Here is a 57,671-nt window from a genome sequence, read left to right as displayed (position 1 = left end):
TCGCATCCATTTCCAGCACGCCTTTAACGAGTTCGTGAATGGATTGACCAAACTCATCAATAACTTCTTGCTCTTCCAACTTCCCCTCTTCCACTAAAGGAAAAAGTAAAGCTGCTTGTAAGCTGCCGATATCCATACTTAATGTCGATAGGATTTCGGTCATTTCAATACCGCGCCACAGTAACAGAGGGGCGATTTCTTGTCCGGCTAGTTTATCGTGACAATATTGCCAGGTATGGATGAGCTTTTCTTCTGATTGTTTATTGCTCAATCCCAGACCGTTAACCCACTTTTCTGGGGCAAACTCACCTGCTGGGGTAAGATGCGCACTTCTTACTGCAACCATATATTCTCCCTACCTATTAAACCTCTGGGCGACGGATAAATAACGCCATTGACTCTAAATGGCTAGTATGCGGAAACATGTCTAGCATCCGCAACTGTAATAACTGATAGCCCCCATCAAGTAAAACTTTGCTATCTCTTGCCAATGTTGTGGGGTTACATGAAACATAGACAATTTTTTCTGGCATCAGTTTAATTAAATGTTCCATAACACCAGCGGCTCCAGCTCTAGCGGGGTCTAATAATACTTTATTAAAGCCATGAGCCGCCCAAGGTTGTGTGTGTATCTGGGCTTCTAAGTTTTCATTATAGAATGTCGCATTACAAATAGTATTGAGCTGTGCGTTATTTCGTGCCTGTTTGACTAAATTTTCCACACCTTCAACACCCACAACGGATTTCACTAACCGTGCGATAGGTAATGTAAAGTTACCCATTCCACAAAAAAGGTCTAATACCCTATCTTCACTGTTTAGATCTAACCATGCTAAAGCTTGTTCTACCATCAACTGGTTAACTTGCCCGTTCACTTGAATAAAATTTAATGGGTTAAATTTTAGTATTTCCCCAGCAACTTGATACTCAGGTTGTGGCGAATTTGGTGACAGAGCTTGTAAGTTTTCATCATTACCCGCTAACCAGATAGACACTCCGTGCTGATTTTCAAAATTGCTTAACTTTTGAGTATCTGATAACGAAAAAGGTGTTAAGTAACGAATCAATACAATTTTGCTATTGTCTGCGTGAATAAGCTCTACGTGGCCCAATTTCGCTTTATTACTGAGCTGGTTAATGCATTCAGAAAGTGGTTTTAATAAGATATCCAAATCAGGAGATAATATAGGGCAATTTTTTATATCAACTAATGTGTTAGATTGAGATTGACGAAACCCCATAACGACATTTTTACTTTTAGGCTGATATTGTAGCCCCAACCGAGCTCGGCGACGGTAGCCATATGACTCACCATAAATCACCTCGGCACAGGATATATCTTGCAATGTTTCGCGTCGCATCAGATAAGCTAAAGCATGAGCTTTACTTTCTCTTTGTAGTGCAATGTCAACATGTTGCTGTTGACATCCCCCACATTGGTTAAAATAACGGCACCGTGGCTTTACTCTTTGAGGGCTCGTGCTCAAACGTTTAATTACCTTCCCTTTAGCAAACTGCCGTTTCTCTTCCGTCAATTCAATTTGGGCTTCTTCTTCAGGCAATAAACCTGTTACAAAAATGGTTTTTCCTTCGATACGAGCAACACCTTGCCCTGCGGCATCAAGGCTATCAGCTACAACCGTGATCTGGCGGCGTGGAGTGGTACGGCGATTAGGAGAGTAAAATTGAGCCATAAAATAGTCACTACAGAATATTAAGTTATAAAAATCATGATTGCCGAGTTTTCAATTTTAATGCGTTGTTTTTTTTTCGCTAATTAATCAAGGAAAACGAGCAGGCTATTATACCTGCTTTCCTATCATTTGATTGACTACTTTTCTATTTTTATTAAGCTATTCAGTTATTATATCAATTGCTAACCATAAATTTACGATATTCTTCATAGGCATAGTGGTCTGTCATACCGCTAATATAGTCTTGAATCAAACGAGCTCGATAATAAAACTCAAGGATAGATTTATCTGCTTCATTCGTTGCAGAAATTTTCTCAAGTGCTTCCGTGTAAGATAAGCGATGCTTATTAGATAATTTATGGAATAACCTCGTTTCAATGAAAAAATGCTTGTGGTAATTTTTGTCCACGAGGTCAGCAAAATCGCTTCTATCCATCATCAGTAGTGGACTATAAAAATCTAATAATCCACTGATAATTCGATAGCCTTGTAGTTCTAACTCTTCAACTTCATGGTGGTTAAATACATGTTTAAAAGCCACTGTTTTCAGTACTTTTAATAGCCTATGCTCTGGACTTTTATCTTCTAACAAAGCACTGTTAAAAGTGCCGTTATAAATTTCGGGTAGATTCTTAATGAATTGTTGTGCGCTATAATGAGACAATTTTCCTGTGATATTTACGCGCAAATACATAAAGAATTGATCTTGCTGAATACGCCTTGTGTGGTTGTCACTGATATTATTGAAAGCTCGCATAATGGTTTGATCGAATAAATCATTTTGTTCAATATCTCCCCACTCTGCTTTTAAATACTCAATCAACTGCTCAACAGTAAAAATGCCTTTTTCCGCAGCGTCATCCAAATCAGCAATGCAATATGAAATATCATCAGCCGCTTCCATAATATAGGACAGCGGGAAACGGCAATATTTTTCCATATCGAGCTTTTTGGTTAGCTCACTGACAAAGTCCACCTCTGACCAATAATAGCCTGGTTTTTTCATCAAATAATCAAACTCAGGGGGAATTGGCTCCAAATCATAAGCTCCACGCGTATATTTTAAGATAGAGCCAACTTGCGCATAAGTTAAGTTTAGTTTGAGTAAGCGATGCGCCATACGTAACCCTTGCGCATTACCTTCAAATGAGCATAAATCCTGTTTTAATTGACGGCGGAATAAATCTTGCTTTTCATTTCCAGTTAACTGTAATGCAGGTATTTTGCATGGATCAGGGGAATTCGGAGTAAATAAGTAACTAGGCGATAGTAATTTAGTAAACCACCGTTGAATTGCTGCCTCACCAAAATGCCCAAATGGTGGATTGCCAATATCATGCATTAAGCAGGCCATTTCGACTAAGCTCTCAAAAGCATCACACCGTTCATCTAGCCCATAAGGTTCAAGCAATTTTTTCTTTTTTAGTTCGCCTAAAACCGTTTTACTGATGTAACGGCCAACCTGCTGTACTTCTAGTGAGTGAGTTAAGCGACTGCGAACTGCTGCATTTTGCTCTAAGGGAAAAACTTGCGTTTTTTGTTGCAAACGGCGAATGGCAGCTGAATTAATGATCCTCCCGCGGTCACTTTCGAATAAGCGATTAACCGCATCTTCATCTTTAGGTGAAATTTTTTGGTTTTTCGCACTGCTCATGTAGTTGCGCTGAAAATTTAACTTCTTAACAAAATTAATCTCACCCACTCTGCCACCCTCCCTATCTCGATTAATGCTTCATTATATAGCCTAAATATAGGAAAAAAACTTCACGACTCACCTTTCAATGTTACACTTCGTGCATCTTTGTAATTTCGTTGTCTAAATCCGAGTTGTTGCAATTAAAATTGCGAACCCACTCGAAGAATACAGCAATAACACAATAAAACATTATCGTCCCTAGTCAAAATATTGACACTAATAGTGCAAATTGAGCAGGGAAAAGGAGACAAAATGAAAGTTGGAATAATTGGCGCCATGGAACAAGAAGTGGCGATTTTGCGCTCGCAAATTGAAAACTGCCAAACTATTAACCGCGCTGGCTGTGAGATTTATACAGGTCAAATTAATGGCGTTGACGTTGCGTTATTGAAATCAGGTATTGGTAAAGTCGCTGCCGCAATCGGCACAACATTGTTACTGGAGCATTGCCAACCAGATGTCGTGATTAACACAGGCTCCGCCGGTGGGCTAGACCCTCGTTTAAATGTTGGTGATATCGTGGTTTCTACTGAAGTTCGTTACCATGATGCTGATGTGACAGCATTCGGTTATGAACCTGGCCAAATGGCACAGTGCCCACCCGCTTTCGTCGCGGATACTAAACTGATTGAAGTTGCTGAGCAGTGCATTCAGCTATTGGATATGAACGCTGTTCGTGGTTTAGTTTGTAGCGGCGATGCTTTTATTAATGGTGCTGAACCACTGGCTCGCATCAAAGCGATGTTCCCGCAAGTTGCGGCAGTAGAAATGGAAGCCACCGCGATTGGCCAAGTGTGTCACCAATTTGGTACCCCGTTTGTCGTTGTCCGTGCCATTTCAGATGTGGCTGATAAGGAATCCCACACAAGCTTCGATGAATTCTTACCCGTTGCTGCCCGTCAATCGTCATTAATGATCACTGCAATTTTATCCAAACTCGCTTAATAATTCTCATAAAAAGTATAACTAATTGTTAGTTATACTTTTTTAATGTCACGATGAATTTTGTTATGAAAAGAATAACGCATTATTTCTCTCTTACTATTACCTTACTATGTGGTTTATTGGTGGCTTTTTCGGCACTAGGAGCGGCAAAGCAACGCGTTATCAGCTTATCACCAGCCAATACTGAGCTTGCTTATTCAGCAGGGCTTGGGGATAGCTTAATTGCGGTCAGTGCTTACTCCGATTACCCAGAACAAGCTAAAAAACTAGAGCAAGTCTCTGATTGGCAAGGCTTAAATGTAGAACGTATTATCGCACTAAAACCTGATTTAATCCTCGCATGGCGAGGAGGCAACCCCCAACGCCCTCTTGATCAGCTTGCGAATCTCGGCATTCCAATTATTTATTTTGACCCTCAAACCATTGATGATGTCATTAATTCAGTCACTGAGTTGGCACAATACAGTCCAAACCCAGAGCTTGCACAACAAAATGTGGGAATAATGCGCGCTAAGCTAGCGCCTTATCAAAATACAAAAATTTCTAATAACAAACCTAAGAGAGTGTTCATTCAGCTCGGCTCTCAACCTCTATTTAGCGCTGGTAACCATACGCTGCAAAATGATGTCGTCGAGTTTTGTGGGAGTGAAAATATTTTTGCTAATAGCTCAGTTCAATGGCCACAAGTCAGTCGTGAGCAGGTACTCACTCGCAAACCAGATGTAATAATCATGACGGGCTCAGCAGAACAGGAAAAAGCAGTGAAAGAATTTTGGCACTCCCAGCTCAATATCCCAATAATCCGATTAAATGAAGATTGGTTTCACCGAGCAGGCCCAAGGATTGTGAACGCAACCGAACAACTGTGTGAGCAGTTAAATTCATTATCTAATTAAGAATTAAGAATTAAGAATTAAGAATTAAGAATTAAGAATTAAGAATTAAGAAAATTTTCTAAATAGTTCGAGTTGTGGCAAGGCGGCAAATGAAGGTATCTCGAGGAGCATACATAAGTATGTGACCCGAGTAGCTGAATGAAGCCAACACAGCTACAGGTTGAAGAAGAACTCAATAATTCTCTAAATCATTCGGCCTGTAGCAAGGCGGCAAATGAGCTAGAACCTAGGAGCATACAAAAGTATGTGACTAGGTCTAGTGAATGCAGCCAACACAGCTACAGGTTGAAGGATGACGAGAATTAGACGCTGAAGGACGAACCACACCCACAAGTAGACTTAGCATTCGGATTAGTCACAATAAAACGCGAACCTTCCAAACCTTCGGTATAATCAACACTTCCACCGACTAAATATTGTAAACTCATTGGGTCTACGACAAGAGCAACACCTTGCTTTTCAATTGTCATATCGCCTTCGTTGATTTGGTCATCAAATGTGAAACCATATTGGAAACCGCTGCATCCGCCACCAGTGATATAAACACGCAGACGCAGATTTGGGTTGTCCTCATCAGAGACTAGATCTTTAACTTTAATTGCTGCCGCATCAGTAAATTGCAAAGGCAGAGCTGCATCATCACTCATTTTTTACTCCAAACCGGTGACCGGTAAATTCATGCGTAGGCTAAAACCTACTCAGATCAATTAACCTAATTATCCGCCACTTGACTAAATGGTTCAAGTGTTGTTAAGCAATTAGACACATTGTGCATATCTTCGTATCAATATTTGGTTTAATTGGTGTGGTGCTTTAGAATGAGGGCAATTTTTTTCTTAGCCTCTTTCTGGAGCCCTGCGATGTCACAATCTGAAAAACTTTACGCACAAGCAAAAGAACAAATCCCTGGTGGTGTAAACTCCCCTGTTCGTGCTTTTAATGGTGTTGGTGGAACCCCATTATTTATTGAAAAAGCGGATGGCGCTTATATTTATGACGTTGACGGTAAAGCCTATGTGGATTACGTTGGCTCATGGGGACCGATGGTATTAGGCCATAACCATCCTGAGATCCGTGATGCCGTGATCAAAGCTGTCCATAAAGGGTTAAGTTTTGGTGCACCGACTGCCGCCGAAGTTGAAATGGCTGAATTAGTTTGTGAGTTAGTCCCCTCTATGGATATGGTACGCATGGTGAATTCAGGTACTGAGGCGACCATGAGTGCAATTCGTCTGGCTCGAGGTTACACAGGCCGCGACAAAATCATCAAATTTGAAGGCTGTTATCATGGCCATGCAGACTGTTTATTAGTCAAAGCTGGTTCTGGGGCGCTTACGATGGGTGAACCAAACTCCCCAGGCGTCCCCGAAGATTTTGTAAAACACACATTAACTTGTACCTATAATGACCTAGCTTCAGTTCGCCAAGCATTTGAAAATTATCCAGAAGACATTGCCTGTGTGATTGTTGAACCTGTTGCTGGAAATATGAATTGCGTACCACCAACGGCTGAGTTCTTACCGGGTTTACGTGCGTTATGTGATGAATTCAATGCCGTACTCATCATTGATGAAGTCATGACTGGCTTTCGCGTCGCATTAGGTGGAGCACAAGATTACTATGATGTTCAACCTGATTTAACCTGTTTAGGTAAAATCATCGGTGGTGGTATGCCTGTAGGTGCCTTTGGTGGCCGCCTTGAAATTATGGAAAAACTAGCCCCAATTGGGCCTGTTTACCAAGCGGGAACCTTATCTGGTAATCCTGTCGCGATGGCTGCTGGTCTTGCTTGTTTAAAAGAAGTCTCTCAACCGGGTGTGCACTCACGTTTAAATGAATTAACAGAAAAGTTAGCTCGTGGTTTAAAACGTGTTTCCCAAGAGCAAGGTATCCCGATGGTTATCAATCACGTCGGTGGTATGTTTGGTATTTTCTTCACCGACGCACCAACAGTGACTTGCTACCAAGATGTGATGAAGTGCGACGTTGAACGCTTTAAGAAATTTTTCCACTACATGTTAGAGCAAGGCATTTACCTCGCACCTTCTGCATTTGAAGCGGGTTTTATGTCTATCGCCCACAGTGATGAAGATATTGAGAAAACTATCAAAGCGGCTGAAACAGCGCTAATGAAGATCAAAACGAATTAATTCACATTGAAATTACGGAGGTGAAATGTTACCTACTTTCACCTCTATTCTTTTACATCGGTAGAGAAAGATTGGATAGCCACCAGTTGCAGCCTTATACCACAATTTTCTAACTCATTAATTCTCTAAATAATTCAGCCTATAGCTAGGCGGTCAGCGAGCTAGAGCCTAGGAGCATACAATAGTATGTGACTAGGTCTAGTGAGTGCAACCAACAATGCTACAGGTTGAAGTATGACGAGAATTTAGGGATTAATTCTCTAATTCTCTAGCTCATTAATTCTCTAAATAATTCAGCCTGTAGCTAGGCGATCAGCGAGCTAGAGCCTAGGAGCATACAATAGTATGTGACTAGGTCTAGTGAGTGCAACCAACAACGCTACAGGTTGAAGTATGACGAGAATTTAGGGATTAATTCTCTAATTCTCTAGCTCATTAATTCTCTAAATAATTCAGCCTGTAGCTAGGCGGTCAGCGAGCTAGAGCCTAGGAGCATACAATAGTATGTGACTAGGTCTAGTGAGTGCAACCAACAACGCTACAGGTTGAAGTATGACGAGAATTTAGGGATTATTGCCAAACATATCCTTAACCCAATCCGGTGCATCATCTTGCTGCTCGCCATTATTACCATTGAGATCCCAAATTGGCGCTTCGTTTTCAGACGCTTGGCATAACCCTTCTGGGTTATCCGTCCAAATCGGCAACATTCTACCGCCGCCGAAGTTTGAGCAACTTAATTGGCCGTCAGCTGTGACTTGCATATCAACAATGCCCTCTGGTGCACGGTTGATAAGAGCTAATGGCGCTTGGTTCTCTAAGTAGCGTTGGTACACTTTCAGTGCGCCTGTCGCCCCTGTTAATTGTGTTGGGCCGTTATTATCACGGCCAACCCACACGATCGCTACTTCTTTGCCATCAATACCTGCATACCAGCTATCGCGTAGATCGTTAGTTGTCCCTGTTTTACCGGCTAAATTATACTTAGCATATTTGGTCAATAAAACTCTGCCCGTACCTTGTTTAACCACTTGCTGCATACCATACAATGTGAGGTATGCAGCTTGGGAAGGTACTGCTCGCTCAGCTGATGGGTAGCTTTGGTAAATTTCATTGCCATCTCCATCAATAACAGAACGCAATGCCGATAATTTCGCACGATTACCGTTACCACCAATGGTTTGATAAACTTGAGCAACTTCCGCTGGTGTTAGGTTAATTGCACCTAATAGCATCGCAGGAACTTTTTCCATAGCAGCCGCGGGAGCTCCTAAGCGTACAAACGTATTAAACACTTGGTCTAAACCAACCTCTAGCCCTAAGTTTACCGTTGGGATATTTTGTGATTTTGCCAAAGCGTCAACTAACATCATACGGCCGTTGAAATTACGGCTGTAGTTTCTTGGGCTCCAGTTTTGGTTTCCGACTTTTACTGTTAGTGGCTCATCTTTTAACCATGTATTTAAACGAAAACGGTCCGGTTCACTTAGTGCAGCGAGGTATACCGGAGGTTTTGCCAGAGAACCAATGCTACGCCGTGCATTTAACGCACGGTTAAACCCTGAATATTGGGGTTGAGAGCCACCAACCATCGCGCGTACTTCGCCATTAATGCGGTCAACTACCACCATTGCCCCTTCTATGTCATCTAATTTACGAGATTTACGCAAATCAGCGACACCATTTTCAACTGCATTTTCAGCCGCAGTTTGAGCCACTGGGTCTAGAGTGGTAAAAATTTTCGCACCAGAGAGTTCTTTAACTTTATCACCCAATTTTTCATTGAGTTCTAAACGAACCATTTGCATAAAGGCAGGTTGAGAAGCCACCAGCCCTTCTTTGTTTTTCACACCGAGAGGCCTTGCGCTTAGCACTTGATACATTTCTTGGTCAATCACGCCACGCGTTTCCAAGATTTTCAGCACAATGTTTCGACGTTTAATCGCATTTTGTGGCTTAGTCCAAGGATTATACGTTGATGCCCCTTGTACCATACCGACTAATAACGCCTGTTGGTCAAAGCTTAACTCATTGATTGGTCTACCGAAATAATACAGGCTCGCTAACGGGAAACCACGAATTTCGTCATTACCATTTTGGCCTAAAAAGACTTCGTTTAAATACAGCTCTAAAATACGCTCTTTGCTGTAATTGTAGTCCAGTAAAACCGCCATATAGGCTTCATTGGCTTTACGCTTTAATGTCCGTTCATTGGTCAAAAACAGATTTTTGACTAACTGTTGGGTTAAAGTACTTCCCCCTTGAACGGAGCGCCCTGCACTTAAGTTAGCAACAACAGCACGGCCAATAGAGTATAAACTGACGCCATCGTGCTCATAAAAGTTGCGATCTTCGGTTTCTAGTAAGATTTTAACTAGAGACTCAGGAAAATCAGATATCGGTAAAACTAACCGTTGCTCATTATTCGCCGACTGCATCATCGTGATCAGTTTCGGGTCTAAACGGAAAAAGCCAAATGAGCGACCGTTTTCCATGTTTTCAATCTTGCTCAACGCGTTATTTTCAAACACCATGCGCGCAAGGATTTGCCCTTCTTTTTGATCAGGGAAATTAAACGGCCTACGTAAGATTTCGATGCTATTACCACGCACCACAAATTCGCCCGATGTCGTTATCTTACTCACCTTACGGTATTGCATACCTTCAAGTAGGCGAACCATTTCTGCCTGGCTGTAGTCCATCCCCGGCTCAAGGTTGACCATTCGGCCGTATACTGCGGCGGGTAAATCCCAAACCTTACCATCGAGGCGTTCTTTAATTTGTTGATTTAAATAAAAACCATATGCCGCAAGTAAAACAGCAAACACGATCATCAGTTTGACTAGTAGCCAAAACCAACGCCATTTACTTTTTACCTTTCGAGGTTTGTTATTTTTTGAGCCTTTTTTAGCCATTTGCTCTTCTTCATCTTCATCATCGAGATATTGTTCGTCAATATCATCATCTTCGAATAAATCTTCATCGTCATAGTCATCGCGGTCTCTACGGCGGCGGCGGGATGAAGACTGTTTTTTCCCAGCAATTTTTTTGTTACGTCTGCCGATTGGTTCAAAATCTTTACCTGACATGGTCACTCCATATCACATTACAAAATAACTTAATAACGCACTAGTAATGTTAGTTTAGTGGTTAATTTTGGCCTAGAACCCCAGAGATTTCACCAAAGAAAGCTCTTAATTACATTTCCTTACTCAGTCGGCTCATTGATAGAGCCAATGAGGAAACCCGCTATTAGAGCATAAAAATAGATTATTTCGCACCCATCATCGCTTTTTTTGTTTGTCTCGTTGGCGCAGTATTTACAGGGTCATCTGGCCATAAATGTTTTGGATAGCGCCCTTTCATCTCTTTTTGTATCTCTTTATAGCTGCCTTGCCAAAATGCACCAAGGTCTTGCGTGATCTGTAACGGCCGCATGGCAGGAGACAACAGAGAAACTGTTACGGTTATTTTTCCTTGTGCAACAGTCGGGTTCGCTTTTTCCCCGTACATTTCTTGCATACGAATCGCTATGACTGGTGGTTTATCTAATGCGTAGTGAATACTTACATCATGTGAAGATGGCGCTCGATAGGTTACCGGAAACATGCGTTCTAACCACTGTTGCTGCTGCCAATCTAATCGATTAACCAATAAGGAGGCTAAATCAATCTGCTGTAATTTTTGTTTATTTGTTATGCCATCAAGATAAGGCTCTAGCCATTCATCCAGTGAATCCAATAGTGCCGCTTCATCAAAATCAGGCAAATTAATATCAGGAAAATACTGCTTAGCTAATGTGCAGCGGATACACAGTTGTAGAGCATTTTCCTGCCAGTTTAATTGCTGCAAGCCATTTTGCTTCAACCAATAAACTAACGCATAACGAATTTCAGTGTTATCAGGGTTGCTTAAACGTTCTGATTTCACCACTAATTGACCGCATTGCAAGCGTTTCCAAGCTAATAATGTCCCTTTTTGTTCATCCCATTCGACCGTTTCTTGTTTGTTAAACAGCGATGGGCAATCTGCTTGTAGTCTGTCAATATCTACAGGGTAAGCCAAGGAAATACGGGCATCGGCCATATTTTCGGGTTGCCATAAAGCCACGACGATTAACCATGGAGAACCGGATAATCTATCCGATTCATTCAATATCGCCCCTAAACCATTCGCCAGTTGATAGCGTTGTTGGTTATCTCGAGATTTCGCTATGTAGTCAGGAAACGCTGTGGCCAGCAACGTTGGTAACCACTCACTAATAAGTGCATCTTGCTTACCAATGATACTCGATACTCTTTGTTCACAAAGCACTGATGCTCTCTTACACCACCCCTCTGTTGGCCTTTCTATGCAATAGCGAAGATCCGCATCTTGTTGACGAGGTGGTTCCTCGATAATCGCCACCAACAGTGCAGCTAATTGGATAACAGACTGATTTTGGCTTTGTTGTGCTTTACATAACATTGCCGCTGTTCGTACTGAACTGCCTAACTCCGCCATCTGCTGCCCAAAAGGCGTTAACTTGTTTGCTGCATCAATAGCACCTAATTTGCCAAGTAAATTTTTTGCCGCTGATATTGCCGGTTTAGGGGGTAAAGTCAGCCAGTTCAGCTGTGCGGCATCGTGACAACCCCATTGTAATAAAGATAACCATAAGCTGCTCAAGTCACTTTGTGCAATTTCGGCCTCGCTAAATTGTGCCGCACGCTCAGCCTGCTCTTCACTGAATAAGTGCCAGCAAACACCTTCTTCCAAACGGCCTGCTCGGCCTGCACGTTGTGCCATCGACGCTTGGCTAATTCGCTGTTTAACTAGTTTTGTTAGTCCTGTTCGTGGATTGAATTGCCCCACGCGTTCAAAACCACTGTCTATCACAAGGCGGATCCCTTCAATCGTCAAGCTGGTTTCTGCAATATTGGTGGCTAATACGACCTTTCGCACTCCTTCTGGTGCTAGCTGAATCGCCTGTTGCTGGGCTTGTAGGGATAATGCACCGTATAAAGGACATAAAAGTATGTCCTCACTAACCATCAAAGCGAGCTCTGCTCTTACTTTCTCGATTTCCCCCATACCTGGAAGAAATAATAATAAAGACCCATGTTCTTGCTGCAATAACTGCCAAGCCGCCAATGCGACTTCTTTATGAAAGAGTTTATTTGGGTTAATAGGATGATATTCACGTATTACGGGGAATGTACGCCCTTGTGACGTGATAACCGGAGCATCAGGAAACAACTGAGACAGCCCTTGATTATCCAATGTCGCAGACATCAATAGAATACGTAAATCTTCACGTAAGGCTTGCTGTGAATCAATTAGCAAAGCGAGACCAAGGTCTGCCTGTAAATTTCGCTCATGGAACTCATCTAAAATGACTAAACCAACCCCTTCAAGCATGGGATCATTTTGCAGTAAGCGAGTGAGTACGCCTTCGGTAACCACTTCAAGACGCGAGTGGCGACTAACTTTAGTTTCAGAGCGCATGCGTAAACCAATAGTATGACCAACTTCTTCACCGAGTTGCTGTGCAAGGCGAGCAGCCACTGAGCGCGCTGCTAAGCGACGAGGCTCTAACATGATAACCCGCCCGTTAATAACCCCACTCTTTAATATTTCTAACGGTAAACCTGTTGATTTACCAGCACCTGTCGGTGCATGAAGCAAAACTTGAGGAGAAGAGGTTAATGCGGTAAGTATGTCCTCACAAACTTCAAATATCGGTAACACTGGGGTTATCACTCCATGTATTTAACTTTTACTGTTAGACATTGTAGCATTAGCCTCTTTTGCCAGTAAGCATATTACCGACAACGATAGCGGAGACCCCATGGAATTTGAACCCGCCTTACAACCAGCTACTTTAATTAAGCGTTACAAGCGCTTTTTGGCTGATGTCACTTTACCGAGCGGTGAAGAAATTACCATTCACTGTGCAAATACAGGCGCTATGACAGGTTGTGCTACCCCTGGTGATACCATTTGGTATTCGACTTCCAATAATACAAAACGCAAATACCCGTATAGTTGGGAGTTAACCCAAACCGCAGACGGCCATTTTATTTGCATTAATACCCTTCGTGCGAACCAATTAGTTGCACAAGCATTAACCGAAAAACACATTCCAGAATTATCTGAATATAGTGTAATAAAACCTGAAGTTAAATATGGCACAGAAAATAGTCGAATCGATTTTTTTCTAACGCAAAATGGATTGCCAGATTGCTTTATCGAAGTAAAATCAGTAACTTTACTCGAAAATAATCAAGGATTCTTTCCTGATGCAGTGACACTTAGAGGCCAAAAGCATTTAAGAGAGCTCATGCATATTGCGAAAGAAGGAAAAAGAGCCATACTATTGTTTGTTGCTTTGCACACAGGTATTCACGTAGCATCAGCAGCGGCTCATATTGATAAGCAATATGCGCAATTATTAGAGGCAGCGAGACAAAGTGGTGTTGAAGTGCTTTGTTATCAAGCTGATATAACTGTTCAACAAATGGTGTTAAGTAAGCAGATTCACTTTAACTCTATTAAATAAAGTTTTTTTAACCGATTTTTATACGAGGCCGCAGAGTTCTGGGCGCTAAAAAGGGAATAAACACGCTCGCCCTCACAGCATTACAAAACTCATTGCAGGAACGATTGCCAAGAGAGCAGTCTTCTGCTATTTATAGCGACCTTAATTTTTCCCCCTTGGGGTTTTTGTAAAATTTGCGTGTGTAGGAGAAGCATTATGCAAGAAGGGCAAAAACGTAAGACATCGTCCTTAAGCATTCTCGCCATTGCTGGGGTTGAACCCTATCATGAAAAAGCTGGCGAAGAGTACATGAACGAGGCCCAGTTGGCGCATTTTAAGCTCATTCTCGAAGCATGGCGCAATCAACTCAGAGATGAAGTGGACCGGACTGTTACTCATATGCAAGATGAGGCAGCTAACTTTCCAGACCCCGTTGATAGAGCCGCTCAGGAAGAAGAATTCAGCCTTGAATTACGTAACCGGGACCGTGAACGTAAACTGATTAAGAAAATCGAAAAAACGCTGAAAAAAGTTGAAGATGACGACTTTGGCTATTGTGAATCATGTGGTGTAGAAATTGGTATCCGTCGTTTGGAAGCCCGTCCTACCGCTGATTTATGTATCGACTGTAAAACATTAGCAGAAATTCGCGAAAAGCAAATGGCAGGCTAGTGTCTATATGGAGTCCTGAACGGCGCATATTACTGCGCCGTTACAAGGGAAACGCTTCATGCTATTATGTTCCACTCCTGACATGTTCCGCTCCTGACTTTTGATTTACATTAACCATCAAGTCAACCCCATCCTACTCCCTATTTTCTGCCAGTTGATGGCCACGATCGCCTCTCACTCACCTTTAAATAAGATAAATATTTACTTTCACATAATTTTTTACGCAAATAGATTATGTTATTTTTTTGCTCTACAGTTTGAGCTTAAATAATTAACTGACAACAAAAAATCGCTTAAAATAAGGCTTCTAATCGTATCCGCCTATAGCGAGAACGCTTTTCTGGCTATTATTTTACGTAAATTTTATTGGTAACGTTTATAATTAGAGGTGACTTTTATTCGTTTAACCATTCTCAAAGAAACTTCTGTGAGCTATGATTAGCCGCTTATTTTGTTTAATGAATATTGGTAATGACATCGAGGTGTACTATTTTTAACCGAGTAGCAAATTTCTGCCGTAATATTTTATCTCGCAATACAGACGCATCCCCTGAAGATGCAGTACAACATCGTGATCCTTCGCGAGATATACAGGCAGCCGGTAAAAGGCCAGTCACTCATTCTGCTCATGCGCAAACCGCATCTAAAGAGCAGAACACAGCTCAACCCCATAAAACAACCCCTATTAAAAAAACGGTTCGTCAATCTCAACGTGCCGATTCAACACCTGAGAAGCGCCCTACAATGACAACCGTAAACGACGAAAACATTACTGTTATCCCGCGTTCCGAGCACCCTATTTCACGCAGTGATATTAGTGACAATGCATTAAAAGTGCTGTATCGCTTAAACAAAAGTGGCTTTGAAGCCTACTTAGTGGGTGGTGGTGTGCGTGATTTGCTTTTAGGTCAAAAACCTAAAGACTTCGATATTACGACAAACGCAACGCCTGAACAGATCCGCAAATTATTCCGTAACTGCCGTTTAGTGGGTCGCCGTTTTCGGCTGGCACATATTATGTTTGGCCCCGAAATCATAGAAGTTGCAACTTTCCGTGGCCACCATGACCAAAATGCATCAGATGACAAAAACTTATCTGCACAAGCACAAAACGGCATGCTATTGCGCGATAACATCTTTGGCTCCATTGAAGAAGATGCGATTCGTCGGGACTTCACCGTTAACAGTCTATATTACAACATTGAAGACTTCACATTACGTGACTACGTCAATGGCTTGAATGACCTCAAAGCTGGCGTTATTCGTCTAATTGGTGATCCTGAAACGCGCTATCGTGAAGACCCTGTTAGAATGCTAAGAGCGGTACGTTTTGCCTGCAAATTAAATATGAGCATCGAACCAAAAACCGCTGAGCCAATTTACCAACTTGCTCATTTATTGAGAGAAATTCCATCTGCTCGGTTATTTGAAGAGTCTCTCAAATTACTCCAAGCAGGCCAAGGTTACGCTACCTATAAAATGCTCAAAAAGTATGGTTTGTTTGAGCAACTTTTCCCTGTTGTCGCAAGCCGTTTTACAGATAACAGTGATTCGCCAATGGAAAAAATCATTGAGCAAGTTCTTAAAAATACTGACTTCAGACTAAAAAATGATAAGCGTGTTAACCCTGCTTTTTTATTTGCTGTTATGTTATGGTACCCAGTTACAGAGCATGCTGAGAAGTTATCTCAAGAAGGCGGGTTGGCCTATTACGACGCCTTTGCGCTGGCAATGAATGATATTCTAGACGAGCAGTGCCGTTCAATTGCTATCCCAAAACGCATTACAACCACAATGCGTGATATTTGGTTATTGCAGTTACGCTTACCTCGCCGCCAAGGCCGTCGTGCCAATAAATTAATGGAACACCCAAAATTCCGTGCAGCGTTTGATTTATTAGAATTAAGAGCTAATGTCGAGCACCGCAACGAGTTACAAGAGCTAGCGTTATGGTGGACTGATTTTCAGCAAGCAAATAATATCAAACAGCGTGAAATGATTTCGGAATTAGGCAATGCACCCACTCGCCGCCGCCATCGTCCACGTTCATCACAAGGCGGTTCTGGGGCACGTCGGTCAAATAAGTCATAATAGATAGAGAGAATATAATGGAACAAGTCTATATTGCTGTAGGAAGTAACCTTGGTGAGCCACTATTACAGGCACAGCAAGCTATTGCAGCTTTAGATGCGATACCCAATAGCCGCGTTGTTTCTACCTCTTCTGTTTATCGAACTAAGCCTCTAGGCCCGCAAAATCAGCCAGATTTTCTTAATCTGGCTGTGTTACTTGAAACAACTCTTGAGCCCGAAGTTCTCCTCAACTATACACAAAAAATCGAACTTGAGCTGGGCCGTGTACGCAAAGAGGAGCGTTGGGGGCCACGAACGCTGGACCTCGATATCATGCTTTTTGGTAACCGTATCATCAATACTGAACGGTTGATCGTTCCACATTATGGGCTAAAAGAGCGTGAATTTATGTTGTATCCGCTTAGTGAAATCGCCCCTTCTCTTGTTTTTCCTGATGGCGAAAAGCTTTCAGAAAGACTCACACAAGTCCCTCGAAATGGCCTAACGTTTTGGGATATTCCAGCCTGAAATGTTCAACCTCTTATGAGGTATGGTCGCAGGGAGATCATTTCCGGAGGTTATTATAATGAAACCAATTTCTCTGGCTGATTTATGTCAGTTTAAAAAAGACAAACACAAATTTGCAACTATGACAGCCTATGACTCAAGCTTCGCTCAATTATTTTATGAGCAAGGTATCCAAGTGATGCTCGTTGGAGACTCACTTGGAATGACGATTCAAGGTGAATCCTCCACCTTACCCGTTACTGTCGAGCAAATTGCTTACCACACCCGATGCGTTCGCAAAGGCGCGCCAAATGCCTTCATTATTGCAGATATGCCATTTATGAGTTACGCCACACCAGAACAAGCTTGCGCCAATGCGGCTATTTTAATGCAGGCAGGCGCAAACATGGTCAAAATTGAGGGTGGCAGTTGGTTATGTGATACGGTAAGAATGCTAGGAGAACGCTCTGTTCCTGTGTGTGGCCATCTAGGTTTAACGCCACAAGCCGTCAATGTCCTTGGCGGTTATAAAGTCCAAGGACGTGATGAAGTCACCGCCAATCAATTACTCAAAGATGCGATTGCACTAGAAAATGCAGGCATCCAATTGTTGGTTCTTGAATGTGTCCCAACCACCTTAGCCAATCATGTTACGGAAGAGCTACTATTGCCCGTGATTGGTATTGGTGCGGGAAATGGGACTGATGGACAAATTCTTGTTATGCATGATGCGCTGGGTATTACCGCACGAGCCCCTAAATTCGCAAAAAACTTTTTAGCTCAAGCGGGCAACCTTCATGATGCTATTCGTATGTATATCCAAGAAGTGGAAGATGGCATTTACCCAAGTGAAGCCCATTCTTTTTCTTAATTGATGTCAGAAATTATAAGGAACACACGTATGCTTATCGTTGAAACGGCGCTTATCTTACGCCGTGAAATCCGCCGCTGGAAACAAGAAGGCAAACGTATTGCACTTGTCCCAACAATGGGTAATTTACATGATGGTCACTTAACACTCATTGACCAAGCAAAAAAACAAGCTGATGTTGTGATTGCCAGTATCTTCGTTAACCCGATGCAATTTGATAGGCAATCTGATTTAGCCAATTACCCACGAACGTTGCAAGAAGATTGCGAAAAACTAAAACGTCGTGACATCAATTTGGTTTTTGCGCCTTCCCCTCAAGAATTCTACCCAGAAGGGATGGAAAAACAGACTTTTGTTGAAGTTCCAGAGTTATCGACCATATTAGAAGGCGCAAGCCGCCCTGGGCACTTTAAAGGTGTCGCAACGGTTATTACTAAGTTGTTCAACTTAGTACAGCCAGATATTGCCTTGTTTGGTGAGAAGGATTACCAGCAATTACAATTAATTCGCAAGTTAGTTGCTGACTTATCATTTGATACACAAATTGTTAGCGTCCCAACAGTTAGAGCCAAGAATGGTCTAGCACTGAGCTCACGCAACAATAATTTGTCAGCGGAAGAGCTAAAAACAGCGCCTAAGCTGTATCAAATTATGCAACAAGCGGGTGAAAAATTAGTGGCTGAACCTGATGCATCTGAAGTTATTATTGAAGAGATGAACAATAGCTTACGAGAAGCCGGCTTTACTCCTGATGAGCTATTTATTCGCGATGCAGATACATTATTACCACTTGGTGAGTCCAGTAAACGTGCGGTTATTTTAATGGCGGCATGGTTAGGTCAAACGCGTCTTATTGACAATTTACAAGTTGACCTACCAAGTAATATTGCATAAAACAATAAGACTTATAACACTATCACAGCAACCATCTTGCTGCGTTGCTAAGCCTGTTGCGACTTATATACACGTAGTCAACAACGCTGCAGTTTTGAAGGCACTATGATTTTATTCAAAGTCATTCAGATTGCAGCTAGGCGACAAGTAAGTGAGTCCCTAGGAGCATACATAAATATGTGACTAGGGCGAGCGCACGTAGTCAACAACGCTGCAATTTGAAGGACGAAGAAGACATGTTAAGAAGAATGTTGCAAGGCAAACTCCATCGCGTCACAGTCACACAAGCAGACTTACACTACGAAGGCTCATGTGCGATTGATCAGGACTTTATGGATGCCGCTGGGATCCTTGAATACGAGGCCATTGATATTTACAACGTTGATAATGGCGAACGTTTTTCGACTTACGCAATTTCAGGCGAACGGGGCTCAAAAATCATCTCGGTTAATGGTGCTGCTGCCCGCCGCGCTGCGGTTGGTGATAAGCTGATTATTTGTTCTTATGTACAAATGGAAGATGAAGATGCGCGCCTACATAAGCCAAAAGTGGCTTATTTTGATGAAAACAATAAAATGAGTCGCATCGCAAAAGCAGTCCCTGTTCAAGTGGCATAATGTTGGATTTTATTTATCCAACAATTTGATTAGTATTGCCATTTATATACATCTCAATAAAAAACGGCTTTTGATTACGCTAAGTACCAAAAGCCGTTTTTTTTTACACAATTTCAGCCCAAAATTTAACTTCTTAAGCCTCTACCTTGCTCAATCAAAAACCATGTTAATGCATAAAAGACGACTAAAAAAATCATTAAGACGCCTAACGTAATCGCGATAGAAACATCGGCTATTCCCAGAAAACCATAACGAAAGCCGCTGATCATGTACACAATTGGGTTCAGTTTAGAAACGGCTTGCCAAAACGGTGGTAACAGCGATAGTGAATAAAATACACCACCTAAATACGTTAATGGTGTTAAGACAAAGGTTGGAACAATACTAATATCATCAAATGTCTTTGCGAAGATAGCATTTAGTAAGCCAGCAAGTGAAAATACAATTGCGGTTAGCAATAACGTTATGACTACCATTGCCCATGAATGCACTTGCAATGGAATAAAGAATAACGATACCAATGTAACAAGAAAACCCACTAAAATCCCTCTAGCAACACCACCGCCGACAAAACCTGCGATAATAATATGCGTCGGAACGGGGGCTACCAGTAATTCTTCGATATTTTTCTGAAATTTAGAGCCAAAGAAAGAAGAACAAACATTTGAATATGAATTAGTGATCACCGCCATCATGATTAACCCAGGGACGATGAATTGCATATAATCTACACCACCCATATCACCAATTCTAGAACCAATTAAGTTACCAAAAATCACAAAATACAGCGACATTGTGATCACCGGTGGTAATAGTGTTTGTATCCAAATACGACCAAACCGTGTGACTTCTTTTATCCAAATGGTTTTCAATGCGACCCAATATAATGAGATCATCTTGCAATCTCCTTCTCGGTTGCATTACTTTCTCTTTTAACTAAGTTAACAAATAACTCTTCTAATCGGTTTGCTTTATTTCGCATACTTAAAATCTGAACACCTTGCTCACTAAATTGGCTAAAGACACTATTTAGACCTTGCTCTCTTTTAACATCCACCTCAAGTGTTGAAGTATCTATCAAACGAGATTCATACCCTAATAATTGAGGGATCGGACTTTTTGGCATTAAATCAAAAATAAAGGTTTCTGATTCTAATTGGCTCAGTAATTGCTTCATACTAGTATTTTCAACTAATTCACCATGTTGAATAATGCCAATATTACGGCACAACATTTCAGCCTCTTCCAAATAGTGAGTTGTTAAAATAATTGTCGTCCCCTGAGCGTTAAGATTCTTTAAAAATGTCCACATTGAGCGACGAAGCTCAATATCAACACCCGCAGTGGGTTCATCCAAAATTAATAGCTTTGGTTGGTGCATCAATGCACGGGCTATCATTAAACGGCGTTTCATACCACCGGACAAATTACGTGCCCGCTCATCACGCTTTTCCCATAAATCAAGTTGGGTTAGGTACTGCTCTGCACGTTGTACCGCAACAGAACGCGTAACCCCATAATAACCGGCTTGGTTAAGGACAATTTGTAATACCGTTTCAAATGGATTGAAATTAAACTCTTGAGGCACTAATCCAAGTTGCTGCTTTGCTTGCACAACTTGTTTTTCTAAATCATAACCAAATACTTTTACAGACCCGCTTGTTTTGTTTACCAGCGAGCTAATGATCCCTATTGTAGTTGATTTACCCGCGCCATTTGGTCCCAACAATGCGTAAAAGTCACCGTCTTCAACGCTCAGATCAATCCCTTTCAGGGCTTTCACACCACCTGGGTAGGTTTTGGTTAACTGCGATAACTCAAGTGCATATGTCATATGTAAAAAAAACCTTTATTCTTAGAACGGTTTGAAGGCAATATATCACCATGATGCCACTTTTTTCTGCTCTATGTTATGCAGAAAAGAGATAATTAGTTTATACAATATAATTCAATATGTTATAAATTTAGGGTTGTCTTGTCTAAAAGACAGGTTCATCATAAGGGCATTAAAATTAGTATAACTAATTATTAATTAATCAATAAATGTTGTATAAGATTTTATCGCAAAGTAACACAACTAGGCTATAAGTCATGATGAGAAAAATCGAAGAGCTGTTTGCTAACAATGAAGCATGGTCAGCATCAGTCAATGAACAAGACCCCGAATTCTTCAAAGAATTATCAAAAGCACAAAAGCCGAGATTCTTATGGATAGGCTGCTCTGACAGCCGAGTACCTGCAGAAAAACTCATTAACGCGGCACCTGGGGACCTTTTTGTGCACCGTAATGTTGCCAACTTAGTCATTCACACTGACCTAAACTGTTTATCAGTCATTCAATATGCGGTTGATGTCTTACAAGTTGAGCACATTATTATTTGCGGCCACTATGGCTGTGGTGGTATTGAAGCGGCGGTTGATAATACCGAACTTGGCTTAATTAATAACTGGCTATTACACATAAGAGATATTTGGTACAGACATAGCTCTATGTTGGGTGAATTAAAGCCTTGTGAGCGTCTTAACCGTTTATGTGAGTTAAATGTTGTTGAGCAAGTTTATAACTTAGGGCATTCAACGATCATGCAGTCTGCATGGAAACGTGGCCAAAAAGTGATGATCCACGGCTGGGTATATGGGATTAATAATGGTCGATTACAAGACTTACATATTACTGCCGATAGTCGAGAAAAACTTGAATTGTGTTACCGTGAAGCCATTTCTACTTTAACTCAAAAAAAGTAATTTAAAATATAAATTGGAAGCTCTTATAATTAAGAGCTTCTTTCTTATTAATCCCCAAATCAGCATAATTAAAATATAAAAAACTTTCCTTTCAATTGACTAAAAAAAAAGAAAATAAAATTCAATTAAAGCAAATTTATCATTAACAACAAATGAGAGTAAACAATTAAAATTAAGATATAACGTGTTGTTAATATTATATTAAAACAAAAGGACAGCTTACGCTGTCCTTTTTATTCATGCTATTCTAAAGTTTTATTCTTCAAGTAACGTTACATGGCCAATATAAGGTAAATGGCGATATTGTTGAGCGTAGTCAATACCGTAACCCACCACAAATTTGTCTTCGATAGAATAACCAATCCACTCAACAGGAACCTGTACTTCTCGACGTGAAGGTTTATCCAGCAATGTACAAATAGCGACAGATTTAGGGCCGCGTAATTCGAAAATCTCACGTACTTTATTTAAGGTATTACCTGAATCAATAATATCTTCAACAATTAAGACGTGTTTATCGCGAATATCTTCATCCAAGTCTTTGACAATTTTAACATCACGGCTTGATGTCATCGCATTACCGTAACTTGAAACAGTCATAAAATCGACTTCATGGGGAACATCAATCTTACGGCATAAGTCGGCCATAAAAATAAATGAACCTTTTAGTAAGCCAACAAGGACTAATTCACCATCAAGTTTTTGATAATGAGCACTAATTTTATCGGCTAATTCGCTGATTCGCTGAGCAATCTCTTCTTCAGAGATCATCACTTCAAGGGTATGTTTCATCTTCTATTACGCATCTATGGGAATGGAAAGCGCGTAATTTTATCATAGGCAGCACGCATATACTAATAAAGGAAAATGCAGTGCTAAAATTTCACACTACATTTTCTCTGAAAGTAAATGTGGCTGTTAACTCACAGTGAAGCCCAACATCATCCCTGTATCTTCATGCTCTAAGAGATGGCAATGAGCCATATAAGGGTGCTGTTGTGTTGCAGGGTGTTTAAATTCAACTAAAATTTCACTCACCTGCCCTTCTACTTTGACAATATCTTTCCATCCTTGACGATGAGGCTCTACGGCTTGGCCGTTTTCTTTTAGGATACGAAAACGCGTGCCATGAACATGGAATGGATGCAACATCATATCACCGCGTCCTGAAACGACCCAAATTTCTTGTTGATTCATAGGAGCGTTGAATGCAGGATGCGTCATTGAGAAAACTTGCCCATTTATAGTATTCGCATTATGAATATCCAAGCCATCAGAACCTGTACCACAATGGCCGCCACTTCCCATTTTGCCATTCATATTTCCATGATTCATATTACCTGCATTCATGTTACCGTGGTTCATATTCCCCATCATTGCACCATGACCGCCCATATTCCCCATCGCCTGATCGCCATATTTTTCACGCAACATCATCATGCCTTGCATATCTAAGCGCATATCCATCATTAAATGGAAACGACGGCGATTTAAGCCAGCAAGAGAAGGAATCGCGGGTATGGCTGCTAGTGTTGATGGTAAGTCACCTTCCCCTTTCGTCAACGTTGTTTCGATACGCAGCACTGGCAAAGGCTGGTCAAATGGTGCAATCGTCATTCCCATTTGCCCGACAGGTAGCGTTACCAAATCAAATGCGCGGCCATCGGAGGCGTCAATTAATACCTCAAAACGCTCTCCCATCAAGATAGGTAATTCGGTTAGCGCAATCGGCTCAGCTAATAAACCACCATCACTCGCAACGACATACATTTTACGTCCATCACTGGTGGAAATATTTAAGCTTCTAGCATTACAGCCATTTAATAACCTTAATCGTATCCAACCTTTCGGGGCAACATGTTTAGGATAAACAGCACCATTCGTTAGCATGATATCGCCAAACCAACCCACTGCGGCACTCATCACATCAAGTTGATAATCAATTTGGCCATCATCTTTTAGGCGTTTGTCTTGCAAAATGACTGGAATATCATCAACACCCCAATCGTTTGGTAAGCCATGCTTTGTGCTGTCATCATCTTTAATTAATACAAGGCCTGCTAACCCCATAGCCACTTGATAGCCGGTTTTTCCATGAGTATGAGGATGGAACCAACATGTCGCTTCACTTTGGTTTACCGTAAAATTCACTTTTCGGCTTGCGTTTGGTTCGATTATTGCTTGGGGGCCGCCATCTTGTTCACCTGAAATTTCTAAACCATGCCAATGAACTGTCGTGTCTTCTGCCAGTTGGTTAACAATATTGATATTAACATTCTGTCCATTTTTCAAGCTAATTGCAGGGCCTAATAAATTGCCGTTATAACCCCATGTTGTCGTTTGCTTTCCAGGAACAAATTGTGAAACGCCCTTCTGGATAACCAACTGAATGTTACCTTGCGCATCAGGCTCCAATAAGGGGGGGATCGCTAATGTTGGATAATTTCCCGCTGCGACCGCGATGCGGCTCCAAATAGGCAGCGCACTTGCAGCATATGTGATAGCACTTAATTTAAGAAAATCGCGACGTAGCATTGATAACCTTCCTTTTATTTATCAAATTGATAATCATCTGTGGTGTGATTTATGACAAATTACACTTTCGAAGCAAAACATGGTTTAATGACGGTATGATAAAGCTTCCCCTTACAGGAAGGTCAATAAAACCACTCCATAAATGTGGGTTTATTACATGGATTTAAGAAAAATATAGTTGACTAACAATTCTATTCTTATGCTAACGTAACTTGACATAGAAAACAGATAGAATAACGAATGCGCAAATTTATATTGATGTCATGCTTAATGACTCTGTTAGGGATAACCAATTCTGCCAGAGCTCTTTCCACCAACGAAGCTGAAGATCTTGCTGATCTCACGGCCGTTTTTATTTATCTAAAATATGATTGCGGGTATTCACAAATCCCAGATAGAGAAATTGAACGTGCTATTGTTTACTTTGCGAAAAGTAACAAATGGGATCTTAGTAACTATAATGCGGAAAAAATGACCGTTCTTAACAAAGAAAGTTATAGTGATCTAAAAGGGATACCACTCACCACCGAGTTTAAATGCCAGTCTCTTGCTCGCGATTCACTAGGCCTCTTTGCTTACGTCAAATAAGCAGATGAAAAAAGCCTATCAAGAAAACATGCCAAATATCGCCTGCATGTTTTCTTTCTTTACTTTAAATGACTATTTCTTTTTTGCCTTCTTTCTTGCCAAAACAACGCTATCGATGGAATACTTTGAATAATTACCATCCTGATAATATGGTTTGACATAACAAAGCCCGCGTCTAAATTCATGGTGATTGCGGCGAATGTCATCGCTTCCATACTCCCCGGAGCCCACGCTAACAATAGTACCGAAATATCATAGCCTGTAATCCAAGAGGCAAATACCGTGATAAGAAAAGTCAGCACGATATTAACCACCACAACTTGGGCCGAAGAGTATATATTTTTAATTAACGATGAAAGTGGAAACACAATGAAATGGTTACCAATGTTCATCCCAATTAATACCATACTGAGTTCAGTCAACATCAACGGGAAATTTAATGGGATATCCGCCCAACCTTGAATAAGAGTTGCTGCCGCTAATGACGTTAACATAAAAGGTGCGGGGACTTTTAAACGCTGTAATATTGCCCCTGAAATTACCCCAACTGCAATAATGAGCACTAGCCATCCCGTTGCAACTAATGTCAATTCTGGAAATTCTATTATCGGTTGAGGATCTCCATCGCTCCCCACAACAATTCCTGCTAATAAAATAAGAATAATTAAGCGAATTGTATGGGAAATAACAATTTTCTGAGGTGGGGTATGAGTATGGTCAGTTAATGCCAGAATAGCTGCCATAGCACCGGGGACAGAGCCAAGCATCGCTTCTTGTTTTGTCCAACCGACTTTGCGGTAAAACCAAAAAAAACTAAATGAAAATTGTACAGCCAAACAGACAACTAGCATCAATAGTAAAAGAAATAAATTGTCTGCTTCATTAAGTGATACTTGATTAAACATCAAGCCCACAGAGGTCCCGAGCGTGACTTGAACAAAGGTAATAGTATGTTTAGGGATGGCAAACGAAACACCAAAACGATGAAAAATGATAATGGCAATGATTGGGCCAAACATCAATGCAAGGGGAACTCCGAGGTAAGTCAGCCCGCCACCAATCAAGGCACAGATGGAAATCCCACCTAACATTTTTAATAATTTCATCATATGGTATTAACCATTAAGTCTTTTTATAGTCCTAATTTATATCATATTATTTTAAGTCATATGACTTTAGTTTTTATTTATTTATTACCCTAGTGGTATCCACCAGAATTTATCTATTTATTAGGTTTTGATCTTATTATTTTGACTTGGTTTGAAAAATTTCTCTTAACTAAAATTAACATAACGTAGCCATAAAACTATTTTTTCCGTTTTATATTATCAGCACGAGCTTGATTCATTATTGCTTTGGACATCCATTGAGCTAACGCAGTGACTTGGGCATCATCCATTTTCCAAATATCTTTTAATACTAAAAATATTTCGGAACCATAAATAACAGAAAAGGCTCTAATCACTTTATCTATAATTTCTTGCGGATATTCTGATTTCATTGGCGATGTCACCATCGCAAGAATTTCTTTGCGATTTCCACGTTCTAGACGCTTATCATTAACATTTTGTGGATCAGCTCGACCCTGAGCCCACTGCTGCAATGACGCTTGCAATGCAGCCCGTAAAACACCTTCATGTTCAAACATACGCGGAAATGCATAGGTTAATAACTCGTCAATACGATCTTCAGTTTGCTCACTTTGTGGGCGCCAAGTTAAAATTGGCCCTAAGCTCTCATTAACCGTTGCAGTAATTAAATCGGCCTGCGTCGGAAAATAACGATAAGCTGTCGCACGAGAAACTCCCGCTTCAAGCGCTAATTCAGAAACAGAAGGCATTGCCCCTTTTTCAAATAAATCTAAAGCCGTCGTAACCAATAATACATAGGTCCGTTTTCGTGTCCCTTTGTATTCTGAGTATGAATTAGTTTTAGACATTAATTTATCCTTAAAATACTGTCACTTACTATAAATCGAGTTAATACTCATGAAAACATATAAGTGTGAATAGGTAAACATACTTGATTGATAATTTGTAAAAATTTATCCATAAAGATGATTTTAAAAGTAATAACAAAAGACAGAATAATTACATTTAAATATTATAAGTTTCCACATCCATTCAAAATAATTCAAGACTCTTATTGAGAATTTATTTCTATTTATCAATAGGATATATCATCCAGACACCAATGCCCTTCACCATAAAATGTAAAATGAGACTGCAATCTCATTTTACAACCAAACAAAATGATACTATAGTCTCATTATGATGAAAAATTCAACGTTAGTTTTACTCTGAAAGGGTTTTTCTATGAAAAAATATCCGGGTTTTATTTATATTGTAACAACGCTTGACACGAAAAGTGCTGAACTATTTTATGTCAGTGAATTAATCAAAAACGCCGGATTGGCGGTACGTACCGTTGACCTGACAACACAACCAACGCAATTAGATAAAAACGCAGATATCAGCGCGCATGCCGTTGCAAGTTTTCATCCACTTGGCGCTGAAGCCGTTTTCTGTGGTGATCGCGGTAAAGCCATTGAAGCCATGGCACACGCTTTTAGCCTTTACCTTGCCGCACAAACAGATGTTGCCGCTATTCTTGGTTTAGGAGGGTCTGGCGGAACCGCACTCATTACACCCGCCATGCAAGTGTTGCCTGTAGGTATTCCAAAATTAATGGTTTCTACGATGGCATCAGGGGATATTTCCGGTTATATCCGCGCCAGTGATATTTCGATGATGTACTCCGTCACTGATGTGTCTGGTTTGAATATCATTTCCCGTAAAGTATTAAAAAATGCAGCCAACCAAATTGCAGGAGCGGTTTGGTTTGATAGCGAAGAACAACCGCACGACTTAAAGCCTGCGATTGCCCTAACCATGTTCGGGGTAACGACCCCATGCGTCCAGCAACTTACAACACAGTTAGAAGCCCAATATGACTGTCTAGTCTTCCATGCAACAGGCAGTGGTGGTAAAGCCATGGAAAAACTGATTGATAGCCAGTTATTGCATTCTGTTTTAGACATTACAACCACTGAAGTGTGTGATTACTTATTTGGTGGCGTACTAGCATGTGATGAAGACCGCTTTGGTGCTATTGAGCGTACTCAAACCCCTTGCGTGATGTCTTGTGGAGCCTTGGATATGGTGAATTTTGGTCGCCCTTCCACTGTGCCTAAACACTATCAAGATCGCTTATTTTATCATCACAATGCTCAAGTCACTTTAATGAGAACGACCAAAGAAGAAAATCAGCAAATGGGTCGTTGGATTGCCGAAAAGTTAAATCGTTGTCATGGTGAAGTGCGCTTTATTATTCCAACAGCAGGTTTCTCAGCTTTAGATGTTGAAGGTGCTCCATTTTGGGATCCTATCGCAGACCAAGCCTTCATTGATACTTTAACCGCAAATTTAATAATAACAGAGAAAAGACAGCTTATTTTGAGTCCTTATCATATTAACTCCTCAGAGTTTTGTGATCAGGTTATTCAGCTTCATCAGGAAATTTTGAACAAATAATAGAGGTTAATTATGAAACATAACCGCACAGATTTATTAAAAAAATTTAGAGACATGATTGCTCGGGGAGAACCAATCATCGGTGGTGGCGCAGGAACAGGACTATCGGCGAAATGCGAAGAAGCGGGCGGTATTGATTTAATTGTTATCTATAACTCAGGCCGTTACCGCATGGCGGGTAGAGGTTCCCTTGCGGGTTTATTAGCTTATGGTAATGCGAATGAAATCGTTATGGATATGGCAAAAGAAGTTTTACCTGTAGTAAAACAGACGCCAGTTCTTGCGGGTGTGAATGGAACAGATCCATTCTGCCAATTCGATAAGTTCCTTGATGATATCAAAGCAACAGGTTTTGCAGGGGTGCAAAATTTCCCTACTGTCGGTCTAATTGATGGTAATTTCCGCGCCAACTTAGAAGAAACAGGTATGGGTTATGGGTTAGAAGTTGAAATGATCCGTTTAGCCCACGAAAAAGATTTACTTACAACGCCTTACGTTTTTAGTGCTGAAGATGCCATTGCGATGACTCAAGCTGGTGCTGACATTATTGTACCACACATGGGGCTAACGACTGGCGGGAATATTGGCGCAGAAACGGCACTGACGCTCAAAGATTGTGTGCCATTAATCAATGAATGGGCAAAAGCGGCAAAAGCAGTACGCGAAGATGTGATTGTTCTGTGCCACGGTGGCCCAATAGCTACCCCAGAAGATGCTGAATACATTTTAGCCAACTGCCCTGATTGCCATGGCTTCTATGGTGCCAGCTCAATGGAACGTTTGCCAACAGAAGTGGCATTAACCGCCACCACACAAAAATTTAAATCAATTACACGTTAGTTTTTTACTTTATATTTTGCCAACACCAGGCGCCTACTTCGGTAGGCGTTTTTTTATCTTTCTAGCTACAAAGTTATTTCCCTTTTTCCTGGTAAATAGAATGCCCTTTGCATAAAAAATATGTTAGGCAAGCCATAAATATAGGCATACCAAAATAGAGCACGCCAAAGGCAAAAGCCACATGGGGTTTATCTGGAAACTCGCCCCCCGTAGAAATACTCGAATAATAGTCAATCGACCTTAAATATTCAGGCGTTAATCCGCCATAAGGTACGAGAAAAGATAAAATTAACACCGAGAAAATACAGAACATAAAATTGAGTGCCATTAACGCTGAATAGCCCATATTTTCAGAGCGTTCTTGCTCTGTTCGACTGGTTAAACCAAAAAGCATTCGATTTGCGACAGTGGCACTATACAAATATAAAATTAATGGGGAATCCCCTAAGACTGACATATTAATAGCCAGAGCAAAAAGGCCATAGAAAAGGGCAAATAACGTTAATATTCGCCAATCACGAAATACCGCCATAAAGACGCCTGAGTGAACTAAAATAAATTCAAAAATCAGGATCAGTGTCAGGTTATAAATAATTTCTACTGTATAGTATTCAGGAAAAAACCATACCGATAAAATAAAACCGACATAAAATAATGAAAAGCCATAATTTATTATTTTAGAAAAAGCACGAATAATGCTGAAAGAATGCGGAGTTTCCTTCACACTTTTTACTGAAGATTGTTTTGGGAAAAAACCTTGGTTGTTATCTTTCCCATTCCTTGGTGGCTTTACCATTACCTCACTCCATGTCATCAATATCACTTTACTAATAAGCTACTTGATAACACAAAAAATAAACAGTGGCTAAAGTCCGAATGGCGGATTCAGGATAAGATAAAGTGTAAGGAATATCGACAAGATGGCATGAACGTACACTCGCCATGCCACAGATAGATTAAATTGAAATTAAACCAATTTGGCGATCAGCGTATCTAAATCACCTTGTAAGAAATTCACGGGTGGAATTTCAATCACGGTATATGCACCTGCAGCTTGTTTCATGGTCGCACGTGCGGCAGAAACCATAAACTGAGAAGTGAGTGCGGGATTATTAATACGCATTGAATATTCGAATAACTGGTTATGTGTTGCCCCTGAAACCCCTTTATGGGTCATGTGCACACCATGCCCAACATCTTTTAATGCATCAATGCTATCGACTTGACGAATATGTGTTTCATCAGAAGAAAAATAGCTATCTGCTTTAATTGCTTGAGTCACTGCATCAAAATTCACGCCACTTTCTAATTCAACATAAACCATACGGCGATGAACCCCAGTCCCTAATGGGATTGTGACAGAAAGTGCATCTTTGACGCCATCAATTGCTTTGGCAGCCACACTGTGCCCCATACTCATCCCTGGTCCAAAATTAGTAAAAGTTACCCCTTTTGGTGCCATCGCTAACATTAGAGTTCGCATAATCGAATCCGAACCAGGATCCCATCCAGCAGAAACAACTGCCACGCTATTATGTTGCTTCGCAATATCATCTAAGCTGTGTTTTAAAGCGACAATATCTGAATGAACATCAAAGCTATCAACCGTATTAATTCCCAAACTTAAAATTTTTGCTGCTAATGGACCGATTGCACGCGTAGGTGAACAGAGTAGCGCAACATCAACTTCTCCTAGTTTTTCAATATCATCAACCACTTTGTAGGCTGAAAGTTCAGCGGGAATATCTTGTGTATTGCGACGAACTACCCCGACTAACTCAAAATCTTCAGCGGCCAGAACAGCTTCTAGTGCATAGCGGCCAATATTACCGTAGCCCACTATTGCTGCTTTAATTTTTGTCATTTTTACTCCTATACCGTGCTGATGTTGCTTATTAAATTATTTATACCCGTAATCCTTCAAGTTGCAGCGCTTTTCGTTGAGGTATAAGTGACTACGCTCAGCTCGCCGAGTCACATAGTTTATCTATGTTCCCCGCCTATCTTCCCTTGTCGCCTACCTGCAACTCGAATTATTTAGGGTATATAGCGAAATTAAATTTAACAGAATAATTAAAAGTAAACAAAACATTAGCCTAATTAAGTCAGATGCATTTTAACCCTATTTTCATTGTTGAAATCCATGTAGAATTAGCCACTCAACAAGCTTTCCCTAACATTCATGAATATATAAAGGTTCTCAATGCATCAATCTGATGTGACTGAGCGGTCACTCTTTTCGCTCAGCTGGCCAATTTTTATCGATATTTTTCTTCATTTGGCCACATTATTAATTAATACCTATATGGTTAGCCACGTTTCTACTGCCTACCTTGCTGCTATGGGGGTGGGAAACCAAGTGTTTGACCTATTTATTACTATTTTTAACTTTATAAGTGTGGGATGTAGCGTTGTTATTGCCCAATACTTAGGAGCAGGCCGCAGAGAAAAAGCCAGCCAAGCAATTCATATTTCAATCGCGTTTAACTTTATTCTTGGTTTTTCTAGCGCGCTAGTCGCATTATTTTTTGGCTATAGCATTCTAACTATCATGAATATGCCATCACATTTAATGGCTGATGGTTATACTTATTTACGTATTTTAGGGATATGTTTAATTCCTGAAGCGATTTCAATTATTTTAGCCGCATGCTTGCGAGTTTATGGTAAAGCACAGCCTGCAATGTGGGTCACATTAATCGCTAATGTGATTACCGTGTTTGGTAACATCATTGTTCTTTATGGTTTCTTTGGGTTACCACAATATGGCCTTGAGGGCGTTGCTTGGTCAACTGTCGTTGGGCGTATTGTTGCCGTTATTTTACTCTTCTGCCTACTGTTTTATGGGTTGAGGATTAAATTTGTCCCAATGATGCTAATACACTGGTCGCGAAAAATGTTGGGTAAAATTTTACATATTGGCTTACCCTCCGCCGGTGAAAACCTCGTTTGGATCCTCCATTTTATGACCGCATCTGCGTTTATCGGTCTCATGGGAGAAACATCTCTTGCGGCACAAACACTCTATTTCCAATTGTCATTATTTATCATGCTGTTCGGTATCTCTATCAGTATTGGTAATGAAATTATGGTTGGCCATCTTGTTGGAGCAAAACGCTTTGAAGATGCCTTTAGGCGCGGGGTAAAAAGCCTCAAAATGGGTTTTTACGTAACAATTGGTGTGGTTATTGCCTTTTGGTTATTCCGTGATCCTATCCTAAATAACATTACGGACGACCACGGTATTATTGAATTATTGCTGCCATTGTTTTTACTTTCGGTGTTTTTAGAGCCCGGCAGAACAATTAATATCGTGATGGTGAATGCCTTACGTGCCTCAGGTGATGCCCGCTTTCCTCTGTGTACCGCCATTATTTTTATGTGGGGCGTTGCTATCCCATTAGGCTACTTCTTAGGTATAAAAATGGAGATGGGCCTCTTAGGTATTTGGTTAGGTTTCTTTGCTGATGAATGGTTGCGCGGCTTAACGAATGCATGGCGCTGGCGTTCACGTAAGTGGCAAAGTAAGCGTCTTGATGTAGAAAGCTAATCTGTTCCGTTATCACTCAGTCCTGCCGAATTTTATAGGCAGGACTTTTGTGACCAGGCTCAAAATTAGAATTTTTTCATTTTTATAATTCAAATTAGAGATAATATTTCTCTTCACTCTCTTTAAATCCCCTAACTTAGTGAAGTTTTTCTCCAGACTGTTGTTTAAAATAATAAAATCGAAAAAGATTTTATTAAGGGGACTTGCCATGCATGCTCAATCACAACCACTACTTTGGCAATATTTTATCAAAGCAGTAAAACAAGAAGTAAAACCTGCCTTAGGTTGTACTGAGCCAATTTCATTGGCATATGCTGCTGCTAAAGCCGCTTCATTTCTTGATGGGCAAGTGATCCGTGTCTGTGCTTTTGTCTCTCCTAACCTCATGAAAAATGGCATGGGTGTAACCGTCCCCGGGACAGGTATGGTAGGTCTACCTATCGCAGCTGCGCTTGGTGCTGTTGGGGGCGATGCCGATGCAGGTTTAGAAGTTTTAAAATCAGCGTCCGCGGATGCCATTGCTTTGAGTAAAACCATGTTAGCGCAAGGAGCTATTACTGTAGATATCAAACACCCTTGTGATGATGTTATCTACTCTGAAGCCACGGTATACACACAAACTGAATCCGCAACCGTCATCATTGCAGGGTCGCATACCAATATTGTTAAAATCGTTCATAACAATCATACCGTATTTGATGCCACAACAGCTCAACCTCACCATGAATCGCCCGTTGACTGTGCGGCTGATGTCCCTCTGCCCCCCGTCACCGCCAAGTCTGTTTATCAATTTGCTACCGAAGCACCTTTAGAGGATATTCGTTTTATTCTTGAAGCCGCACATTTAAACGAAGCTTTATCTCAAGAAGGCTTACGCAACGTTTATGGCTTACATATCGGTAAAACATTACAAACCCAGCGAGACCGTGGCCTGCTTTCAAAAGACTTAATGTCAGAAATTATGATCCGCACCTCTGCCGCCTCAGATGCGCGCATGGGCGGTGCCGTATTACCCGCAATGAGCAACTCCGGCTCAGGCAACCAAGGTATTGCAGCCACCATGCCTGTTGTTGTGACTGCTGATTACCTACAATCTTCAGAAGAACAACTGGCTCGTGCATTGATGCTCTCCCATCTGATGGCAATCTACATTCATAACCAGCTTCCTGCATTATCGGCATTGTGCGCTGCGACAACAGCGGCGATGGGAGCTGCCGCGGGCATTGCTTGGTTACTAGAATCCCGCTATGAAGTCGTTGCAATGGCAATTTCCAGTATGATTGGTGATGTTAGTGGTATGATTTGTGATGGCGCATCAAACAGTTGTGCAATGAAGGTGTCAACCAGTGCGAGTGCCGCTTATAAAGCCGTGCTAATGGCATTAGATAATAGCTGTGTTAGAGGGTCGGATGGTATTGTGTCTGATGATGTCGACCAATCTATTGCCAATTTATGTTCTTTAGCCGCGGGTTCAATGAAACATACTGACGTGCAGATTATTGAAATTATGGCCGCTAAAGCACGCCCTTAACGCCGTCGCGTTGTTGGCTACATTCGCCAACCCTAGTCACATACTTGTGTATGCTCCTAGGGATTATTTCTTTTGCCGTCTTGCTACGTCGCTAATTCTTCGCCCTTAACGCCGTAGCATTGTTGGCTACATTCGCCAACCCTAGTCACATACTTATGTATGCTCCTAGGGATTGGCTCTTTTGCCGCCTTGCTACGCCGCTAATGACTTTGAATTTCGTTTTGAATTTCTTTTTGAATTTCTTTTTTGAAATTATTTTTTTGAATTGTTCTATTTTGAATTAACTTCTAGGGCTGCGAATTTTTCACGAATTATATCTTCTGGTAGGTCAATACCAATAAACACTAATACACTGCGGCGTTGTTCATCAACTTCCCAGTCTCTATCCCAATCCGCACTATAGAGGCGTTGAACACCTTGGAATAATAAGCGTTTTGGTTCACCCATAATGGAAAGAATTCCTTTATAACGCAGTAAGTTATCTGCAAAACCGAGTAATAGGTCTTCCATTACTTGAGAAACGGCCATCAGTTCAACAGGATAATTAAATTCAAGGACAATCGAGCCGACTTCATTTTGTTGTTTAGGCGCGAAACGGAATGTCGGTTGTTTGACATTCAACTGTGAATCCAATAAAAACCCTTCGATATCCAATAATAAACTCAGGTCGATATCACCTTGAATAACTGGGTAAATCGGTGCTCTCGCATTAATACGTTGTAAACGTTCAATTAAAGCTTCGTTATTCGGCTCAATATCTGTTTTGGTCAATAAAATGCGATCTGCATAGCCAATTTGCGCTTGAGCAATGGCAAAATCATTCAATTGTTTATCAGCGTGAACAGCATCCACTAGTGTAATAATGCCATCTAACACATAACGTTCGCATAGGACTTCATGGGAAAAAAAAGTTTGAGTGATCGGGCCTGGGTCTGCCATGCCAGTGCACTCAATGACGAGACGCTCAAAGTCTAATTTTCCATTATCAAGGCCATCTAATAGGTCTAATAAGGCATTTTCTAATTCATTCGAACGACTACAACAAATACAGCCATTACTTAATGTGGTAATTTGTGTCGCACGATCACCAATTATTGCGTTATCAATGGGGACTTCACCAAACTCATTTTCAATCACTGCAATTTTATGACCGTGCTCAGCATGAAGAATATGGCTAAGGAGAGTCGTCTTACCAGCCCCGAGAAAACCGGTTAAAATTGTTACGCTAATAGGTTTCATTATTGCCCTCACACTTCATTGATTAACAGCAGCGAAATCCGCCTTTACCGCTACCACCATACCGTGCATCTTGTCTTTCGCGAAAAAATTCTTTGTAGGTCATCACAGGTTTATCTGGGTGATTATCACTCATATGCTGCACATAGGTATCATAATCAGGAATACCAATTAGCATGCGTGCTGCTTGCCCGAGGTATTTTCCTGTTTTGCCGAGATTTCCAAACATCAGCCTCTCCAATACAAATGCCCTACATCATGAACACACAATGTAGGGCGACCTTTCATTTACCGAACATCTTCCGATGTTCAATTTCGTTGAAGGGTGACTTAATGTGAAGATGAAACTTTCACGCCCTCTTTAGGTACAGGAACATAAGGTGTTTCTTTGTCTGTACGCTCTGGGTTTTTGTGCGCTTTCATCCCAACGCGAATACCATAGAAAATGATACCGTAGACAACCACCAAGAATAGAATACTCAGCCCTGCGTTGGTGTAGTTATTAATAATAATGTGATTCATATTAGTAATTTCTTGTGCAGTTAACTCTGCACCACCTGCCGCAATCTTATCTTTATAAGATTTCGCTAAGTATAGGAATCCTTCCAGTTGTGGGTTATCACTGAATAATTTCAGTCCCAATGCCCAAGTTGTACAGATTAATAGCCATACTGCAGGTAATACAGTCACCATAATGTATTTACTGCGTTTCATCTTAATCAGCACTACTGTACTCAAGACTAAAGCAACTGCTGCTAACATTTGGTTCGAGATACCGAACAGAGGCCATAAGCTCTTAACACCGCCCAGTGGGTCAACAACACCTTGATACAATAAATAACCCCACAGCCCAACACAACCAGCTGTACCTATGATACCAGCAACCAGTGAATCTGTTTTCTTCAAGAATGGAACAAAGTTACCCAATAAATCTTGCAGCATAAAGCGGCCTGAACGAGTCCCTGCATCCAATGCGGTTAAGATAAACAGAGCTTCAAACAGAATACCAAAGTGATACCAGAAGCCCATATTTGCCGCAGGCATGATTTCGTGGAAAACAAACGCAATACCCACCGCTAATGTTGGCGCACCACCTGCTCGGTTTAATACCGACGGCTCACCAATATCTTTCGCAGTTTGCATGATTTGTTCAGGTGAAATCACAAAGCCCCATGAGCTTACTGTAGCTGCTGCATGAACAGATACATCTTTCAGTTGAGCCATGATAGCCGCGCCATCTGGCCCCCCCAGCTCATGCAAGTTAGGCATGGTAATACCTAACGCTGCTGGCGGCGTATTCATAGCAAAATACAGGCCTGGTTCGATAATAGAAGCCGCGACCAAAGCCATAATCGCAACAAATGACTCCATTAACATTGCACCATAACCGATGTAACGCGCATCTTTTTCGTTTGCTAATAACTTAGGTGTTGTCCCTGAGGAAATAAGCGCATGGAAACCGGATACCGCACCACAAGCGATGGTAATAAACAAGAATGGGAATAGAGTACCTTTCCAAACAGGACCTGAACCATCAACAAATTGCGTCACTGCTGGCATTTTTAATTCAGGGTTTAGAATAACGATACCAATCGCTAAACCAACGATAACCCCAATTTTCAAGAATGTCGCTAAATAGTCACGAGGCGCTAAAATTAGCCATACAGGTAATAATGCAGAGACAAATGCATAACCCACTAACGCGTAAGTAATCGTCGTGTCTTTGAATGTCAGTGCTGGGCCCCAGTATGGGTCGTGAGCAATCACGCCACCAAACCAGATAGAGGCAACTAACAAGACGATACCAATGACTGAAACCTCACCAACACGCCCTGGTCGGATATATCGCATATATATCCCCATAAATAAGGCGATTGGTACCGTTGACACAACAGTAAAGACACCCCATGGGCTTTCTGCCAAGGCTTTCACCACAATCAATGCTAATACAGCAAGGATAATGATCATGATTAGGAAGCACCCAAAGAGTGCCAGCGTTCCCGGAATTGGGCCTAGCTCTTCTTTAACGATTTCCCCTAATGATGCACCATTACGACGTGATGAAATAAATAACACCATGAAATCTTGCACTGCACCGGCTAACACAACCCCTGCAAGCAACCATAAGGTGCCGGGTAAATAGCCGACTTGAGCAGCAAGAACAGGTCCGACTAATGGCCCCGCCCCTGCAATCGCGGCAAAGTGGTGACCAAATAGAACGTTTTTATTTGTCGGAACATAGTTTAACCCGTCATTATTAATGACGGCTGGAGTCGCACGTGTTTCGTCCAGCTTCATCACTTTTTTAGCGATATATAAGCTGTAATAACGATATGCTATGAGATACACCGCCACAGAAGCGACGACAATCCAAAGAGCACTGATGTGCTCACCACGCCTGAGTGCAACTACCCCCAGACAGACCGCACCGATTATCCCAAGGATCATCCACGGAATGTGCTTTAAAATACCATTTTTGTTCATAGAACACCCTTCTGAGGTAAAACGAACATGCCATTGATTTTGTATTAGCCATCATAAAAAACGATATCACTGTGTTTTCGTTGCTTATCATTTATCGTTGATGGGTTTTTAATTGGCAGTGGTTGAACTGTATTGAATCAAAAAATTGAGCTCTGCCATGGTGTATATGGTATGAAATTACACTCAGCAAATGACTAAAGTTATGCTAAGTGGTGCCATATGGAATTAAGCGGTTTGTTTTTTACTTTGAATGGTTTTTAGGGAGGTCAAATGAGCTTAAAAACGTGATCTGCATTACAATTTCAATTTGTTTTCAATAAGTTAAAAAATGAAGTATGCATGGTTAAAATGATGTTTATTGTGAATAAATTTCACTAATAACGTAAAAACCTAAAGCTGAGTTACCTGAAACCTTATGATATCTATATACGTTTAGCGTGTAATCGTAGTCCAATTACCACCAACCCACCAACTGTGCTCACCATCAGTTTGTGTTTCACATCCGATACCGACTTTCGCTTTCCCTGCTTCAAAGGGATATGCGCAATCATAAATTGCATCAATCACGACTTCCCCTGATATCGCATCTGCAAAACCAATTTTATTTTCTTTACGAATTCGGTATACCCCGTCCTGTGCTTCATCTGGCCAGTTGTCAAAATAATAAAGCTGGTAAACTTCTTGCCCTTTCTGGTCAAAAACAGCCAAACCGCTATTTGGTCGTTCACCTAAGCAATACTTAAATGATGATTGCGGTTCAAAACACTCGATTTTATCTTTTTCATTCGCCACCCATAAGCTAAATTGTTGTTCAAGATTTTGTGCTGTTGATAAAAAAGACATTAATCCTAATGACATTAAGCCAGCGACATAACGAACCATCATCACTTTCCTTATTCTACTTTTACGCCGGATTATAGTAAGAAATGGAGCGCACCAATCTTACTCCAATAAATACTCGCTTATTAAAGATAGCGGATATCTCTTTCAATGAAACTAGGAATAAGGGTAAATAAAATCTTGTACAAGAATAACCTTAAGATTCAAATTAGTAAGAATTCAGCCCCAAGAAGATGCATTTAAAAATATTTACGTAACTCAAAATGCTAATGGGGTTAAGTTAGTCAATAAGCTACCTTACTCTATCAATCTGGCTGGATTAGCGATTAATAATAATTTCTTTAATGACGAGCACTTTAACGGGGCTATTGGCATTCAATTATTAGGTGGAATCCCCGTTATTAGTGCCAATCAAACCCCATTAGCCAAGCCAGATGCAACCTCAATTATTTGGGATAATATAAAAAGCAGTAGCGAAACAAAAATGTTCAGCACTAACTTCATTAAAATCAACCAGAAACACACACTGTATTAGCGGTTTTTTGCGCCAGCTCTAATGCACTTTCAATCGAATCTGCAATTGCCAAAGCAACACCTAACCGGCGAGTTCCTGCAATTTCAGGTTTACCAAATAACCGTAATTGAGTATCCGATCCCAATGCTGCACCAATATTTGAAAAAATCACATTTTGGCTTTGTAAACTAGGTAAAATAACCGCGGATGCACTTGGTCCATATTGGCGGATCACACCGATTGGGAAGCCAAGAAATGCACGAACATGTAAAGCAAACTCAGATAAATTTTGTGAAATCAGCGTCACCATGCCTGTATCATGGGGACGAGGCGAAACTTCATTAAAAATAATATCGTCACCGCACACAAATAATTCAACACCAAATATTCCGTAGCCCCCCAGAGAGGTAACAATTTTCTCAGCAACATCCTGCGCTTTTTTCAACGCCACCTCACTCATGTACTGTGGCTGCCAAGACTCACGATAATCCCCTTTTTCTTGTCGATGCCCTACTGGCGCACAAAAGTGAATCCCATCCACGGCACTGACCGTTAATAATGTAATTTCAAAATCAAAATTAACCATTTTTTCAACAATTACACGGCCTTGACCTGCTCGACCACCTTCCTGTGAGTAATCCCAAGCTTGATTTAATTCGTCTCGAGAATGGATCACACTTTGCCCCTTCCCTGACGAACTCATCACTGGCTTAACAATACAAGGAAAGCCGATTTTTTCTGCTGCTGCGATAAAATCGAGTTTACTGTCTACAAATTGATACTCTGATGTTGGTAATTTCAACTCTTCTGCGGCTAAGCGGCGGATCCCTTCTCTATCCATAGTAAGAACAATCGCTTTCGCAGACGGAACCACTTTTTGTCCTTGTTGTTCCAGTTCCATTAATACCTGTGTCGCAATCGCTTCAATTTCAGGCACAATAATATCGGGTTTTTCAATTGAAACTATTTGCTTCAGCGCTTCGCCATCAAGCATGTTTATTGTATAGCTACGGTGTGCAATATGCATCGCTGGCGCATTATCATAGCGATCAACCGCAATGACTTCGATGCCCAACCGTTGACATTCAATCGCAACTTCCTTGCCTAACTCTCCAGCACCTAACAACATGACTTTTGTTGCAGATTTACACAGCGCAGTACCTAATTGATTCATGATTGATAACCTTACCGACAAAAAAGTTACTACCAATTATATACGCAACCGTTTGCTTTTGCTATCGAGGAAAAAATGCCATAAGACAATAATCTTATAAACTATTGATAATGATGGTTAACTATTTAATCTAATGGTGTTTTGTCACGCCCAGTAATAAAAGGTTCTTTATGAGAAAATTTAATATACTGTTTGCGTAAGATTGCTAACACACAAAATATTAAACCAATCCAAATAAGTGAGAAACTAATGCCTTTGACCCAATCAAATAGCTCATTAAATAAAAATACGGCTAATAAGAATTGAATTGTTGGTTCTATATATTGTGCTAAACCTATTACCGTTAATGACGTTCGTTTAATTGCCGCAGTAAAAAAGAGCAAAGGAATGATCGTGACTGGAGCCGCTAACATATAAAGAACTTTAATTTGCCAATCCCCTTGCGCCACAGCGCTTAAACCATTAGAAGCTAACCACCAAGAGATCGCTATTGCAATGGGCAGCAACCAAAGCGCTTCTAGAAATAAAGACGTAATCACATCAAATCGAATAAATTTACGGATTAATCCATATACCGCAAAAGCACTCCCCATAACTAACGCTAAAATAGGTAATTCACCATACTGCCAAATTTGGTAACCAACCCCCGCACAAATAAAAATAACAGCCATTTTTTCTGCAAAAACAAGCCGTTCGCGAAGAAACAAAACACCAAGTAGAATAGAGAATAATGGGTTAATAAAATATCCAAGACTCGCGGCTAACACCTGTCCGTGAGTTAATGCGTAGGTAAATGTTGTCCAAGATATCGCCATAACCGACGAACTAAATAAACACAAAATTATCGACCGTTTATCAGACCATACCTCGCGCCATAAAGATTTATTTTTAATAATTAAGCGAACAAAAAAAAGTATAGGCACAGACCAAATAAGACGTTCTGCAAGTAGCTCTAAAGGTTCCGCTCCGGGAAGTAAACGATAAAATAATGGTGTGATTCCCCATAAGATATAGGAAAAAATAGCAAGAGCTACTCCCGAGCGAAGCAACATAATTTATCCACAATAAATCTGATTAAATAATATTAGCTACTTATCATACGCCAAAATGCAAAAAATAAAACTTATCAACATCATAATATAGGTTGAATTATATCAAGTATTCTTAAAATAAAAGGTAACTATATCGCTACCTTTTATTTACTCGCTGCATATATATTCATCAAAAAACATCACGCTGATGTAATGGTGGTTGCTGCTGCATAAATGCACATAATTCCTCTTGTGTCGGCGCTGCGGCAATAGCACCTTTTTTGGTTGTCGCCAATGCACCACAAGCAGTAGCTTGCGAAATGACCTTCATCAGCCCCTCTTTTTCATTGACTAGCCCATATTGTGAAATGGCCGCCAACAACCCCGCCATAAATGCATCGCCAGCCCCTGTGGTATCAATACTTTCTACTAAATAAGCACTTACGGCCATTTGAACCAAAGAAGTGAACACCTGACAACCTTTAGCCCCTTGAGTAACAATTTTTAATTGGGCAGGATAGCCTTGCAATTTGGCGATTGCATTTTCAAAACGACTTTCTTGCGTTAACCACAGCAGCTCATCATCAGAAAGTTTTAAAATATCCGCTCGTTTTGCAAAATTATCAACAACTTGGTGCATTTCATCGGGATCAGACCACATTTGTGGACGAATATTAATATCAAAACTCAGTAACCCACCAGCGAGTTTTAGTTGTTCGATAGCTGTTGATAGAGACGCTCTACATTGGTGATGCACTAGAGCTAATGAGCAAAAATGCAAAATATCATGACCAAATTGCGGTAAGTTGTTTGTCGTTAAAAATTGGTCAGCCGAAGGAGAAACTAAAAAAGAAAATTCACGTTCTCCGTTTTCATGCAACGAGACGAGAACAGTACTTGTTTTATACTTTTCATCAAATTCCATCGCACTCGTATCAACCCCTATATCAAATAAGGTTTTTTGCATGAAATGCCCGAAAGCTTCTTCACCGACTCGTCCAATAAAACCACTATTTTGCCCTAAGCGTGCAACCCCAGCGGCGACATTTACAGGCGCACCACCAGCACAAGCTTCATATTGCATGTTTTGAAGAGGAATTAAATCAATAACTGCATCCCCTAATGCCCAAACTTTCATTATATCTCCTTTGCGAGTTTTATATTTTTAACCTTTATTCTTATTCATAAATAACACATTACCAACTCATGAAAATAAAACTAGTAAACGCAAACTGTTAACGTTAACATTAAGTATAAAGAAGCCAGCAAATAAACGCACCTATTATTGAATTTCATGTGCCCATTTTGTTATCGCGATCGAAAAATGTTCAGGAAGCCATAATGAAAAAACAACTTGAATTAGCCAACGAAACCATCAAAACAGCAAGAGAAAACATGAAATTGCAGTTCTACCCACAATACCACCTTGCCCCTTATGTAGGCTGGATGAATGACCCTAATGGTTTGATCTATCACCAAGGACAATACCACGCTTTTTATCAACATCATCCATTTAGTGCGATTTGGGGTCCCATGCATTGGGGTCATGCAACAAGCACTGATATGGTCCATTGGCAACACCAACCCATTGCGTTAGCACCAAGTGAAGATTATGACCGAGATGGTTGTTTCTCAGGCTCCGCAATTAGTTACGATAACAAATTGTATTTGTTTTACACAGGCCATATCTGGTTAGCAAATCCAGGTGATGACAGCCAAATCATCCAATCACAGTGTGTTGCAATCAGTGAAGATGGTATTCATTTCGAAAAGAAAGGTGTTGTACTCCCTTCCCCTGATGGCTATATGCACTTTAGAGATCCTAAAGTTTGGCAACAAGATGGTAAATGGTGGATGGTGGTTGGTGCAAGAGACTCTCAAGATCAAGGGCAAATCCTCTTATTTAACTCTACTGACTTATTAAATTGGGATCAAAACTATCAAATCCTAGCAAAAACTGACGACAATAATGTTTATATGTGGGAGTGTCCTGATTTCTTTCCATTAGGCGAAAAATTTATTGCCCTTTTTTCTCCTCAAGGAAAAAAAGCAAAAAATTATCAATATCGAAATTTATTTCAAAATGGCTATTTGGTTGGTAATTGGTCACCTAATTTACCTTATCAAATTTCACATTCATTTACTGAGCTTGATTTTGGCCAAGACTTTTACGCACCTCAAACCTTTTTAGCTAAAGATGGCCGTCGTATTGCTATCGCTTGGATGGATATGTGGGAAAATCATATGCCTACACAAAAACATGGGTGGTCAGGGTGCTTTACTTTACCTAGAGAGCTAACACTGAATGAGCAAGGTAAAATTATCTCTAAACCTATAGAGGAATTGAAATCATTACGCCAGTCTGCAAGCCATTTTCCCGCAACAATGTTAGCCAAAAACAGCACCATAGTATTAAATGAAAATGCGACAAGTTGTGAAATAGAACTCATTTGGGATTTACAGCAAAGCCCAGCTGAAAAATTTGGCTTTTGGATTGGATACGGCGTGCAGTTCTATGTTGATAACCAAAGTCAGCAATTAACCTTAATGCGTCATTACCCTGAATATACCATTAGTGATAATCGTTGTGCTCCGATACCGCAAGGTCATCAACTTAAAATAAATGCTTTTATCGACCACTCTAGCTTGGAAGTATTTATTAATGATGGTGAACTCAATTTTAGTTGCCGTATCTACCCACACCAAAGTGAACGAGATTTAAGATTATTTGCAATAAATCACCAGGCTAAGCTAGAAAAAGCGATTTATTGGGAACTCAAGAAAGCGATTGAATAACTGTCTATTCGATTTGCCTTCTCGGAGAAACTAAAAAGAATTACGTTCTAACAAGTCGCAAGCAACATATTCAACACTACTTTGCTGCCGTTCTTCTATGATGTGCAAAGCGGCTTGTTGACCTAACTGATAGTGCGGTAACACAACCGTACTTAATGGTGGATAAAATAGTTCTCCAACACCTATCATATTATCGTAGCCAAGTACTGCGATATCTTGTGGGATACGTAAACCACGGCTAAGTAGTACTTGGTAAGCTAAAAATGCAATACGGTCATTTCCACAAATAATGACATCAAAATCCGGTTTTTTATTCTTAAAGTGACTATTAATTAAAGCTATAACATCTAAATAGTGTTCATCACCTAACTCTAAATGGTATTGCTGAAGCGATTCTAGAGGTAAATTAGCCGTTGCCCACGCAGATTCCACCGCTTCACGGCGCGTTTTTCCAGCAAGTGTTTCTTGCGGGATATAAAGACAAAGAGGATTCCGATACCCTTTCTCTATTAAGCGATTAACTGCATTCAATTGACCATTGAAATCATCTGGTACATAGGCTGGAAACTGCCCTTTTTTATCTATGCAATTGGCAAGAACCAAACGATTATTATGTAATCCTTCAGGAATAGTCACTTCTCGAAGGCCCATCGTAGTATAAATAATACCATCTGGTCGCTGGGATAATAATTGCCGGACAGCTCTTTCACTATCTTCACTGGAGGTAATATTAACAACAAAGCTACTCCAGCCGAATTGCCTCGCGGTTTGCTCTATTGAAAGAATGATTTCCACAGAAAACGGAGTTGTCGCTGTATCAAGGGCCAAAACGCCAACTGTCGAAACCCTAGAACCTTTTCCTCTAATCTTACGAGCAGAAAAATCAGGAACATAATTGAGTGACTCAATAGCTTGTTGGACCTGTTTTAAGGTTTCAGGCTTGAGTAATTCAGGGTTATTAATTGCCCGTGATACTGTCATCAATGAAACATTTGCAAGTCGAGCTACGTCTTTTAAAGAAGCCATTAAGTATATTCACTCATCAAAACTAGGTTAGAGTAAATTTTAACATGTCAGATATAAAAAGCACTTAATCTTCGTCAATTCACAGATTAAGTACTATCACCTAAGAAAACAGCATAAAGTGTACATCTAAGACTTTTTATGACTAATGATTTAAGATATTATTGATTAGCTTTAACAATATTTCTGTCTATTACTTTATGTTAAAAAACACATTTAATAAGTAAATTCACATAATATGTTACACGTCATTAATCGAATATTACCCAATGACACAAACTTTAACTATTGTTTCTATTTTTATATTAAATTTAACTAGATGATGTTTTTAATATAAATTAAGGTCAGTAATACACTAATAAAAAGAACAACGATCAGTAGAAAATATTATTGTGAAATTTTAATTTCACTTTATTTATCTACGTATTTAATCAGATTGGTATGAATATCAAATCAGTTCAACAGGAGTATGGTGATGAATAACACCATTCACGTAATCGTAGAAAGTGATAATATCTTTAAGAATAAACTGAAACTAATGATGGAATCTTTTGGTTTTATCTTTAGATTTTATAATAACGAAGAAGTGTTTATGAGTAATTATACTTACCCTAATGAGGGTAATGTAAAAGAATGTATTTTATTATTCTTAAACAATGATGAAAATCGTATTAGTAGATTAAACAATATAAATAATTCATTTGGTATTGTTCCATTCATTGTGCTTGCTGAAGAGCCTTCTATCAGTTTGTGCCGTGAGAGTTTTAAAGCCGGAGCTTTTGATTTTTTCCCTTTGCCTTTCAAGGACATTGAAATTTTAAACTCCATCAGTAACGCAACAGAATTATTTTTAAATATGCATGAAAAGTATAAAAAATATACCTACCTCTCTGATAAATTTAACCGTCTTTCGGTTAGAGAACGAGAAATCATGGATATGATATTAGAAGGTAATACCAGTAAAGAAACCGCTGAAAAACTGTCACTATCACCAAGAACTGTAGAAGTTCATCGCTCTAACATTTATACGAAACTAGGTATTAAATCACTGCCACAACTTATTCAAGAATACGAATACATTAATACCTATCCTAAATATATTTAATTTATATGATATGTTCATCTTGTTATAGCGTAATTAGTTTCTGGTGGTTTGACTCTAAGCCATCAGAAACTAATTACCTAAAAAATGCCAAGAGCACTATAATTTAGATAAATATAGATAAAAATCCTGTCAATTTTAAAATAATAACTTGTTTTTATAAGTGATAAACAATAGTTCTACTCTATCACAGATTAAAGAAACCTAAGTGAATTGATAATTCCACTAGTAATAATAACTACTAATACTTGTAAAATAAAATAATACTTTTTTGTGTTACTGAAATATCATTTAAAATAATAGTGCACCTATCACACCATTTTTTAGTAAGACAATGCGCTTTCTCATCAATATTTATCCATCACAAATCTAAAAAAATAGGGCTGTAAACGACATACCAACTTACCTAACTCAAGCATAATAAGTATCGTTTTCATTTTCTTTTCTCGATACATCAAGTAACGACACAAGCAGATAGATTATGCTTTATTTATCTATCGACTGTCGTTCAAAATGTTGGTAAATTCTTCGCGCTTCGCTGTTTTTATGCTTTTTTGTTGTTGTCCACAAAACATGCGAAAGCGCTTTTTTTTTACGGTCCAAAGCATATGTAAGAAGCTATTTGTAGTCTTTAATGTTAATTTCATACTGCTTTAGTTTGCGCCATAACGTTGTCCGCCCCATATCAAGGACTTTATGCATTTTTTGAATTTTACCTTCACAAGACTGCGCCACTTCAATAATCAAAGCTTTCTCAACTGAATGAATATCCAAGCTAGCGAATCGTTGCTCTACCTTATTTTCCTTAAAAATTTCTTGTTCATAATAGTGAAATTTCAATTTCCCACTCACTTCCCTTGCTAAAGCCTGCGTGAGTGCAAACAAAATATTGCAGCTATTCTGAGTTGAAGATAAAGCGACAACTAGAACTGGCTCTCCAGCATGTGAATACACTGGAGCTAGATAATAAAAAATCCCATGTAATTCGATTGGCGCAGTATACAACTTAGCCCGCGCACCATAAGTCAAATTATCAGATAATAAAGCTGCTATCTCAAAATTGCCCCCAAACTCATGACTAAGCCAAAGCGTTTTTCCATCAGAGCTAATCAGAGAACTTCGAATATTATTATCATGTAATGAGGCTAATCCACCTTCAATAGTTGTATAAGCAAGCTCTACAATATATTTATAATCATCTGAATTATAAATACTTTCTTTTACAGGTGTTGTAGTTGGAAATATTAAATGAACCGACATAGTTATCCTTATTCTTCGATAAGAGTTATCTGATTATGTCAATTTCCCATTTAATTATTATATTCTAGATCAAGTTATTAATTGATAGATTTAAACCGCTTGATCCACATCAATTTTTCACAATTAAAAGCAGTAAATCAATGTGGTAAAAAACAAAATGGCTAACTTAATTTACCTAAGTTAGCCATTTACACTTTTAAAACGCTCTGATTCACTTAGGAAGTGACAATATTTCCCCACAGGTCATATTCATCTGCATGCTCAACGAATACTTTCACTATATCCCCCGCGTTAACACCAAATTCACCATTAAGATAAACCATACCATCAATTTCTGGCGCGTCTGCCATACTACGCCCAATAGCACCTTCATCATCAACTTCATCAATAATGACTAAAATTTCTTTACCAATTTTATCTTGTAAACGCTGTGTAGAAATTTGTTGTTGTAATTGCATAAAACGATGATAACGATCTTCTTTAATTTCCTCAGGGACTTGATCTGCCAGCTCATTCGCTTTCGCTCCCTCGACAGGGCTATACTTAAAGCAGCCTACTCGGTCTAACTTCGCTTCCGATAAGAAATCGAGTAGCATTTGAAAATCGTCTTCTGTCTCACCAGGAAACCCCACAATAAATGTTGAACGTAAGGTGAGTTCAGGGCAAATTTCACGCCAACGCTTAATTCGCTCAAGTGTTCTTTCTACAGCGCCAGGGCGTTTCATTAACTTTAAAATTTTGGGACTTGCATGCTGCAGCGGAATATCTAGGTAAGGTAAAACTTTACCTTCTGCCATCAAAGGGATGACATCATCAACATGTGGATAAGGATACACATAATGTAAACGTACCCATACACCCAGTGAAGCAAGTTGTTCACATAACCCCACCATGCTAGTTTTTACCGGCTGCCCATCCCAAAAACCCGTTTTATTTTTAACATCAACACCATACGCAGAGGTATCTTGTGAAATAACCAGTAACTCTTTTACCCCTGAAGCGACTAAACGCTTAGCTTCATTTAACACATCTCCAATTGGACGGCTATCTAAATCCCCTCGCATAGAAGGAATAATGCAAAAAGTACAACGATGATTGCACCCTTCGGAAATTTTTAAATAGGCATAATGCTTTGGAGTCAGTTTTACCCCTTGTTCTGGAACTAAACTCAAGAAAGGGTCATGTTCAGGTTTTGGAACGTAGTGGTGCACGTGGTTAAGTACTTGCTCATAGCTATGTGGACCAGTGATTTCTAAAACTTTTGGATGTACTTCACGAATTTGGTTCTCTTTCGCGCCAAGGCATCCTGTGACAATCACTTTGCCATTTTCATTCAGAGCTTCCCCAATCGCTTCTAGTGATTCCTGCACCGCGCTATCGATAAACCCACACGTATTCACAATGACTAAGTCAGCATTATCATAGCTTGGAACGACTTGGTAACCATCAGTGCGCAACTCAGTTAAAATGCGTTCTGAATCAACTAGATTTTTCGGGCAGCCGAGTGAAACGAAGCCAATTTTTGGCACCGGATTAGTATTTTGCGACATAACTCACTTCTTTTATTGTTTTAAAAAATGGGCGAAATTTTACCTGAAGAATTGAGGGAATTGTATAAATTTTTATCGAAAATAATCTGTAATTAACGCGAGGATAATAGAAAAAACTTATGTTAAATAGGTGATTTCTACAAACCATTTTTGTAAAAATCACCTAAAAATGTCAACTAGCGATTAACCGAACGAGCAATACGTGAATAGGTGTGACGAACACCACGGATCACAATACTATAATTTAAAATATTCTCAGGTAATGCGATTCCGTTATAACCCGAATCACCAATATGGTGTAAATCTGTCCCGGCCATTTTGCACATTAATGCAATTTGCCGAATAGTTTGTAAATCTGCACCTTCTTGAGAAGTGCCAATCGCCGTCATTGTCATCACGCCTTGGGAATGGCAATAACCTACCATTTTTTGCACAAATTCTAATGAAATCCCAGGTACCGTTCCCGGAGCTGGGAGCAAAATAATATCCGCACCATTGTTAATAAAGGTACGAATGTCATCATCTGTGATGAGTTGCTCTGCGGAAGCATTTAAAACACCAGCAGCGTGCATTTTTCCCGTAATAAGCACAATATCTTCACCCACAACAGCTTTAAGCTCTTTAAGGCTTTGGTTAATTTCCTGATTAGTTACTCCATTGCCAGGGTTCCCCGTTAGAACAATAATATCCGCACCCATTTCTTTTAATTTAAGAGCATTTTTTACTGTTGCTAATCGCCCTTCTGACATTTTCCATTGCGCATCTTGTGTCGGATTATTAAAGCCCTCAGGTACAGGCTCTAAATTAACACCGATTGCTCGTCCCGTTAAATGCTTAAGTGTGCGAATGATTTCCTCAGGTTCAACCCCTTCGGGTAGGCCTTGCATAATCGGTTGATTAACATCAAAAACATTCAATAATAAAATGTCTGCACCTTGGCTTGCGGCTAATTCAGCGTTCGTCACTGTCATTAATACGGGTTGAATTGTGCCTATGGTTTCAGAAACCAAAATTCGCCCTTCACTTGCTTTAATTGATTCTAATAGATTCTTTTTATTGAGTTTTACAATTTCTGAAGCAGAGCAGTCAAGATAACGTCGTTGCATGGCTATACCTTTATTTTCAACAAAATGAATGAAGTGTTCTTTCGCAGTAAAATTCACACCTTCAAAATATATCATGTAGACAATAATAAACTGCCTAATAGAACACACTATTAGCAAGTTATTTTTCAAAGAATAATAACTTTTTCTAACACTTAGATTTTTATATAAAAACAAACATTTTTAGCGACGAGTAATTTACTTATCGTAAATTACCACTTGTTTTTTAGTAATAGTAATGATTATCATTACAACTCTATATCACTTATGGTAAGGACGAAAATAATGAAACTCGCCTATAAAGCTGCTGTTTCAGGTCTCGCGTTGTTTTCAATCTCAGCATTAGCTCAAGAGTACCCTCTCGGTCACCCTGTGATCAAAAACGGAATGGAAATCCAAGGCGTTTACCTACAACCAATTACAATGGATACCGAAGAAGGCCATCATGCAATGTCTCACTTAGCTGCAGATAAAGCAGATGTCCACTTAGAAGCAGATATCCACGCTGTTGAAGATAACCCAAATGGCTTTGCAGAAGGCGATTGGATCCCTTACCTAACCATTGAATATTCAGTCACTAAACTTGGTGATAAACCACAAACTCAAACAGGCACATTTATGCCTATGGTGGCAAGTGATGGCCCTCATTATGGGGAAAACATCAAATTAGATGGCAATGGTAAATACCGTGTCACCTATAAAATCTATCCGCCATCACACAATAAAGATGTTGCCTTTGGCCGTCATATTGATAAAGAAACGGGTGTGGCCCCTTGGTTCCAGCCTTTCGAAGTCTCTTGGGATTTTGACTACGCAGGTGTTGGCCGTAAAGGTAGTTACTAATTTTTTAACCTAAATTAGTTAAGGGCTTAACCAAGGGAATTTTCTTGCGTAAGCCCTTTTTTGTTTGTCGTTATAAAAGGATAAACCAAGCCAAAATGAAAACATTACTGAGCTTTTTACTGGTTATCACTTGTACAATAATTCCCCTATCTTCATTTGCTGCAGAAAAATATACTGTCGAATTAGAAATGAAAAATGGTGATCTTATCCCGCGAGTTCTTGAAGTCCCTGCAAAAACAATTATCCGCATTAAAATTACCAATACAGGCACTGAGCCCGCAGAATTTGAAAGTATTCAATTAAGAAAAGAAAAAGTTTTAGCCCCCGGAGCAAGCTCTGTTGTTGTTATCGCACCATTGAAACCTGGCACATATACTTTTTTTGATGACTTCCACCTTTCTCACCCCAAAGGCGAGATCATTGCGAAATAAAAGGATTTAGCATGGGACAAGTTCTGTTTGTTGTGTGGCGTGAAAGTTTTGAAGCGTTGCTTGTCATTGGTATTATTTATGCGTGGATTAAACGTCACCCTGACGCACATAATGGTATGAAATACCTTTGGGCCGGTGTCGCTATTGGGGTTATTACCTCCATCTTACTCGCACTTCTCATCTATGGCGTATTTAATGTCCTTGATGATACAGGGCAATCACTGTTTATGATTTTTATGGAGCTACTCGCTTGTATCCTGATTGTCCAAATGGTGTATTGGATGAACAAGCATGGCAGCTCAATGAAATCAGAAATTGAATCAGGAATAAGCCGTAATGCGGCTCACCATAACTGGTGGGGCGCCGCATTGATTATTGCCATTGCCATTGCCCGTGAAGGAAGCGAAATCGTCGTCTTTTTATCTAGCTTTATTATGTCGTTAACCGCGTCTAATGCATCGGCTTTCTTTATTGAAGTCGGTGGTGGAATTGCAATTGCAGGCCTTACACTCTATGCATTCTTATTAACAAATCGTTTAGTTTCATGGTCTATCTTCTTTAAGGTTACCGGCGTTATTCTATTATTCCTCGCGTTATCTCTCCTACTTAAAGGGGTAGAAGAAAGCGCTAACTTACTGATTGAATATGATTTTTCCATCCCTGATTTTTTAATTTATCCCGCTTGGGATACAACTGCATTTCTTGACGATTCGGGTATTGCTGGTAATTTTATCTCATCTTTCTTTGCCTATCGTTCACAGCCTATTTGGCTCAGTGTCATTACCTTTATCCTTTATTGGGCTATTGTGATCCCATTGTTTACTCGGAGCAAAAAAAATGTCTAGCTCACTGAGGCATAACATCAAATGGGTCTCGATTAGCTTAATACTCAGTATGGCACTACCTAACTTGGTTCAAGGTAAAGCACTGAGATCCCCTGTACAAACAGGGGATAACATCATTATCGCTAAAGGGGATATTCCTACTCCTGAAAAATATCAACATGCTATCCAAACCTATTTAGCCTTTGCCACTGCTGAATTGGCAGAAATGGTGACGCAATTGGAATTGTTACAACAGAGTTTACAACAAGGAAAGCTAGAACAAGCCCAAGCCGCGTATATTCAGGCTCACCAACATTATGAAACAGTACGCCCGATTATTATTTTATTTGGTAATACGGATAGAACAATTAATCCAAGAGCCGATTACTTCCTTGATAAAGAAACTGATTACCGCTTTACGGGGTTTCATCTTGTTGAATACCAATTATTTATGCAAAAAAATACTGAACTTGCCTCAACGGCAAACCAAGAATTATTACTTAAAGGGCGTGATTTGTATAAACGGGTAGCAACTGAAACCATTGAAATTCCTAAGCTCGTGCAAGCCTCAGCTGATTTTATTGAAATGATCTTAGAAACAAAATTGGGCGGTAAAGAAAATATCTACAGTTTGTCTGATTTAACTGATATTGCTGCTAATTTAAAAGGGTCACAAAAGATAATTGAAATTATTAAGCCTTTTATCAAGCCAGAGACCCTTGAAAAAATACAAAAAAATGACCAACTGATTAACCAAATAATGCAGTCATATCAACTATCAAATACGACATATCAACCTTATAGCCAATTACAACTCAAAGACAAAATGGCGCTTTATTCATTACTCACTCAGCAAGCCGAAACTTTAGCAAAATTACGTGCTGAGCTCGATGTCGATGTTTACTATAAATATTAAGGCATACATTTATGCAAGCTAAACTGAGAAATATATTGCAAACCAACGGAATGTCTCGGCGTAATGCCCTAAAAATGCTCGCAATTAGTAGTGCAGTTTTAGCCGCCCCAGCATTAAAAGCACAAGATAAAATCGCCGATTGCCAACTCACTTATGACAAAGCAATCAATTATCTTGGGCCACACCAAGCCGGTGTTTTGACGCCTGAACCCAAAAATGCCTCCTTTATCGCATTTAATATGACGGCAAATTCCATCGAAGAATTACAGACTGTTTTTACTCTACTGACCCAGCGCATTGCTGATTTAACCCAATCCCAAAAAGCACCTTCAATCAATAATGATAAAATGCCTCCCGCTGAATCCGGTATTCTGGGAACGCAACAGCAACCCGACTCACTAACCATCACCGTTGCTTTAGGTAACTCTCTGTTTGATAACCGGTTCGGATTAAATAAAATCAAGCCTAAATATCTTAGTGAAATGACCAGTTTCCCCAACGATAGGTTAGAGCAGAAATGGTGTGGTGGCGATCTTCTTCTACAAATATGCGCGAATAGCCAAGAAAGCGTTATCTATGCATTACGTGATATTTTGCGTCATATTTCTCCATACAGCTTTCCTCTCTGGAAAATCGACGGCTTCTTACCTGCACGAGATATTGATAACCATTCCACTCCTATCAATCTTTTTGGTTTTAAGGATGGAACGGGAAATGCACCCGCTGATGACAATTTATTGATGAACGAATTAATTTGGATAACAAAAGGCAGTCAAGAACCATCTTGGTGTGACGGAGGGACATACCAAGCAGTACGTCTCATTCGCTTTAATTTAGAATTTTGGGATAGAACGCCATTAGAAGATCAAGAAAATGATTTTGGTCGGCATAAAGATTCAGGAGCCCCTATCGGCATGAAAAAGGAGCACGATGATCCTGAGTTTGGCCAAGACCCTCATGGTGACCGTATTTTATTTGATTCCCATATGCGCCGTGCAGAACCCCGTAATCCTGAACGTTATACCGCAAAACTAAGGCGAAGAAGCTACAGCTATTCACTCGGGTTAACCGAAACAGGGGCTCTCGATATGGGTTTAATTTTCGTCTCTTTTCAGAAAAATTTAAAAACAGGCTTTATCGACACTCAAAAGCGCCTTAATGGTGAACCGCTTGAACGCTATATCAAGCCCTTTGGTGGTGGGTACTACTTTGTATTACCAGGAATCAAGTCGGCACAAAACATACTTGCTGAAAAAATGTTTACAGCCTTAAAACAAACTAAATAATGATAATAATAAAATAAAAGCCCCTATTACCCTTGCTATAGGGGCTTTACTGGCAACTCTATCATCAACTATTAGGCATTTTAAATAATAAAATACTGCGTAGATTTGAACATATTATTATTTTTTTCGTTCCTTCACATCCGCTTCAACTTCTTGTTTCCAATCCTCTGATATTGGCGCAGACTTTTGTTTAGCTTCCACCGCTTTATTTACCGCACGGTAAGCCTTGTCGTATCCAGTCCCATCTTGGACATAACCAGTGGCATTTGAACTTTTAATTCCAATATTTTCTGCTTCAGAAATGGCATCAATATTCGCTCCCAAGAAAATAAAGTCCCATTTATCTTCTGTTTCTGCGGACTTAATCATGGCTTTAATTTTTGCTTGAGAATATTTACGGCTACTATTTTCTTGTCCATCTGTAATTATCACAAAAAGAACATTATTATTTTTTGTAACCTTTCTATTTTCTTGCATTTTTTCAATGCCGTCTCCTATCGCATCTAATAATGCGGTATAGCCACCAACGGGATAATCATCAAGTGTTAGATTAGAAACCTTTTCAATGGGTTCTCTATTATGAAGTAAACTTGTTTTGTCATTAAATAAAATAGTTGTAATGTAGGTTTTTGCTTTTTTTCCCTTATTTTCAGTTAATACACTATTATATCCACCGATTGTATCGGTTTCGAATCCTGACATTGAACCACTTTTATCTAGAATAAACACTAAATCTAAAATATCGGGATCTTTTTTAGTATTAATAATAGTAGTACTACTAGCAATAGAGGAAAATAAAAACAAAAATGCAGCTGATATGACGGTGAAAACGGATTGTATGGATAAATTCATCGCCGAGTTCCTTGGTGTGGTTAATATAACCATACCAATCTGGCTTTTTCATTAGTTATTTAAAATAAGATTACTCTGTATACTTAATAAGCATTTTCTTAATTAATTCCAAAAATTATTACTTGAAAATAATCTTCCTAAGTAAGTATATAAATAGTATATCCCCTTAAACCATTACTGTTTTAACCAAATACCATGTTCTCTTACTACATTAATTTCTTGAATAAAATTATTATACTTTATATTTTCTGTAACAGAGTTTGATGAAGCGCTTCGAGCCTGCTCATGTACTAACTCAGTAATAGCATGGTGAAATTGTTGGTTTAATTCTTTATGGATATCAACATCATCAGTATTTTTTAATCGTGTAGCTAACTGAATTAATTTTTCGGCTTTTATCTGTACATCCGTATTATCAAAAGTAACAGTTGGAACTTCATATATAAATGCCATATTGATAGAATCTGCAGCTTCATGATTAGCAGGATCCGGTAATAATTTTTGCCCATATTCATTATCTAAATAGGCAATTAATTCATGTTTATCAAAGCATTTAGATTTAATATTTCCATCTAACTTATCATCATAGAGTGTGATTGAATCAGGAAAGCTTTCTCCTACTGGGTAGCTACACCTAAATATATTTGCATCAATAAGCGTTGCGTTAGAACTGCGGGCCGGTAGCTCAAGCTCGTGCCCATTAATTGTAATGGGATAGCTAGCAGGTTTAAACCTATCTTCTTTACCATCAACAGCATAAACTTCAGACAAGGTGTAGTAAACAAAATGATTTGGGTTAATAATCCCGCCAGAGTTATTTTCAAAAACAAAGAAATCCGTCACGTCACCTTCACCACTAACTAATTGGTGTGGTCCACTAGAAAGTAAAACAACGCCTTTATCATCCGGTAAAACATCATAACCTTTGCCATCTAGCTTAAACGTAATCGTGTTTGTACTTGGATTACTATAATAAAACTTACCCTTACCACTTAAAAGTTCCATATCGTCACAAGCGGAAAGTAATATAGTTACAGTTATAAAACAGCTATATTTTAGTATAGTATTCATAATGTTATTCCAAAAATCATTAACCCTGACTTATTAACTAAAAATTAGAGCTATTGTATGACGCTCTTTAAAATATTATTTTCGATATTAGAAACTATTATTCAGTTATTCGAATAAAATAACTTTACGATAAATGCGGTAGTTACCAATTTAATGGATATAACTTATGCGTTATTATCACGCAATACTTTTAACAATACCTGAAAAACCTCATCCATTAACGGCGTCGTTTGTTGGCTATTGCGAATTAAGGCTACTGTACGAGTTAACTCGGGTTGTTGTAATTGTAAAACTTTCAATTCTGGATCACGTAAATGTACAGTATAAAGCTGTGGTAAAATCGCAATCGCGAGTTTTGAGCGAACTAAGCCATATAGCGTTTCAATGTAATCCACTTGATAGCGAATCTTTAATTTTAAACGGTGACTTTCCACTGTCGCAGCGACCAAGCGTTGAATATTACCCTTCGAAAATACAGC

General features: G+C 39.7%; 51 protein-coding genes (2 of these 51 running past the window's edge). 23 read left to right on the top strand and 28 right to left on the bottom strand.

Going from position 1 to position 57,671, the window contains the following annotated elements; genetic code table 11:
* The 3 genes from relA to dgt form a co-directional block, all read right to left on the bottom strand.
* Positions 1 to 346, bottom strand: partial view of a GTP diphosphokinase gene (relA, locus tag ACU696_RS07275; protein ID WP_004913677.1) — the start only. 1,886 nt of this gene lie to the left of the window's left edge; the window shows 346 of its 2,232 coding nt (coding positions 1–346); it begins with the start codon at positions 344 to 346; its stop codon lies beyond the left edge, outside the window.
* A 16-nt stretch (positions 347 to 362) separates the two neighbouring features.
* The gene (gene rlmD / locus ACU696_RS07270) at positions 363 to 1,694 is read right to left on the bottom strand and encodes a 23S rRNA (uracil(1939)-C(5))-methyltransferase RlmD (protein WP_110732209.1); all 1,332 of its coding nucleotides are present in this window, start codon (positions 1,692 to 1,694) and stop codon (positions 363 to 365) included.
* Positions 1,695 to 1,869: 175 nt separating this feature from the next.
* Positions 1,870 to 3,396, bottom strand: a complete 1,527-nt coding sequence (gene dgt, locus ACU696_RS07265) for a dGTPase (RefSeq protein WP_109912052.1) — start codon at positions 3,394 to 3,396, stop codon at positions 1,870 to 1,872.
* Positions 3,397 to 3,642: 246 nt separating this feature from the next.
* Here dgt and mtnN point away from each other — a divergent pair, with 246 nt between their 5' ends.
* Both mtnN and btuF read left to right on the top strand, forming a co-directional pair.
* On the top strand, positions 3,643 to 4,335 hold the full coding sequence (gene mtnN / locus ACU696_RS07260; protein WP_115166792.1) for a 5'-methylthioadenosine/S-adenosylhomocysteine nucleosidase: 693 nt from the start codon (positions 3,643 to 3,645) through the stop codon (positions 4,333 to 4,335).
* 65 nt (positions 4,336 to 4,400) lie between these two features.
* Complete coding sequence (gene btuF, locus ACU696_RS07255) at positions 4,401 to 5,231, top strand: vitamin B12 ABC transporter substrate-binding protein BtuF (RefSeq protein WP_164528503.1); 831 nt, start codon at positions 4,401 to 4,403, stop codon at positions 5,229 to 5,231.
* 302 nt (positions 5,232 to 5,533) lie between these two features.
* On the opposite strand, the gene erpA is transcribed toward btuF, so the two are convergent.
* Complete coding sequence (erpA, locus tag ACU696_RS07250; protein WP_004260480.1) at positions 5,534 to 5,878, bottom strand: iron-sulfur cluster insertion protein ErpA; 345 nt, start codon at positions 5,876 to 5,878, stop codon at positions 5,534 to 5,536.
* Between the two features lie 213 nt (positions 5,879 to 6,091).
* Here erpA and hemL point away from each other — a divergent pair, with 213 nt between their 5' ends.
* Positions 6,092 to 7,381 carry a glutamate-1-semialdehyde 2,1-aminomutase gene (hemL, locus tag ACU696_RS07245; RefSeq protein ID WP_164528502.1) on the top strand — a complete coding sequence of 430 codons (1,290 nt, stop codon included), beginning with the start codon at positions 6,092 to 6,094 and terminating at the stop codon, positions 7,379 to 7,381.
* 563 nt (positions 7,382 to 7,944) lie between these two features.
* Here hemL and mrcB read toward each other — a convergent pair.
* On the bottom strand, positions 7,945 to 10,470 hold the full coding sequence (mrcB, locus tag ACU696_RS07240) for a bifunctional glycosyl transferase/transpeptidase (protein ID WP_209102413.1): 2,526 nt from the start codon (positions 10,468 to 10,470) through the stop codon (positions 7,945 to 7,947).
* Between the two features lie 181 nt (positions 10,471 to 10,651).
* Positions 10,652 to 13,111: an ATP-dependent helicase HrpB gene (gene hrpB, locus ACU696_RS07235; RefSeq protein WP_196723956.1), complete on the bottom strand. Its 2,460-nt coding sequence runs from the start codon at positions 13,109 to 13,111 to the stop codon at positions 10,652 to 10,654.
* A gap of 100 nt (positions 13,112 to 13,211) precedes the next feature.
* Here hrpB and sfsA point away from each other — a divergent pair, with 100 nt between their 5' ends.
* The 7 genes from sfsA to panD all read left to right on the top strand — a co-directional run bounded on the left by sfsA (position 13,212) and on the right by panD (position 19,534).
* Entirely contained in the window at positions 13,212 to 13,922 is a 711-nt protein-coding gene (gene sfsA, locus ACU696_RS07230) for a DNA/RNA nuclease SfsA (protein WP_004913698.1), read from the top strand.
* A 195-nt stretch (positions 13,923 to 14,117) separates the two neighbouring features.
* Complete coding sequence (gene dksA, locus ACU696_RS07225; RefSeq protein WP_004260494.1) at positions 14,118 to 14,573, top strand: RNA polymerase-binding protein DksA; 456 nt, start codon at positions 14,118 to 14,120, stop codon at positions 14,571 to 14,573.
* Positions 14,574 to 15,317: 744 nt separating this feature from the next.
* Positions 15,318 to 16,664 (top strand): polynucleotide adenylyltransferase PcnB, encoded by a 1,347-nt coding sequence (gene pcnB, locus ACU696_RS07220; protein ID WP_206608472.1) that lies wholly within the window; start codon positions 15,318 to 15,320, stop codon positions 16,662 to 16,664.
* Between the two features lie 17 nt (positions 16,665 to 16,681).
* The gene (folK, locus tag ACU696_RS07215) at positions 16,682 to 17,173 is read left to right on the top strand and encodes a 2-amino-4-hydroxy-6-hydroxymethyldihydropteridine diphosphokinase (protein WP_004913705.1); all 492 of its coding nucleotides are present in this window, start codon (positions 16,682 to 16,684) and stop codon (positions 17,171 to 17,173) included.
* Positions 17,174 to 17,231: 58 nt separating this feature from the next.
* Positions 17,232 to 18,023 (top strand): 3-methyl-2-oxobutanoate hydroxymethyltransferase, encoded by a 792-nt coding sequence (panB, locus tag ACU696_RS07210; RefSeq protein ID WP_004913707.1) that lies wholly within the window; start codon positions 17,232 to 17,234, stop codon positions 18,021 to 18,023.
* Between the two features lie 30 nt (positions 18,024 to 18,053).
* Positions 18,054 to 18,917, top strand: a complete 864-nt coding sequence (gene panC / locus ACU696_RS07205) for a pantoate--beta-alanine ligase (RefSeq protein WP_004913709.1) — start codon at positions 18,054 to 18,056, stop codon at positions 18,915 to 18,917.
* A 236-nt stretch (positions 18,918 to 19,153) separates the two neighbouring features.
* Positions 19,154 to 19,534, top strand: coding sequence for an aspartate 1-decarboxylase (gene panD / locus ACU696_RS07200; protein ID WP_109912045.1), 381 nt, complete (start codon positions 19,154 to 19,156; stop codon positions 19,532 to 19,534).
* Between the two features lie 125 nt (positions 19,535 to 19,659).
* On the opposite strand, the gene ACU696_RS07195 is transcribed toward panD, so the two are convergent.
* Together ACU696_RS07195 and ACU696_RS07190 are read right to left on the bottom strand one after the other, a co-directional pair.
* On the bottom strand, positions 19,660 to 20,430 hold the full coding sequence (locus ACU696_RS07195; RefSeq protein ID WP_004913713.1) for an ABC transporter permease: 771 nt from the start codon (positions 20,428 to 20,430) through the stop codon (positions 19,660 to 19,662).
* Entirely contained in the window at positions 20,427 to 21,368 is a 942-nt protein-coding gene (locus ACU696_RS07190; protein WP_004913716.1) for an ABC transporter ATP-binding protein, read from the bottom strand. The genes ACU696_RS07195 and ACU696_RS07190 overlap by 4 nt, the downstream gene beginning before the upstream one ends.
* A 257-nt stretch (positions 21,369 to 21,625) precedes the next feature.
* Between ACU696_RS07190 and can the strand changes: the two genes are divergently transcribed.
* On the top strand, positions 21,626 to 22,279 hold the full coding sequence (gene can, locus ACU696_RS07185) for a carbonate dehydratase (protein WP_042851647.1): 654 nt from the start codon (positions 21,626 to 21,628) through the stop codon (positions 22,277 to 22,279).
* 255 nt (positions 22,280 to 22,534) lie between these two features.
* Here can and hpt read toward each other — a convergent pair whose 3' ends face one another.
* Both hpt and cueO read right to left on the bottom strand, forming a co-directional pair.
* Entirely contained in the window at positions 22,535 to 23,071 is a 537-nt protein-coding gene (gene hpt, locus ACU696_RS07180; RefSeq protein ID WP_004260548.1) for a hypoxanthine phosphoribosyltransferase, read from the bottom strand.
* Positions 23,072 to 23,197: 126 nt separating this feature from the next.
* Entirely contained in the window at positions 23,198 to 24,814 is a 1,617-nt protein-coding gene (gene cueO, locus ACU696_RS07175) for a multicopper oxidase CueO (RefSeq protein WP_004913722.1), read from the bottom strand.
* 240 nt (positions 24,815 to 25,054) lie between these two features.
* Between cueO and ACU696_RS07170 the strand changes: the two genes are divergently transcribed.
* Positions 25,055 to 25,402 (top strand): YacC family pilotin-like protein, encoded by a 348-nt coding sequence (locus ACU696_RS07170; RefSeq protein ID WP_004913725.1) that lies wholly within the window; start codon positions 25,055 to 25,057, stop codon positions 25,400 to 25,402.
* A gap of 59 nt (positions 25,403 to 25,461) precedes the next feature.
* On the opposite strand, the gene ACU696_RS07165 is transcribed toward ACU696_RS07170, so the two are convergent.
* A complete protein-coding gene (locus ACU696_RS07165) occupies positions 25,462 to 26,511 on the bottom strand; it encodes an AbrB family transcriptional regulator (protein WP_110732211.1) in 1,050 nt (349 codons plus the stop codon).
* Positions 26,512 to 26,708: 197 nt separating this feature from the next.
* Complete coding sequence (locus tag ACU696_RS07160) at positions 26,709 to 27,341, bottom strand: TetR/AcrR family transcriptional regulator (RefSeq protein WP_109912041.1); 633 nt, start codon at positions 27,339 to 27,341, stop codon at positions 26,709 to 26,711.
* Positions 27,342 to 27,717: 376 nt separating this feature from the next.
* Here ACU696_RS07160 and ACU696_RS07155 point away from each other — a divergent pair, with 376 nt between their 5' ends.
* Both ACU696_RS07155 and ACU696_RS07150 read left to right on the top strand, forming a co-directional pair.
* Positions 27,718 to 28,935 (top strand): Tm-1-like ATP-binding domain-containing protein, encoded by a 1,218-nt coding sequence (locus tag ACU696_RS07155; protein ID WP_209102411.1) that lies wholly within the window; start codon positions 27,718 to 27,720, stop codon positions 28,933 to 28,935.
* A gap of 12 nt (positions 28,936 to 28,947) precedes the next feature.
* Entirely contained in the window at positions 28,948 to 29,775 is an 828-nt protein-coding gene (locus ACU696_RS07150) for a phosphoenolpyruvate hydrolase family protein (protein ID WP_004913739.1), read from the top strand.
* Positions 29,776 to 29,848: 73 nt separating this feature from the next.
* On the opposite strand, the gene ACU696_RS07145 is transcribed toward ACU696_RS07150, so the two are convergent.
* Together ACU696_RS07145 and ACU696_RS07140 are read right to left on the bottom strand one after the other, a co-directional pair.
* Entirely contained in the window at positions 29,849 to 30,571 is a 723-nt protein-coding gene (locus ACU696_RS07145; RefSeq protein WP_209102409.1) for a hypothetical protein, read from the bottom strand.
* Positions 30,572 to 30,742: 171 nt separating this feature from the next.
* Positions 30,743 to 31,639, bottom strand: coding sequence for a diaminopimelate dehydrogenase (locus tag ACU696_RS07140; protein WP_109912038.1), 897 nt, complete (start codon positions 31,637 to 31,639; stop codon positions 30,743 to 30,745).
* Between the two features lie 339 nt (positions 31,640 to 31,978).
* On the opposite strand from ACU696_RS07140, the gene ACU696_RS07135 reads away from it, so the two are divergent.
* Both ACU696_RS07135 and ACU696_RS07130 read left to right on the top strand, forming a co-directional pair.
* Entirely contained in the window at positions 31,979 to 33,325 is a 1,347-nt protein-coding gene (locus ACU696_RS07135) for an MATE family efflux transporter (protein WP_004913749.1), read from the top strand.
* 208 nt (positions 33,326 to 33,533) lie between these two features.
* On the top strand, positions 33,534 to 34,856 hold the full coding sequence (locus ACU696_RS07130) for an L-cysteine desulfidase family protein (RefSeq protein ID WP_109912037.1): 1,323 nt from the start codon (positions 33,534 to 33,536) through the stop codon (positions 34,854 to 34,856).
* Positions 34,857 to 35,126: 270 nt separating this feature from the next.
* Here ACU696_RS07130 and yjiA read toward each other — a convergent pair whose 3' ends face one another.
* The 7 genes from yjiA to ACU696_RS07095 form a co-directional block, all read right to left on the bottom strand.
* Positions 35,127 to 36,095 carry a GTPase gene (gene yjiA, locus ACU696_RS07125; protein ID WP_109912036.1) on the bottom strand — a complete coding sequence of 323 codons (969 nt, stop codon included), beginning with the start codon at positions 36,093 to 36,095 and terminating at the stop codon, positions 35,127 to 35,129.
* 22 nt (positions 36,096 to 36,117) lie between these two features.
* Positions 36,118 to 36,321 (bottom strand): YbdD/YjiX family protein, encoded by a 204-nt coding sequence (locus ACU696_RS07120; RefSeq protein ID WP_004260586.1) that lies wholly within the window; start codon positions 36,319 to 36,321, stop codon positions 36,118 to 36,120.
* A gap of 101 nt (positions 36,322 to 36,422) precedes the next feature.
* The gene (locus ACU696_RS07115; RefSeq protein WP_004913760.1) at positions 36,423 to 38,576 is read right to left on the bottom strand and encodes a carbon starvation CstA family protein; all 2,154 of its coding nucleotides are present in this window, start codon (positions 38,574 to 38,576) and stop codon (positions 36,423 to 36,425) included.
* A 432-nt stretch (positions 38,577 to 39,008) separates the two neighbouring features.
* A complete protein-coding gene (locus tag ACU696_RS07110) occupies positions 39,009 to 39,461 on the bottom strand; it encodes a WG repeat-containing protein (RefSeq protein WP_123382371.1) in 453 nt (150 codons plus the stop codon).
* Between the two features lie 464 nt (positions 39,462 to 39,925).
* Positions 39,926 to 41,104, bottom strand: a complete 1,179-nt coding sequence (gene purT, locus ACU696_RS07105; protein ID WP_004913766.1) for a formate-dependent phosphoribosylglycinamide formyltransferase — start codon at positions 41,102 to 41,104, stop codon at positions 39,926 to 39,928.
* Positions 41,105 to 41,229: 125 nt separating this feature from the next.
* Positions 41,230 to 42,156, bottom strand: a complete 927-nt coding sequence (rarD, locus tag ACU696_RS07100; RefSeq protein ID WP_109912035.1) for an EamA family transporter RarD — start codon at positions 42,154 to 42,156, stop codon at positions 41,230 to 41,232.
* Between the two features lie 169 nt (positions 42,157 to 42,325).
* Complete coding sequence (locus ACU696_RS07095; protein WP_004913771.1) at positions 42,326 to 43,273, bottom strand: aminoimidazole riboside kinase; 948 nt, start codon at positions 43,271 to 43,273, stop codon at positions 42,326 to 42,328.
* Positions 43,274 to 43,476: 203 nt separating this feature from the next.
* On the opposite strand from ACU696_RS07095, the gene ACU696_RS07090 reads away from it, so the two are divergent.
* Positions 43,477 to 44,931: a glycoside hydrolase family 32 protein gene (locus tag ACU696_RS07090; protein WP_209102407.1), complete on the top strand. Its 1,455-nt coding sequence runs from the start codon at positions 43,477 to 43,479 to the stop codon at positions 44,929 to 44,931.
* A 30-nt stretch (positions 44,932 to 44,961) separates the two neighbouring features.
* Here ACU696_RS07090 and ACU696_RS07085 read toward each other — a convergent pair whose 3' ends face one another.
* A complete protein-coding gene (locus ACU696_RS07085) occupies positions 44,962 to 45,957 on the bottom strand; it encodes a LacI family DNA-binding transcriptional regulator (RefSeq protein WP_110732216.1) in 996 nt (331 codons plus the stop codon).
* Positions 45,958 to 46,429: 472 nt separating this feature from the next.
* Here ACU696_RS07085 and ACU696_RS07080 point away from each other — a divergent pair, with 472 nt between their 5' ends.
* Positions 46,430 to 47,059, top strand: coding sequence for a response regulator transcription factor (locus ACU696_RS07080; RefSeq protein ID WP_447343054.1), 630 nt, complete (start codon positions 46,430 to 46,432; stop codon positions 47,057 to 47,059).
* A gap of 615 nt (positions 47,060 to 47,674) precedes the next feature.
* On the opposite strand, the gene ACU696_RS07075 is transcribed toward ACU696_RS07080, so the two are convergent.
* The 3 genes from ACU696_RS07075 to ACU696_RS07065 form a co-directional block, all read right to left on the bottom strand.
* Complete coding sequence (locus ACU696_RS07075; RefSeq protein ID WP_447343053.1) at positions 47,675 to 48,316, bottom strand: helix-turn-helix domain-containing protein; 642 nt, start codon at positions 48,314 to 48,316, stop codon at positions 47,675 to 47,677.
* A gap of 215 nt (positions 48,317 to 48,531) precedes the next feature.
* The gene (gene rimO, locus ACU696_RS07070; protein WP_004913782.1) at positions 48,532 to 49,866 is read right to left on the bottom strand and encodes a 30S ribosomal protein S12 methylthiotransferase RimO; all 1,335 of its coding nucleotides are present in this window, start codon (positions 49,864 to 49,866) and stop codon (positions 48,532 to 48,534) included.
* A gap of 176 nt (positions 49,867 to 50,042) precedes the next feature.
* Entirely contained in the window at positions 50,043 to 50,972 is a 930-nt protein-coding gene (locus tag ACU696_RS07065) for a DUF7916 family protein (RefSeq protein ID WP_109912089.1), read from the bottom strand.
* A 282-nt stretch (positions 50,973 to 51,254) separates the two neighbouring features.
* Between ACU696_RS07065 and ACU696_RS07060 the strand changes: the two genes are divergently transcribed.
* The 5 genes from ACU696_RS07060 (at position 51,255) to efeB (ending at position 55,269) form a co-directional block, all read left to right on the top strand.
* Positions 51,255 to 51,812: an iron transporter gene (locus ACU696_RS07060; protein ID WP_004913787.1), complete on the top strand. Its 558-nt coding sequence runs from the start codon at positions 51,255 to 51,257 to the stop codon at positions 51,810 to 51,812.
* Between the two features lie 95 nt (positions 51,813 to 51,907).
* Positions 51,908 to 52,243, top strand: a complete 336-nt coding sequence (locus tag ACU696_RS07055; protein WP_110732217.1) for a cupredoxin domain-containing protein — start codon at positions 51,908 to 51,910, stop codon at positions 52,241 to 52,243.
* Between the two features lie 11 nt (positions 52,244 to 52,254).
* The gene (locus ACU696_RS07050) at positions 52,255 to 53,088 is read left to right on the top strand and encodes an FTR1 family iron permease (RefSeq protein WP_004913791.1); all 834 of its coding nucleotides are present in this window, start codon (positions 52,255 to 52,257) and stop codon (positions 53,086 to 53,088) included.
* A complete protein-coding gene (locus ACU696_RS07045; RefSeq protein WP_109912030.1) occupies positions 53,081 to 53,983 on the top strand; it encodes an EfeM/EfeO family lipoprotein in 903 nt (300 codons plus the stop codon). The genes ACU696_RS07050 and ACU696_RS07045 overlap by 8 nt, the downstream gene beginning before the upstream one ends.
* A gap of 11 nt (positions 53,984 to 53,994) precedes the next feature.
* On the top strand, positions 53,995 to 55,269 hold the full coding sequence (efeB, locus tag ACU696_RS07040; protein WP_209102405.1) for an iron uptake transporter deferrochelatase/peroxidase subunit: 1,275 nt from the start codon (positions 53,995 to 53,997) through the stop codon (positions 55,267 to 55,269).
* Between the two features lie 117 nt (positions 55,270 to 55,386).
* Here the strand turns inward: efeB and ACU696_RS07035 are convergent, their stop codons facing one another.
* From ACU696_RS07035 to ACU696_RS07025, 3 genes are all read right to left on the bottom strand, one after another.
* Positions 55,387 to 56,121 carry a vWA domain-containing protein gene (locus tag ACU696_RS07035; protein WP_117162682.1) on the bottom strand — a complete coding sequence of 245 codons (735 nt, stop codon included), beginning with the start codon at positions 56,119 to 56,121 and terminating at the stop codon, positions 55,387 to 55,389.
* Between the two features lie 174 nt (positions 56,122 to 56,295).
* A complete protein-coding gene (locus ACU696_RS07030; RefSeq protein ID WP_196723961.1) occupies positions 56,296 to 57,192 on the bottom strand; it encodes a hypothetical protein in 897 nt (298 codons plus the stop codon).
* Between the two features lie 164 nt (positions 57,193 to 57,356).
* Positions 57,357 to 57,671, bottom strand: partial view of a LysR family transcriptional regulator gene (locus ACU696_RS07025; protein WP_196719108.1) — the 3' portion only. Its footprint extends 612 nt past the window's final position; only the last 315 of its 927 coding nucleotides appear in the window; its start codon lies off the right edge, out of view; its stop codon occupies positions 57,357 to 57,359.

This window comes from Providencia sp. PROV_01, assembly GCF_053098325.1.
The sequence above is the reverse complement of the archived record's forward strand: the minus strand, read 5'-3'. Positions and strand labels throughout refer to the sequence as shown.

Excerpts from the sequence above, each read along its gene's own strand:
- rlmD (WP_110732209.1), bottom strand. The coding sequence starts at position 1,694 with ATGGCTCAATTTTACTCTCCTAATCGCCGTACCACTCCACGCCGCCAG.
- mtnN (WP_115166792.1), top strand. The coding sequence starts at position 3,643 with ATGAAAGTTGGAATAATTGGCGCCATGGAACAAGAAGTGGCGATTTTG.
- btuF (WP_164528503.1), top strand. The coding sequence starts at position 4,401 with ATGAAAAGAATAACGCATTATTTCTCTCTTACTATTACCTTACTATGT.
- erpA (WP_004260480.1), bottom strand. The coding sequence starts at position 5,878 with ATGAGTGATGATGCAGCTCTGCCTTTGCAATTTACTGATGCGGCAGCA.
- hemL (WP_164528502.1), top strand. The coding sequence starts at position 6,092 with ATGTCACAATCTGAAAAACTTTACGCACAAGCAAAAGAACAAATCCCT.
- mrcB (WP_209102413.1), bottom strand. The coding sequence starts at position 10,470 with ATGTCAGGTAAAGATTTTGAACCAATCGGCAGACGTAACAAAAAAATT.
- sfsA (WP_004913698.1), top strand. The coding sequence starts at position 13,212 with ATGGAATTTGAACCCGCCTTACAACCAGCTACTTTAATTAAGCGTTAC.
- dksA (WP_004260494.1), top strand. The coding sequence starts at position 14,118 with ATGCAAGAAGGGCAAAAACGTAAGACATCGTCCTTAAGCATTCTCGCC.
- pcnB (WP_206608472.1), top strand. The coding sequence starts at position 15,318 with ATGACAACCGTAAACGACGAAAACATTACTGTTATCCCGCGTTCCGAG.
- folK (WP_004913705.1), top strand. The coding sequence starts at position 16,682 with ATGGAACAAGTCTATATTGCTGTAGGAAGTAACCTTGGTGAGCCACTA.
- panB (WP_004913707.1), top strand. The coding sequence starts at position 17,232 with ATGAAACCAATTTCTCTGGCTGATTTATGTCAGTTTAAAAAAGACAAA.
- panC (WP_004913709.1), top strand. The coding sequence starts at position 18,054 with ATGCTTATCGTTGAAACGGCGCTTATCTTACGCCGTGAAATCCGCCGC.
- panD (WP_109912045.1), top strand. The coding sequence starts at position 19,154 with ATGTTAAGAAGAATGTTGCAAGGCAAACTCCATCGCGTCACAGTCACA.
- ACU696_RS07195 (WP_004913713.1), bottom strand. The coding sequence starts at position 20,430 with ATGATCTCATTATATTGGGTCGCATTGAAAACCATTTGGATAAAAGAA.
- ACU696_RS07190 (WP_004913716.1), bottom strand. The coding sequence starts at position 21,368 with ATGACATATGCACTTGAGTTATCGCAGTTAACCAAAACCTACCCAGGT.
- can (WP_042851647.1), top strand. The coding sequence starts at position 21,626 with ATGATGAGAAAAATCGAAGAGCTGTTTGCTAACAATGAAGCATGGTCA.
- hpt (WP_004260548.1), bottom strand. The coding sequence starts at position 23,071 with ATGAAACATACCCTTGAAGTGATGATCTCTGAAGAAGAGATTGCTCAG.
- cueO (WP_004913722.1), bottom strand. The coding sequence starts at position 24,814 with ATGCTACGTCGCGATTTTCTTAAATTAAGTGCTATCACATATGCTGCA.
- ACU696_RS07170 (WP_004913725.1), top strand. The coding sequence starts at position 25,055 with ATGCGCAAATTTATATTGATGTCATGCTTAATGACTCTGTTAGGGATA.
- ACU696_RS07165 (WP_110732211.1), bottom strand. The coding sequence starts at position 26,511 with ATGATGAAATTATTAAAAATGTTAGGTGGGATTTCCATCTGTGCCTTG.
- ACU696_RS07160 (WP_109912041.1), bottom strand. The coding sequence starts at position 27,341 with ATGTCTAAAACTAATTCATACTCAGAATACAAAGGGACACGAAAACGG.
- ACU696_RS07155 (WP_209102411.1), top strand. The coding sequence starts at position 27,718 with ATGAAAAAATATCCGGGTTTTATTTATATTGTAACAACGCTTGACACG.
- ACU696_RS07150 (WP_004913739.1), top strand. The coding sequence starts at position 28,948 with ATGAAACATAACCGCACAGATTTATTAAAAAAATTTAGAGACATGATT.
- ACU696_RS07145 (WP_209102409.1), bottom strand. The coding sequence starts at position 30,571 with ATGGTAAAGCCACCAAGGAATGGGAAAGATAACAACCAAGGTTTTTTC.
- ACU696_RS07140 (WP_109912038.1), bottom strand. The coding sequence starts at position 31,639 with ATGACAAAAATTAAAGCAGCAATAGTGGGCTACGGTAATATTGGCCGC.
- ACU696_RS07135 (WP_004913749.1), top strand. The coding sequence starts at position 31,979 with ATGCATCAATCTGATGTGACTGAGCGGTCACTCTTTTCGCTCAGCTGG.
- ACU696_RS07130 (WP_109912037.1), top strand. The coding sequence starts at position 33,534 with ATGCATGCTCAATCACAACCACTACTTTGGCAATATTTTATCAAAGCA.
- yjiA (WP_109912036.1), bottom strand. The coding sequence starts at position 36,095 with ATGAAACCTATTAGCGTAACAATTTTAACCGGTTTTCTCGGGGCTGGT.
- ACU696_RS07120 (WP_004260586.1), bottom strand. The coding sequence starts at position 36,321 with ATGTTTGGAAATCTCGGCAAAACAGGAAAATACCTCGGGCAAGCAGCA.
- ACU696_RS07115 (WP_004913760.1), bottom strand. The coding sequence starts at position 38,576 with ATGAACAAAAATGGTATTTTAAAGCACATTCCGTGGATGATCCTTGGG.
- ACU696_RS07110 (WP_123382371.1), bottom strand. The coding sequence starts at position 39,461 with ATGATGGTTCGTTATGTCGCTGGCTTAATGTCATTAGGATTAATGTCT.
- purT (WP_004913766.1), bottom strand. The coding sequence starts at position 41,104 with ATGAATCAATTAGGTACTGCGCTGTGTAAATCTGCAACAAAAGTCATG.
- rarD (WP_109912035.1), bottom strand. The coding sequence starts at position 42,156 with ATGTTGCTTCGCTCGGGAGTAGCTCTTGCTATTTTTTCCTATATCTTA.
- ACU696_RS07095 (WP_004913771.1), bottom strand. The coding sequence starts at position 43,273 with ATGAAAGTTTGGGCATTAGGGGATGCAGTTATTGATTTAATTCCTCTT.
- ACU696_RS07090 (WP_209102407.1), top strand. The coding sequence starts at position 43,477 with ATGAAAAAACAACTTGAATTAGCCAACGAAACCATCAAAACAGCAAGA.
- ACU696_RS07085 (WP_110732216.1), bottom strand. The coding sequence starts at position 45,957 with ATGGCTTCTTTAAAAGACGTAGCTCGACTTGCAAATGTTTCATTGATG.
- ACU696_RS07080 (WP_447343054.1), top strand. The coding sequence starts at position 46,430 with ATGAATAACACCATTCACGTAATCGTAGAAAGTGATAATATCTTTAAG.
- ACU696_RS07075 (WP_447343053.1), bottom strand. The coding sequence starts at position 48,316 with ATGTCGGTTCATTTAATATTTCCAACTACAACACCTGTAAAAGAAAGT.
- rimO (WP_004913782.1), bottom strand. The coding sequence starts at position 49,866 with ATGTCGCAAAATACTAATCCGGTGCCAAAAATTGGCTTCGTTTCACTC.
- ACU696_RS07065 (WP_109912089.1), bottom strand. The coding sequence starts at position 50,972 with ATGCAACGACGTTATCTTGACTGCTCTGCTTCAGAAATTGTAAAACTC.
- ACU696_RS07060 (WP_004913787.1), top strand. The coding sequence starts at position 51,255 with ATGAAACTCGCCTATAAAGCTGCTGTTTCAGGTCTCGCGTTGTTTTCA.
- ACU696_RS07055 (WP_110732217.1), top strand. The coding sequence starts at position 51,908 with ATGAAAACATTACTGAGCTTTTTACTGGTTATCACTTGTACAATAATT.
- ACU696_RS07050 (WP_004913791.1), top strand. The coding sequence starts at position 52,255 with ATGGGACAAGTTCTGTTTGTTGTGTGGCGTGAAAGTTTTGAAGCGTTG.
- ACU696_RS07045 (WP_109912030.1), top strand. The coding sequence starts at position 53,081 with ATGTCTAGCTCACTGAGGCATAACATCAAATGGGTCTCGATTAGCTTA.
- efeB (WP_209102405.1), top strand. The coding sequence starts at position 53,995 with ATGCAAGCTAAACTGAGAAATATATTGCAAACCAACGGAATGTCTCGG.
- ACU696_RS07035 (WP_117162682.1), bottom strand. The coding sequence starts at position 56,121 with ATGAATTTATCCATACAATCCGTTTTCACCGTCATATCAGCTGCATTT.
- ACU696_RS07030 (WP_196723961.1), bottom strand. The coding sequence starts at position 57,192 with ATGAATACTATACTAAAATATAGCTGTTTTATAACTGTAACTATATTA.